Source organism: Microbacterium deminutum, assembly GCF_039530205.1.
GTDB lineage: Bacteria > Actinomycetota > Actinomycetes > Actinomycetales > Microbacteriaceae > Microbacterium > Microbacterium deminutum.
On sequence record NZ_BAAAOG010000001.1, the window covers coordinates 802656 to 859351 of the forward strand.

Genomic DNA, 56696 nt, shown 5'->3' on the forward strand with positions numbered 1-56696 from the left:
TGCGGGGCACGTTCGGGATGAAGAGCGCGACCCTCGTCGCGCCTGAGAACCCGCTCGACGCCACGGTCCAGGCGAGCGTCGACGTCTCCTCGCTCGACACCAACGACGCCGGCCGCGACACCCACCTCCGGTCGGCCGACTTCTTCGACACCGAGAACCACCCGACCATGGAGTTCGTCTCGACCGGCGCGCACATCGTGGACGGCGAGTTCTTCGTCGACGGCGACCTCACCATCCGCGGCGTCACCAAGCCGGTTTCGTTCGAATTCGAGTTCGGCGGATTCGGCACCGACCCGTGGGGCAAATACAAGGCCGGCGCCACGGCCAAGACCGTCGTGAACCGCGAGGACTTCGGGCTGACCTGGAACGCCGCCCTCGAGACCGGCGGAGTGCTCGTCGGCAAGGACGTCACGATCACGCTGGACCTGCAGGGCGCGCTGCAGCAGGACTAGTCGGCCAGTGAAGGGGCGGATGCTCCGCCGCTGCTCTGCACGAGCGGCGCGGCATCCGCTCCTTCGTCGTTCCGGCGCCGTCGCGCGAGGACCAGCCGGTTCTGTGCGAGCAGGATGCCCAGGAACACGACGAGGGCCCCGACCGGTTCGTTCCAGCTGACCGTCTCGCCGAGGACGAGCACTCCGAGGACGACGCCGACGATCGGGGTGATGTACGTCACCGTCGATGCCCGAGTCGGACCCCAGGCCCTCACGGTGTTCTGGTTCCAGATGTAGGCGAGGCCGGTGCCGAGGCATCCGAGCAGGACGACGCTCGCGATGATCCACGGATCGAGGGCGACCGGCGCGAGCGCGACGACGGGGGTCAGACCGAGCATGATCAGGGCGCCGATGCCGATGTTGAGGAACGAGAAGACCAGCGCCGTCATGCCGGTGTCGGACACGAACCGGCGCATGTAGGCGAAGCTGAAGCCGTAGCAGGCGGTGGCGCCGAGGATCGCGAACTGCGCGACCACACCCTGGCTGAAGTCGAGACCCTGCCACGGCGCGATGATGACCACGACACCCAGGATTCCCACCATGATGCCGGCGACCTGCACCGCCTTGAGGCGTTCGACGCGGAACAGGAGTCCCGCCATCACGGCGGTCATGATCGGAGTCGTGGCGTTGTAGATGCTCGCGAGACCGGACGTGACGTGCTGCTGCGCCCACGAGAAGAGCAGGTACGGCGCGACGCAGAAGGTGACGGCGAGCACCGTCATGTGGCCCCAGATCCTCAGTCTGCGCGGCAGGTGCTCGCGTCGCAGCAGGACGATCAGCCCGAGGGTGAGGCCGCCCAGCATGAGCCGCGACCACGCCACCTGGCCCGGTGACAGCCCCTCGAGCGCCACCTTCATGAAGAGGAAGCTCGAGCCCCAGACGATCCCCGCGAGCACGAACTGCACAGCGATCCACGCGGAGCGGCCACGCGGGCTCACCGCAGCGCCCGTCGCCGGGGTGGTCTGGGAGGCATCAGAGGGCACGCCTTCGACGGTAGTCCCGGCATCCGGCCGTAGTGCTCGAACCCGGATGCCTCGTCCGAAATCCGCCGAAGCGCGGCGGTTCGGCTACGGCGGGGGCCGTCCGTTCGGGTCGAGCCCGGGTCGGCCCGAGTCCGGCGATCGGCCCGAGTCCGGCGATCGGCCGGGACTGCCCGGTCGGCGCGATCACCGCGGCGAGTTTCCCCGATCGGCGGGATTGCCTGGCCGGGATGCCGCCAGCTCGGGCAGCTGGCGAGTTTCCCGACGGCGGGATAGGCGGATCGAGCTCGGGGATCGGCCCGAGTCCGGCGATCCGCCCGGGCTGCCCGGTCGGGGCGGTCACCACGGCGAGTTTCCCCGAACGGCGGAGTTGACGAGCCGGGATGCCGCCACTTCAGGCACCTGGCGGGTTTCCCGAGCGGCGGGATCGGCGGCCGCTGGGCGCGGCGACTTCGGGGCGGGTCGATCTCCGCCGCGAGTTTCCCCGATCGGCGGGATTGCCTGGCCGGGATGCCGCCGGTTCGGGCAACTGGCGGGTCGATCACGGCGAGTGTCCCCGAAAGGCGGTGTCGGCGGTATCGGCGGACCGGGATGCCGCCGGCTCGGGCACCCGGCGTGTCGATCACGCTCAGGCCCGGCCGGGGCGCGCCGCTCAGCCCTCTGGCCTATTCATCCCGCTCGCGCCGGTTCTCCCGTCAGTTGCCGCAAACGGTGGGGCTGCGGGGCTGGGATGCCGCCAGTTCGGGCACCGCCGGGCTGAAGGGTGATGGGCGTCGCCGGGCTACGGCACCGGGTGCTCGGCGTCGTAGGCGCGGAAGCGGGGGCTGCGACGGACGAGCAGGGCGACCAGGGCGATGACGACGAACCCACCGAGGAGCGGCGGGAGCCACAGCGTGGTCAGGGTCGCAAGGGCGCCGGCGTAGAGGGCGCCGACGCGCGGGCCGCCCGTGACCACGACGATGAAGATCCCCTGCAGCCGGCCACGGATCGAATCGGGCACGGCGGCCTGCATCATGGTCGACCGGTAGATCGCGCTGACATTGTCGGCCCCGCCCGCCACGACGAGGAAGAGGCCCGCAACGATGATGAGCGTGAGGTTGGCGCTGGTCGCGTCCACGGTGGGAGGCGCACCGACTCCGAGCGCGGCCGCCAGCAGCACGACGCCGAACGCGCCGATGGATGCGCCGTAGACGAGGATGGCGCGTTCGATCCCGAGCCCGTGGTGGCGGACACGTCCGATCGGACCCGAGAACAGACTCGAGAGGAACGCGCCGACGGCGAAGGATGCCGTGAGCACGCCCGTCGTGATCGGTCCTCCGCCGAGCAGCACAGCGCCGATCGCCGGGAACAGGGCGAGGGGCTGGCCGAAGGTCATGGCGATGATGTCGAGGATGTACTGCAGGCGGATGTTCGGAGCGCGGCGCAGGAACTGCCAGCCGTCGCGCAGCGACTCCAGCCCTGGTCGCACCAGTTGGCCCTCGGGGCGGATGCTGGGAAGCGTCCAGAGTCCGAGGAACAGCGACAGCATCAGCACGACGTCGATCGTGTAGGTCCACGCGTAGCCCGTCAGTGCGACGAGCACTCCCGCCAGAGCGGGTCCCGCCATGACCATGACTCCGACCGTGATGCCCTGCAGCGCCGCGGCGGCGGGAAGAAGCTCGCGGGGGAGCAGGCGCGGGGTGATCGCCGACTTCGTGGCCATCACGATCGAATTCGCCGCCGAGATGATGACACTGAGCACGTACAGCCACCACACCGACTCGAGCTCCGCCCACGCGAGCAGCGCGAGCGTCGTCGTCGCGGCGAACGTGATGCTCGCGGCGATGAGCGCCACGATCCGACGGTCGAAGGCATCCGCGAGCATCCCCCCGTACAGGCCGGCGACGATCATCGGCAGCAGGCCCGCGACCGCGATCATCGCGACCGCGAACGTGTCCTGGGTGAGCGCGTAGACGTGGAGCATCACGGCGACAACGGTGAGCTGACCGCCGAGGCCCGAGAGGGTCGAGCCGATCCAGAGGCGCGCGAATGCAGGGCTGGTGGTCAGGGGGCGAAGGTCGATGAAGTGGTCGCGCCGCAGCCGCGCCATCAGCGGGTGATCCGGCGGTGTCGAGGCATCCTTCGAGCCTAGCCGTCGCGCGCGTCTGGTCGATTCGGCGGGGTGGGAACCGGCTGGTAGACTCTCCAGGTTGCCGTTCGATCGGCCGCGGATAAAGAGAGCCCACGCATCAGGCGTCGGGCGCCGCGCAACAAGCAGAGAGGGGATCACCTATGGCACTGGAAGCAGACGTCAAGAAGGCGATCATCGAAGAGTACGCGACGCACCCCGGTGACACCGGATCCCCCGAGGTGCAGGTCGCGATGCTGACGCAGCGCATCAAGGACCTCACCGAGCACCTCAAGGAGCACAAGCACGACCACCACTCGCGTCGTGGGCTGTTCCTGCTCGTCGGTCAGCGCCGTCGTCTGCTCGGCTACCTCCAGGACATCGACATCGCGCGCTACCGCTCGCTGATCGAGCGTCTCGGACTCCGCCGCTAATCGCAGCCAGCGTTCAATCGCGCAAAACTTCTTCCGAAGGCCGTCCCAGGTGTGGGGCGGCCTTCGTCGTTGCGTGCGGGCTTGTCGTCTGGTCGCTTCCCTGCTCGCTCGACGACCGCGGCTCCGGTCGTTGAGCGAGCAAAGCGAGACGAAACGTCGCCCTGCACTCGGGTCGTTGAGCGAGCGAAGTGAGACGAAACGTCGCCCTGCACTCGGGTCGTTGAGCGAGCGAAGGGAGACGAAACGCGGTGAGGTCAGCCGGATGCCGCCGCCCGCGCGGCGAGCAGGTCCGCGTGCCAGATCTCCGCGACGTCGGGATGCGCGCGCAGGCGCGACTTCAACGCGTTCTCGCCGTACAGGGCGTGGATCGGGTTCGCGGGATCCTGCGTCACCCCGCGGGCTTCGGCCGCGAGGTCTGCGGGCAGCTCGATGAGCGGCAGCTTCGAGTCCAGGGCGGGATTGAAGAAGAACGGGATGGAGATCCGGTCGTCGGGATACCGCGGCGAGACGACGCGATGGTTCGTCGCCTTGAGATACCCCTGGGTGGCGTACTCGAGCATCTCGCCGATGTTGACGACGAACGCGCCAGGGACAGGCGGAGCGTCGATCCACTCGCCGTCACGCTGGACCTGCAGGCCACCCTTGCCCGGTTCCACCCACAGCAGAGTGACCACACCGGAATCCTTGTGCGCGCCCACGCCCTGCTGCGGCGACGGGTCGTCCTTGCCCGGGTACCGGACGATCTTGATGAGCGTCGATGGTTCGCCGAAGTGCTCGTCGAAGTACGTCTCAGGTGCGCCGAGTGCCAGCGCCCAGGCCCGCAGCAGCCTGCGCGCGATCCCGGCGAGATGGTCGTGCCACTCGGCCACGATCTCGCGCAGCTCGGGCTGAGCCTCGGGCCAGAGGTTGGGACCGACGAGCCGGGCGTAGTCGGGTGCGCCGGTTGCCGTGATCGCGGCCCGCTCGGGGCCGATGTCGATCTGTTCGCGCCAGTCCACCCTTCCCTGGGTGCGCTCGCCGCCGATGCGGGTGTAGCCGCGGAAGTGCGGGCTCTTGATGTTCTCGATCGCGAGCTTGTCCGCATCGGGCAGCAGGAAGAAGTCCCTCGCCGCTCGGTGGAGCTGCGTCTCGAGCTCAGCGGGCACTCCGGTGCCGGTCAGATAGAAGAACCCGACGCGGTGTGTGGCGTCTCGCAGCTCGCTTCGGAAACGGGCGGCGGCGTCGGCCCCGGCGTCGAGCTGCGAGAGGTCGAGGATCGGCAGGTTGAGATCGGCCATGCAGGCGACGATAGGCGGATGCCGCGGCATCCACTCGATTTGTTGCACCGGGTGACGGCCGCCTGGGGTACGCATCCGATTGGACAGGTTCGCGTGGTCCCAGGTAAGTTACTCAGGTAAGGCTTACCTCACCTACTCGAACAATCCCCAGACTTCTCCGATAGGACCGACGTGCTCGCCACCTTCCTGATCGGCCTGCGCGAAGGCCTCGAAGCTGCACTCGTCGTCGGAATCCTCGTCGCATACGTGACGCGCATGGGCCGTCGCGACGTGCTGCCGCGACTGTGGATCGGCGTCGGCCTCGCGATCGCCCTGGCACTGGGCATCGGGGCCGTTCTGACGTTCGGCACGTACACGCTGACGTTCGAGGCGCAGGAGCTGATCGGCGGTGTCCTGTCGCTGGTCACGGTCGCGATGGTCACGTGGATGATCTTCTGGATGCAGAAGACGGCGCGCACCATGAAGTCGTCGCTGGAGGCAGGCGTCGACCGCGCGCTCGCCGCGAGCGGATTGTGGGCGGTCGTCGTCATCGGCTTCATCTCGGTCGCGCGCGAGGGCATCGAGACCACCCTTCTGCTCTGGTCGATGGTGCAGTCGTTCGGCGACGCGCCGGCCGCGCTGCTCGGGGCCGTGCTCGGGCTTGTCGCGGCGGCGGCGCTCGGATGGCTTCTCGCGCGCGGGATGCTGCGCATCAACCTGCGCGTGTTCTTCACCACGACGGGGGCCTTCCTCGTCGTCGTCGCGGCGGGAGTGCTCGCGTACGCGATCCTCGATCTGCAGGAAGCCGGCGCCCTTCCCGGCCCGTTCACCGAGGCCGCCCCGATCGATCCGGTCACCGGCGCCGTGGCCGTCGGGCTCGCCGGATTCCCGCTCGGCTGGGCGTTCGACCTCAGCGCCGTGGTCCCCCCGGGCGGCGCGGTCGCGACGATCCTGCAGTCCACTGTGGGCTTCATGCCGCGGATGTCGTGGCTCCAGGTCATCTCGTGGGTGCTCTACATCGTGATCGTCGGAACCCTGTTCGTCCGCGGCGCTCGCGGGCCTCGCCGCGCCACCAAGGTCGAAGCGCCATCCGAGCCCGCCCCGCTGCCGTTGCCGTCCGCGGCGGCCGGCCAGGACCGATCGGAGCGGGTCATCGCCTCCGGCATCCACTCCTCCGCCGCCGCGTCCACCCCTCCCCAACGAGGAGCAGCGTGACCTCGCACCGCCCTCTCGTCGCCGTCCTCGCGATCGGCGCAGCCGCCCTGGTCCTGGCGGGCTGCGTCGCCAAGAGCGACGTGGCTTCCGGCGACGCGCTCGCGGTCACCTCGACGGACTCCACGTGCGAGGTGTCGGCCTCGACGGCGAAGAGCGGAACGCTGGCCTTCGACGTGAGCAACGCCGGTCAGCAGGTCTCGGAGTTCTACCTCCTCGCCGAGGACGGCCTGCGGATCGTCGGCGAGGTCGAGAACATCGCGCCGGGGGCATCCCGCACCCTCACCGTGGTCGCTCAGCCCGGCGAGTACTTCACGCTCTGCAAGCCGGGGATGGTCGGCGACGGCGTGGGAAAGAGCGGATTCACTGTCGGGGGTGACCGCGTGGTGGCCACAGGCGACGACGCCGCGCAGAACAAGCAGGCGGTGGACCTGTACGCCGCCTTCGTGAAAGACCAGGTCGAGCAGCTGCTTCCGGCGGTGAAGACCTTCGCCGCCTCGTACAAGGCCGGTGACGACGCCGCCGCGAAGGCGGCCTTCCCCACCGTGCGGGCCTACTACGAGCGCATCGAGCCCGTGGCAGACAAGCTCAGCGACCTCGACCCGCGAATCGACTACCGCGAGGTCGACGCCGTCGCGGAGGGTTTGGACTGGACCGGCTTCCACCGCATCGAGAAGGATCTCTGGGTCCCTGCCAAGGAGGCGCTGAACGCCGATGGCGCTCCGGCGTGGCGGGACTGGGCGCCCTCGACCTCCGCTCAGCGCGTCTCGCACGGCGACCAGCTCATCTCCGACGTCCAGGAGCTCTACGACTACGTGCACTCCGCCGACTTCCAGACCACCCTCGAAGACCAGGGCATCGCGGGCATCTCCAACGGTGCCGTCGGACTGCTCGACGAGGTCGCGACCGGCAAGATCACGGGCGAGGAGGACTGGTGGTCGGGCACCGACCTGTCGGACTTCGCCGCCAACGTCGAAGGCTCGAAGATGGCCTTCTCGCTCGTCCGCGACTTCGCGGTGTCGAGGGGCGCAGCGGGCAAGGCGCTGGCAGCACGGATCGACGCCGGCTACGCCGACCTCGAGGCCGCGCTGGCGACCCACGGGTCGCTCACCCACGGCTTCGTCGGCGACCGCGAGCTCACGGATGCCGACAAGCGCGAGCTCGTCGATCTGATCAACGCACTCGCTGAGCCGCTCTCGCAGCTGACGGCGACCGTCCTGGGCTGACATGGCGGACGACACGCGAACCCCTGCGGGCTCCGCCGGCTTCAGCCGCCGGGGCCTGCTCGGGCTCGCCGTGGGAGCCGGCGCCGCGGGGCTCGCGATCGGCGCGGGCGCGGGCTCCGCGGCCGGCGCGGCCGTCGGCCGGGCGCATGCCGAGGCCGCGGCATCCGTCCACCCCTTCTTCGGCGCGCACCAGGCGGGCATCACGACGCCGGTCCAGGACCGGCTGCACTTCGCGTCGTTCGACATGATGGCGCGGACCGACCGCCACGACCTGATCTCGCTCCTCCAGGACTGGACCTACGCCGCGGCGCGCCTCACGCAGGGGCTCGACGTCAGCGCCTCCGGAGCCGTGGGCGGTTCGCCCGAGGCGCCACCCGACGACACCGGCGAGGCGCAGGGCCTCGGAGCGAGCGGCCTCACCATCACGTTCGGCTTCGGGCCCACGCTGTTCGAGCTCGCCGGTGTCGATCGCTACGGGCTGGCGTCGCAGCGCCCTGCCGTCCTGGAACCGCTGCCCTCGTTCCTCGGCGACGATCTGGATCCGGATGCCTCGGGCGGCGACCTGTGCGTCCAGGCGTGCGCCGACGATCCGCAGGTGGCCGTGCACGCCATCCGCAACCTCAGCCGCATCGCGTTCGGAAGGGCGCGTCTGCGCTGGTCGCAGCTCGGGTTCGGACGCACCTCGCGCACCACATCCGCGCAGCAGACACCGCGCAACCTCTTCGGGTTCAAGGACGGGACGCGCAATATCCTCGCCGACGACACGGCGGCTCTGGACCAGCACGTGTGGGTGTCGGCACCCGATTCGCCCGCCTGGATGGCCGGCGGCTCGTATCTCGTGGCACGGAAGATCGCGATGCTCGTCGAGACCTGGGACCGCGTGCGGCTGCTCGAGCAGAACGACATCATCGGGCGGACCAAGGGCGAGGGCGCTCCGCTGTCGGGCGGTCAGGAGCACACCGAGCCGGACTTCCACAAGGTCGACTCGTCGGGGATGCCGCTCATCCCCGTGAACAGTCACATGCGCCTCGCCCACGCCGACGCCAACCAGGGCACTCGGATCCTGCGGCGGGGCTACAACTTCGTCGACGGCAACAACCACCTCGGCCGACTCGATGCGGGCCTGTTCTTCCTGTCGTATCAGCGCAGCCCCGAGCAGTTCATCCGCATCCAGCGGAGGCTGTCGAAGGACGCCATGAACGAGTACATCCGCCATGTGCAGTCCGGCCTCTGGGCGATTCCGCCGGGCGCAGCCGCCGGCTCGTACGTGGGCGCACGGCTGTTCGGCTAAGCCTCAGCCCGAGCCGGACCGAAGAACGTGCGGATGTCGCCGACGACCAGTTCCGGAACCTCCAGCGCGGCGAAGTGCCCGCCGCGATCGAACCGGCTCCAGTGCACGACGTTGCTGTTATCGCGCTCCGCGAAGACCCTGATGGTCTGGAAGTCGTCGGCGAACACCGCAACCCCGGTGCGGGCGGCGTTCACCCGGGGCTCGGCCGCTGCGAGCGCATTCTCGCGATAGGCGCGCGACATCCCCGCGGACGCGTTCGCGAACCACGTGACGCTGACTTCGGTGAGGATCGAGTCGAGGGGCACGAGACTCGTCCCGTTGCCGAAGGAGTTGAACAGCTCCGAGTAGGCGAGCACGCCCACGGGCGAGTCCGAAAGTCCGGCGGCCACCGTCTGCGGGCGCGAGGCATTCATGGTGTTGTAGCCGCCGACCGACTGGAACCACTGCATGTGCTCGAGACCGGCGTGGTCCTGCGCCTCGAGCCTCGAGAACTCCTCGGGGTCGCCCGTCGGGAACGAGAAGAGCTGCAGCACGTGCAGTCCGAGGAACCCCTCGGGCTCGAGAAGGCCGAGCTCGCGCGCGATCAGGGCGCCGTTGTCGCTGCCGTGGATGCCGTAGGAGTCATATCCCAGCCGGCGCATGAGTGTGTCGTAGGCGGCGGCGACCCGGGCCGTCGTCCATCCCGCATCCACCACCGGCTGGCTGAATCCGAATCCGGGGGCGTCGGGCACGACGACGTCGAAGGCGTCTTCGCCGCGCCCGCCGTGGGCGACGGGGTCGACGAGGGGGCCGATCATGTCGAGGTAGTCGACGAACGAGCCGGGATACGTGTGTGCGAGGAGCAGCGGTGTCGCGTTCTCGTGCGGGGAGCGCACGTGGACGAAGTGGAGCGTCTGGCCGTCGATCTCGGTGGCGAAGTGCGGGAACGCGTTCATCCGCGTCTCCGCTTGGCGCCAGTCGAAGGCCCGCCAGCGGGCGACCGCGTCGCGGAGGTACGAGACGGGCGTTCCCGACTGCCAGTCATCGCCGGGCGCCGGCCGGGGGAATCGCGTCCGGGCGAGGCGCGCGATCAGGTCGTCGACGTCGGCCTGTGGTACGTCGACGCGGAAGGTGCGGATGCCGGTGGGTGTGGTTTCTGCGGTGTTCATGGTTCTCACGCTACGATCGATATAGGAACATTTCGTTCCTATATGCCAGGGGAATCGAGATCGCCGTGCTCGAGACATCCGCGCGCCTGCTGGCGCTCCTCGCGCTGATGCAGAGCCGTCCGGACTGGACCGGCACCGAGCTGGCCACGCGCCTCGGCGTCTCACCCCGCACGATCCGGAACGACATCGATCGGCTGCGCACGCTCGGATACCCCGTCGATGCCACCCGCGGTCGCGCGGGGTCCTACCGGCTCGGAGCCGGCGGGCGTCTGCCGCCGCTCCTCCTCGACGACGAGGAAGCCGTCGCGGTCGCGATCGGACTTCGCGTGGCGACCGGTGTGGCAGGCATCACCGACGCGGGCGAGCGAGCTCTGGCGAAGCTGCTGCAGGTGCTTCCGTCACGCCTCCGGCCGACGGTGGATGCGCTCGCGGCCACCGTCGACCGCGGACCCGAGAACATCGGCACCGACGCCCCCGATCCCGAGGTCGATCCGGCGGTGCTCGCCGCGGCGGCACAGGCGATCCGCGACGGGGAGTGGCTGCGCTTCGACTACACAGATGGCGCGCGGCTCGTCGAGCCCTACCGGCTGCTCAGCTGGCAGCGGCGATGGTATCTCGTCGCGCGCGATCCGGCGTCGGGGGAGTGGGGAACGTTCCGCATGGACTGGGTCCAGCCGCGGATGCCGACCCGGCGGCCGTTCGAGCCGGTCGCTCTCCCGGGCGGAGACTTCACGGCCTTCGTCCTGCGGTCGGTCGCGTCGAGCGGATGGATCGTGCACGCGCGGCTCCGCGTGGATGCTCCGGCCGAGGCGGTGCTGGCGCGCATCAACCCCACGGTCGGCGTCGTGGAATCCATCGACTCCACGACCTCCGTGCTCGTCACGGGCGCCGACAGCCTCGACACGATCGCGGCCTACATCGGCATGCTGCGGATGCCGTTCACCGTCGAATCGCCGATCGAACTGCGGTCCCACCTCGCGCGGCTCGCCGAAGTCTACCGTCGCGCGAGCGGACATGCTCCGGCGCGGTGACGGTGCGAGCCCGGATCAGCCGTTCTGACGTGGGTCGGCGTGGACGCGAGGGCCGTGCGGCGCGTCGGGCGGTCGCCGCGAGCCGGTCGGGTCGCTGCGGTGCCCCTCTCTGCGCGCGAGCGTTGCATCCGCGAACAGCCAGGAGGGTCGAGGTTCGACCAGAGGTCGGAACAGCCGGCGCACCGGCTTCGTCGCGAGTCCGAAGGCGATGAGCACCGAGGCGATGACGACGGTCGGCAGCCAGAGCCACGTCGGCTCCAGGCCCTGCAGCAGACCCGCCTCGCGGAACGGGTACAGCACGAAGGAGTGCAGGAGGTAGACGTACATCGTGTACTGCCCGAAGTGCGTCCACCACTTCGTGTTACGTGGCATGAGCGCGAAGAGCGCGGCGCTGAGCAGCAGCGCCACTGCAATGAGCGCGAGGCGCACGCCGCCCGCCCACCACGCGCTGAGGCCGATCGAGGCGTAGTCCTCGTCGTACGGCAGCCACTCGGTCAGGTGCATCTCCCGCCAGCTGCCGACGAACACCCACGCGACCGCTGCGGCGACGACGAACAGGGCGATCGCCGTCGCCGGCACCCACCACGGTCGGCGTCGCAGGAGACCGAACCGCTCAACGATGTCGTGCTCATGCAGCCACCAGCCGAGGGTGAAGAAGGGGAGCAGTCCAAGGGTGCGCGCGAGCGAGAACGTCGCGCCGAGGTTCGGCAGGTACCCGGCGCCGATGGAGATGACCAACGCCCACAGCAACGGCCAGCGCAGCAGCGCGAGATACGGGAGCACGAGCCGGAAGATGCCCAGCGCCAGCAGGAACCAGAGCGTCCAGGCCGGCGTCGTGATGTTCGGCTCGATCCGGCCCTTGATGAGGAACTTGAAGAGCACCCAGAGGCCCTCGAAGATCACGTACGGCACGACGATGTCGGTCATGAGCCGCGCCATCTGCGTGCGGGTGGGCGAGCTCGACTTGGAGAAGTACCCCGAGATGAGCGCGAACGCCGGCATGTGGAACGCGTAGATGACGAGGTACAGCACGAGCGCGACATCCGAGTCGTACGTGAGCTTGTTGATGGCGTGTCCGACGACGACGAGCACGATGCATACGAAACGCGTGTTGTCCCAGACCGGCATGCGGCGCCGTGGCCGGGGCTGGCCCGCCCGTCCGGCGGCCGGAGCGCCGGGAGGGGTGGATGCCGCGGCCGCCGCCGCGTTCGATGGATCGGTCATGGGAAGCGAGCCCACCTTATCCTGGGTGTCTCGGTGCGACACGTCGCGTCGCATCGAGAACGCGCGACGACGCGGCCGCCACTGCAGCGGAGCGCATCCGAGATGGAGACCGCATGCCCGACTCCCCCGTCCTCTCCGTTTCGACCGGCGCCCTGCGGGGAACGACCGCGGACGGCATCGACCGGTTTCTCGGCATCCCGTATGCGGCCCCCCGTTCGGCGAACGGCGATTCGTGCCTCCGCAGCCTGTCGTCCCATGGTCGGACGAGCGCGACGCAACGGTTTTCGGTCCGACGGCACCGCAGCTGCCCTATCAAGGCGGCATCGAGAGGCTGCTCGCGACCGTCGAGGTGCCGGGCGACGACATCCTCACACTCAATGTCTGGACTCCCGCCGACCGGGAGGGCGGGCAGCGCCATCCGGTGCTCGTCTTCGTGCACGGCGGGGGGCTCACCCGCGGGTCGGCGGCGCTTCCGATCTACGACGGCACGACGTTCGCGCGGCACGGCATCGTCTTCGTCACGCTGCAGTACCGCGTCGGGCAGGAGGGATTCGCGGTGCTGGATGACGCGCCGCAGAACCTCGGCGTGCTCGACCAGCAGGCCGCCCTTCGATGGGTGCGGCGCGAGATCGGCGCGTTCGGCGGCGATGCGGGCCGCGTGACGGTGATGGGACAGTCGGCAGGCGCCAACACCCTGACAGCGCTGCTCGCCCTGCCGCACGCAGCGGAGCTGTTCGACCAGGCGATCCTGCAGAGCGGGCCGTTGCAGGCGCAGCCGGCGAAGCGGGCCGGCCGCATGACGCGCGAGATCGCGAAACGTCTCGGCGTCGCCCCGACCCGCGCCGGCTTCGGCGGGATCGAGCCGGCCAGGCTCGCAGCCGAGCAGACAGCGGTCGGCGCAGGCGGATCGCCACTGGGCAGGGGTCCGGCGGTCGCGCTGGCGATCGGCGGCGAGGCGGTGCCCGAGGATCCGCTCACCATGCTCCTGGCGGGCGCGGGACGCGGCATCCCGGTCCTCATCGGCTCCACGAGCGAGGAGTACCGGCTATGGCTGGCCCCCACGGGCGCCGTCGACCGCATCCGCTGGTCGACCGTGACGCTCGCCCGGATGACGTCCCGTGTCCCGCAGCGCATCGTGCGCGCTCACCGCACCCGCCGCCCCGAGGCGACGGCGGGCGAGGTGCTGGGCGAGATCATCGGCGACATGCTGCTGCGCGGTCCGATCACGCGGTTCGCCGACAGCCGCATCGACGCGCCCGCGCCGACCTTCGTGTACGAGTTCCGCTGGCGCAGTCCCGTCGATCGACTCGGAGCTGCTCACGCGATGGAACTCGGTTTCGTCTTCGACAGACTCGAGACCCCCGATGCCGTCGCCCCCGGCGGCACGCAGGCTCCGGTCGCCCTCGCCGAGGCGATGCACCGCGCCTGGGTGTCGTTCGTCGTCGACGGCGATCCCGGGTGGGACAGATGGTCGGCTCGCCGTCCCGTTCAGGCGTTCGACGCGGACGGCGGTCACATCCACTTCGCACCCCGGCCCGATGAGCTCGCCGGCCTGCCCACACGGTAGTCTCGTCCGCGCTATGACTTCGATCGACGACGCCCTGGAACTGGATCGCGCGATTCCCGATGTGGATTGGCACGTCTTTCCGCCCGGCACCGAGCACGACGTGTTCGACGCGCCGAGCGGTGGGCTCGCCCGTGCGAGGCTCGGCGACCCCGACGCACCACGGGTGGTCCTCGTCTCGGGGGTCGCGGGCTCGAAAGAGGACTTCATCCTGCTGTTTCCGCTCTTCGCGGCGGCGGGCTACCGCGTGGAGTCCTTCGACATCGCGGGCCACTACGGATCAGTCGACGCCGGACCGCAGAACCTCGATCCGCCCCGCGAGCGTTACGACCATCGCCTGTTCGTCGACGACCTGATCGCGATCCTCGAGGACGGACGCACGCCCGCGCACGTGCTCGGGTACAGCTTCGCGGGTCTCGTCGCCGAACTCGCCCTGGTGCAGCGTCCGGAGCTCTTCGCGAGCCTGACGCTGATGGCGGCGCCCCCGGCGACGGGCCAGGTGTTCCGGGGCGTCAAGCACATCGGACCGATCTCGGACATGCCACCGCACCGCGCCGCGGGTCTCATCCTGTGGGGGATCCGATACAACCTCAACCGCACCCCACCGCTGCGGATCGCGTTCGTCCGCGAGCGCATGGGGGTGACCGGTCGCGCCGTGATCGACGATGTCGTCCGACTCATGATGACGATGCCCGACATCGCCGGGGAGGTCGCCGCGAGCGACATCCCGAAGCTCATCGCCGTCGGCGAGGCGGACCTCTGGCCCGAGGCACAGCACCGGGAGTACGCCCAGCGCATCGGCGCTCGCGTCGCCGTGTATCCCACCGGCCACGCGCCGTGCGAGACGGCTCCCCATCAGCTGGTGCGCGACATGCTCGCAATGTTCGGCCGCGCCGCGTAAGGGTCACCAGTCGTCAGGTCGCTGACTTTCGTGGGACGGATGTCGGCCGCCGCCGGCGGGTGTACTGTGACGCTCGAAGCGGCCCATCCGCCCCCTACCCCGCCGAGGCACCCGTGACCGTACTGCTGTCCCCGGGCCCACCGCCGCTCACCGATGACGCGGCGCAGGCCGTGCTCGACCTCGTCGACCTCACCGCCGCCACCGCGCGCGGAGTCGACACCATCGACATCACCGACCCAGTGCGCGCGATCTGGCTGCAGCAGGTGACCTTCGCCTACCCATACCTCGCACCGCCGGTCCGGGTGTGGATGGCCAGCGCTCCAGAGACGCTCCGCACCGTGACGTGGCAGCTTTCGCAGCTCTCGCCGCCGGACCGGGCTGCGCTCGGCGCCAGCTGGACGCCCGACCTGCCGTGGATGCTGCAGCTGATCGCACCCGCGCTTCAGGCGGGCGGTGGCAGTCTCGCGCCCGCGGTGTCAAGCGACGCCGCGGCGGCCGACGAGCTCACCCGACAGACCCTTGCAGAGCTCGACGAGGAGCGCAGGCAGGAGGATCTGCGCGGCACGCCGCTGCCGGTCGCGCCCTCGGAGCCCGCTGCCGCGGTCGATCCCGTCCAGGCGGCGCAGGACCACGTCGCGGCATCACGCCTCATGGAGGCGGGCTCCTACCGCATGATGGTCGACACGATGGGCATGATCAACGCGATCAACGGCATGTCCGGGCACTGACCCTCCCTCGCCATGAACGGGATCGAGGGCGGGCGTGCGGCATTCCCCGTCTGCTCGGAATATCCTGACGCAAGCCGCGTTGCATGAGATACATTCACATGCATAGAAAACGCGAGGAGCGATCGTGAACGACATCACACCTCAGATGCAGTTCGGCATCTTCACGGTGAGCGACATCACCGAGGACCCGACGACGGGCGTCACCCCGAGCGAGGGGGAGCGGATCCGGAACACGATCACGATGGCGAAGCACGCCGAAGAGGTCGGTCTCGACGTGTTCGCACTGGGCGAGCACCACAACCCGCCGTTCTGGTCGTCGTCGCCCACCACGACGCTCGCGTACATCGCGGCGCAGACCGAGCGGCTCATCCTGTCGACGGCCACCACCCTCATCACGACGAACGACCCGGTCAAGATCGCCGAGGACTTCGCCATGCTGCAGCACGTGTCGGACGGCCGCGTCGACCTCATGCTCGGGCGCGGCAACACCGGGCCGGTCTATCCGTGGTTCGGCAAGGACATCCGCCAGGGCCTTCCGCTCGCGATCGAGAACTACAACCTGCTGCACCGGCTGTGGCGCGAGGATGTCGTCGACTGGGAGGGCAAGTTCCGCACGCCCCTCCAGGGCTTCACGTCGACGCCGCGACCGCTCGACGGAGTTCCCCCGTTCGTCTGGCACGGCTCGATCCGCACGCCCGAGATCGCCGAGCAGGCGGCCTACTACGGCGACGGATTCTTCGCGAACAACATCTTCTGGCCCAAGGAGCACTACCAGCGGCTCATCTCCCTCTACCGCCAGCGCTTCGCCCACTACGGTCACGGCACGCCCGAGCAGGCGATCGTCGGACTCGGCGGCCAGGTCTTCATGCGCACGAATTCCCAGGACGCCGTGCGCGAGTTCCGGCCCTACTTCGACAACGCCCCGGTCTATGGCCACGGACCGTCGCTCGAGGACTTCAGCGAGATGACCCCCCTGACCGTCGGGTCACCGCAGCAGGTCATCGACCGCTACGCCGGGATGCGCGAGCACTACGGGGACTATCAGCGACAGCTGTTCCTGATGGATCACGCCGGCCTGCCGCTGAAGACGGTGCTCGAGCAGCTCGACATCCTGGGCGGCGAGGTGGTGCCGGTGCTCCGGAAGGAGCTCGCCGAGGGCCGGCCGGCCGACGTGCCGGATGCCCCGACCCACGCCGGCCGCGTCAGGGCGGTCTACGGCGACGAGGCGCCGCGTCAGTCGGTGCCCAACGCCAACCGCGGAGACAACCTCGCCGGCGACTCGCCCTACCGCGACACCGACTCCCGGCTGCTGAGCGCGCCGAAGCAGGGGTCGTCGTTCGGGACCGCCGCGACGCGGACGGAGGCCTGACATGACCGACGAGTCTTCGCAGACACGCCGGATCGCGGTGATCTCGGCCGGGCTCTCGAACCCGTCGTCGACTCGGATGCTCGCCGACCGCCTCGCATCCGCCGTGACCCGGCAGCTCGCCGAGCGCGGCATCCGGATCGAAGTGGATGTCTTCGAACTGCGCGACTACGCGCATGACATCACCAACCACCTGCTGACCGGCTTCGCGCCGCCGGCGCTCGAGTCCATGATCGACGCGGTGGTGTCGGCCGACGCGGTGATCGCCGTCACGCCGATCTTCTCGACGAGCTATTCAGGCCTGTTCAAGTCGTTCATCGACGTGCTCGATCCCGATGCGCTCACCGGCAAGCCGGTCCTCATCGGTGCCAACGCGGGCACACCGCGGCACTCCCTCGCGATCGACTACGCCATCCGGCCGCTGTTCACCTACCTGCACGCCGAGCCCGTGCCGACGGGCGTGTTCGCGGCGTCGAGCGACTGGGGAGGCTCCGCCGACCAGGTCGCGCCGCTCGGCGAGCGCATCGACCGCGCTGCCCGTGAGCTCGCCGACGCCGTCGCGCGCCGTGAGCCGGCGAAGAGCACCGACCCGTTCGACCCCGCCAACTACCTCGGCGAGGGTCGTTCGTTCGGCCACCTGCTGGGCGGACTCGCGGGGGAGTAGCGCCGGGCCTCAGCTCAGAGCGCGGTCGAGGAATGCGAGCACGCGGTCCCACGCGTCCTCGGCCTCCTCAGGGAAGTATCGCGTGCTCGTGTCGTTGAAGAACGCATGCCCGGCATCCGGGTACACGTGATCGGAGAAGTCGACTCCCGCCGCCGCCATAGCGGTGCGCACATCGGGCAGCGCATCGATCAGGGCGGGGTCGTGGGCTCCGTAGAGGGCGAAGACGGGGCATCCGATCGTCGCCATGCGATCGGGCGCCGGCGCGGTGCCATAGAACGGCACTGCCGCGCGGATGCGATCGTCGGATGCCGCGAGCGCGAACGTGTACGAGCCGCCGAAGCAGAACCCGACGACGGCGATGCGCCCGTCGACACCCGGCTCGTCGGCCAGTGCGTCGACGGCTTTGCGCAGCTGCGGGATGGCGAACTCCGCGAACTCGGGCGCGCGGATCGGGGCGAGCGCCTCGCGGAATCGAGGCTGCGCGGCGGTGCGCCGGCTCTCGTCCGGGTCCGACATCAGCGTCTGGAGCTCCTGGCCGAGCTGGGGCGTCAGACCGAACCCGCTGAAGAGGTCGGGGGCGAGCACCAGGTATCCCTGCGCCGCGAATCTGTCCGCGACGTCTTTGATGTGGTCCACGAGGCCCCAGATCTCGTGGATGAGGATGATTCCGCCACGGGGCGACCCTTTCGGCGCGGCGCGGTAGACGGGCAGTCCGTCGAGGTCGATCGTCTTCATACGCTCAGCCTGGCACTACGCGCAGGCAGTGGGGGCGGCAAGGCGGCGGCGTCGTGCTGGGGGGCACCCGAAGACCGGCACCGCGAGGAAGCCCGCGTCGTAGCCGGTGGGGTCGGATGCCGCATCCCGGGTGCTCACAGTCTCATCCTGCCGCGGCATCCCGACCCCCGCCCCTGCGCACGCGACGGGAGAGGAGCATGTCGAGTGCGAGCCCGAGCGCGAGCGCGACGGCGACCGAGACCAGCATCGCCGCCGCAGTGCCTCCCGGCACCACCCAGGCCACGACCACTCCGACGACGGATTGGTAGGCCGCCCAGCCCGTTGCCGCGACCGCCGCGATCGCGAGGTACCGCGGTGCGTGTACCCGCGAAGCGCCTGCGGTGAGGTTCACCGCGAGCCTCGCGAAGGGGATGAACCGTGCGGTGAAGACGATCGCCGCCGTACTCCGGTCGAGCCGCGCCCGCGACCACGCGAACGCGGACTGCGCGCGGCGGCCGCGCATCCATGCCCACCGGTGCAGCCCGACGGTGCGCCCGACGACATAGCACAGCGCGTCGCCCGCGAACGCCGCCATCGCCGCGACAGCGACCACCCCGGAGATCGGCGGAGTCCCGACCGACACGGCGAGCGCCGCGAACGCCGTGACGGCCGCTTCGCCCGGGATGACCACCAGGAACGCGTCGCCGACGACGAGGAGGAACAGCGCGGCCAGTGCCCAGGGACTCGAGGCCCATCCGGCGAGCAGCATGTCGATCACGAGGCATGGGTACCAGGCGCCGGTGAACGGTCACGAAACGGGGAGCGTCCGGTGACGCCCGGCGGTGCATCCGGTGAACTCTCGGCGACAGCCGCCTCGGGGGCGCGCCGCGCCGCGCCGCGCCCGTCACCCTGGAGATGTGAGAGTCGCACTGCTCGCCGAGTCCTACCTTCCCCACATGAACGGGGTGACGAACTCCGTCCTGCAGGTCCTGCGCCACCTCGAGCGGGAGGGCCACGAGACGCTCGTCATCGCACCGCACGCCGCACAGGCTCCCGACGTGTCCGGCACGCGGGCGGAGCTGCTGCGCTCGGTTCCCGTTCCGTCGTATCCGGAGGTGCGGGTGGTCTTCGCCCGCGCCGCGTACCTCACCCGGCTCGTGGGGGAGTTCCGGCCGGATGTCCTCCACCTCGCGTCACCGTTCATCCTGGGCTGGCAGGGGCTCGCCGCGGCCGATGCGCTGCGGGTTCCGGCCGTCGCGGTCTACCAGACCGACATGGTCGCCTATGCGGAGCGCTACCGGATCGCCGGAGCCTCGCCGCTCGTCGCCGCACACGTCGCCCGGCTGCATCGCCGGGCGACGCTCACCCTCGCGCCGTCATCCGCCTCGGAGCTCCAGCTCGCGGCACTCGGAGTCGATCGCGTCCGCCGGTGGGGTCGCGGCGTCGACGCGGTGCGCTTCGACCCGCAGCGCAGAAGTCCCGAACTGCGCGCGCGGCTCGCCCCCGACGGCCGGCTCCTGGTCGGCTACGTCGGGCGGCTCGCCCCCGAGAAGCAGGTCGAGGACCTTCGCGCGATCGCGGGGATTCCCGGCATCCGGCTCGTGATCGTCGGCGACGGACCGTCGCGCGCACAGCTCGAGCAGGAGCTGCCGGATGCCGCGTTCCTGGGCTTCCTCGCCGGGGACGCGCTCGCCGAGGCCGTGGCGAGCCTCGACGTGTTCGTGCACCCCGGCGAGAGCGAAACGTTCTGCCAAGGCGTCCAGGAGGCCCTGGCGAGCGGCGTTCCGGTCGTCGCCACGGGCCGCGGCGGGCCGCTGGACCTCGTGCGCAGCAGCATCGACGGGTGGCTCTACCGTCCGGGAGATCTCGTGGATCTGCGCAGCCGCGTCGCCGACCTGGTCGGAGACGCGGGCAAGCGCCGCGCCTTCGGCGCCGCCGCACGGGAGTCCGTTCACACCCGCACCTGGGAGGCTCTCGGTCACCAGCTCGTCGGACACTACGAGGATGCGGTGAGGCTGCGGCCGATCGACGACGCGCTGATGGCACGTGCGGCGACGCGTCCTGCCGCGCCTGCGCTGCCCGCCACCGCGTCCGCCGGCGCCGGTCAGCCGCGGTGGGCGCGGTACATCGCCCTCGGCGACTCGATCACCGAAGGTCTGTGCGACCGATCGAGGGTTCCCGACGACGAGTACCGAGGATGGGCGGATCGTCTGGCGATGCTCCTCGCATACGCCCGAACCGGTGGCGAGCGATTCCGGTACGCCAACCTCGCGGTGCGCAGCCGCCGGGTGCGGCACGTGCTCGAGGAGCAGATCCCGAAGGCGATCGAGCTGCGGCCCGACCTCGTGTCGGTGCTCATCGGCGCGAACGACCTCGTGAAGTGGAATGCCGATCCCCGGCGCCTCGCCGATTCGCTGGCGGACGGCATCCGGACGCTGCGTGCCGCCGGCTGCGACGTGCTGCTGGTGACCCCGTTCCTGCCGCGTCGCAGGATCGCGCGACTGCTGGCTCGGCGATTCGCGGCGTACTCCGCGCACCTGCGGGCCATCGCGGCCGAGACGGGAGCGATGCTCCTCGACCTCGAGGCGCACCCGGCGATCGGAGAGCCGGAGCTGTGGGCCGACGATGCCGTGCACCTGCGCACCCAGGGCCATCGGCTGCTGGCCTATCGGGCCGCTGAAGTGCTCGGCGTTCCCGATGCCGAAGCGCTGGGCGGGCTGGATGCCGTGCTCCACGCCGACGAGGAAGACCCGCCTTCCCACCTGGGCCGCCTCGGGTGGGCGCGGTCGCACGGTCTGCCGTGGCTGCGGCGCCGGCTTGCCGGTCGAGCGGCCGGCGACGGACTCGCGGCCAAGCACGAGGGTTACGTGGAACTCCGCCCCAAGCGCAGCGCACGCCGGTCGTCGTCCGCATGAGCGGTCACCGCTCGGGCGTCAGGGCTCGATCTCTCCCGCTTCGATCGCCGACTCACGCTCCTCGAGGGCGAGTTCGTCGACGTCGTCCTCGATCGACTCCATCGGATCGAGCGTCGCCGGAGGAAGCTCGAGTTCGTCCTCGTCATCCACCGAGGCATCCCGATCGTCGTCGGGGATCCGTTCCCGGAAGTCGCTCACCGCAGTCCTCCGAACCGTGTCAGCCGCTCTTGCGACGGAACTCGCGCTTCAGCGAGGCCGGGCCGTGGGATCCGTGCACGACGGAATCGCCGTCCAGGTGCGCCTCGCCTTCACGGTGCTGCGCGTTCTTCTTGTCGAGCGCCTCCTTGAACTTGCGCTTCATGTCGTCTGAAGCGGCGCCGGTCGGCTTCTCATCGGTGCTCATGGATCCACCCTACGCACGACGCGCTCGGCTGTCATCGCGGGACGGATGCCGTGCAGTCCGTTCGTCACCGCCTCACTGGTAGGCTGGATCGGGTTGCCTTGCGGCATCCGCTCAATTCAATACGAGCTCATGGAGCAGGCCGGCAGGAAGCTGGTCCCCTGTGGTGGGTTCCTCTCCCCGTGTCGGGAGGGTGGTCTTCTACTGGTGGCCAGCGTCGGCGGTACTCACGGAGTCATTCCCGCGCGCCAATAACTGCCTGTTCCTGCTCCTTTCGCGAAATGCTCGCGCGCCACACGGGTGCGCGGGTCGAAGCAAGGGCACAGCGCCCGCTGCCCACACGGGGCCGGCGACGCGCTCCCTTGAAATGAAAAGGAGAGACCTCTTGGAAGGTCCTGAAATCACATTCGCCGAAGCTGTCCTCGACAACGGACGTTTCGGCACCCGCACGGTCCGGTTCGAAACCGGACGTCTCGCGCAGCAGGCGCAGGGCGCCGTCGCCGCGTACCTCGACGAGGAGACGATGCTCCTCTCTGCGACCAGCGCGAGCAAGCAGCCCCGCGAGGGCTTCGACTTCTTCCCGCTGACCGTCGACGTCGAAGAGCGCTCGTACGCCGCGGGGAAGATCCCCGGTTCGTTCTTCCGTCGCGAGGGGCGTCCCTCGACCGAGGCGATCCTGGTCTGCCGCCTGATCGACCGGCCGCTGCGTCCCTCGTTCGTCGAGGGTCTGCGCAACGAGATCCAGATCGTCGTCACGGTGCTCTCGATCGCGCCGGGTGAGTTCTACGACGCGCTCGCGATCAACGCGGCCTCGGCGTCGACGCAGATCTCGGGTCTGCCGTTCTCGGGTCCGATCGCCGGCGTCCGCCTCGCGCTCGTCCCGGGCCACGGCGACCACGCCGACCAGTGGGTCGCGTTCCCGAACACCAAGGTGCTCGAAGAGGCCGTGTTCGATCTCATCGTCGCCGGTCGGGTCGTGACGGATGCCGCAGGAAACGAAGACGTCGCGATCATGATGGTCGAGGCCGAGGCCACCGAGCACAGCTGGAACCTGATCAAGGCGGGCGCCACCAAGCCCAGCGAAGAGGTCGTCGCGCAGGGTCTCGAGGCGGCGAAGCCGTTCCTCAAGCAGCTCGCGGACGCGCAGGCCGTGCTCGCGAGCACCGCCGCCAAGGAGATCCAGGAGTACCCGGTCTTCCTGCCCTACAGCCAGCAGACGTACGACTTCGTCGCGGGCCGGTCGTACGGCGACCTCGTGGATGTCTACCAGATCGCCGACAAGCAGGACCGTCAGAACGCGGATGACGCGGTCAAGGACCGGGTCAAGGGCGAGCTGCTAGCCGCCGTCGAGGCCGGGGAGCTCCCCGCCGTCGCGACGCTGGAGTTCTCCGCCGCCTACAAGTCGGTCACGAAGAAGATCGTGCGCGGACGCATCCTGACCGATGGCGTCCGCATCGACGGACGCGGGCTCGCCGACATCCGTCCGCTCGACGCCGAGGTGCAGGTCATCCCGCGCGTCCACGGCTCGGCGATCTTCCAGCGCGGCGAGACCCAGATCCTGGGCGTCACGACGCTGAACATGCTCAAGATGGAGCAGCAGATCGACTCGCTGTCGCCGGTGACGCACAAGCGCTACCTGCACCACTACAACTTCCCGCCTTACTCGACCGGTGAGACCGGCCGGGTCGGCAGCCCGAAGCGTCGCGAGATCGGGCACGGCTTCCTCGCCGAGCGCGCCCTCGTGCCGGTGCTTCCCGCCCGCGACGAGTTCCCCTACGCCATCCGCCAGGTCTCCGAGGCGCTGAGCTCCAACGGCTCGACGTCGATGGGCTCGGTCTGCGCGTCCACGCTCTCGCTGCTGAACGCCGGAGTGCCCCTGCGGGCACCGGTCGCGGGCATCGCGATGGGTCTCGTATCCGACCAGGTCGACGGCCAGACCCGCTACGCGGCGCTGACCGACATCCTGGGCGCCGAGGATGCGCTCGGCGACATGGACTTCAAGGTCGCCGGCACGAGCGAGTTCGTGACCGCGATCCAGCTCGACACGAAGCTCGACGGCATTCCGTCGTCGGTGCTGTCGGCCGCGCTGCAGCAGGCCCACGACGCCCGCATCACGATCCTGAACGTGCTGAACGCCGCGATCGACGGTCCGGACGAGATGGCTCCGACTGCGCCGCGCGTGATCAGCGTGCAGATCCCGGTCGACAAGATCGGCGAGCTCATCGGGCCCAAGGGCAAGACGATCAACGCGATCCAGGACGAGACCGGCGCCGACATCTCCATCGAGGAGGACGGCACCGTCTACATCGGCGCCGTCGACGGCCCGTCGGCCGAGGCCGCCCGCGCCCAGGTCAACGCGATCGCGAACCCGACCAACCCCGAGGTCGGCGAGCAGTTCCTCGGCACCGTCGTGAAGATCGCGACCTTCGGCGCGTTCATCTCGCTCCTGCCCGGCAAGGACGGCCTGCTGCACGTCAGCGAGGTCCGCAAGCTCGCCGGCGGCAAGCGCGTCGAGAACGTCGAGGACGTGCTCGGTGTGGGTCAGAAGCTGCTCGTGCGAATCACCAAGGTGGACGACCGCGGCAAGCTCTCGCTCGAGCCCGTGCTCGAGGAGCCGGCCGACCAGGAGGGTCGCGACGCGGCCAGCCACGGCGCGGAGGTTCCTCCCGCCGAAGGCTGAGCCTTCGGCGTGGGAAGGCCCCGAGGCTGAGCCTTCGGCGGTGTGACGACACATAAGGCCCACCCACCCGTATCAGAACGACGCCCGTCTCCTTTCACGAGGAGGCGGGCGTCGCTGTCGAAGCGCGCTCGCGCCCGCGAACGCAACCTGCACGGTGAGACCACCGATTCGGGCGGCAACGGGCGGGTTTCGCTCTGGCTGTCCACCGAAAGGGGGACAGATTGCGGCATCCGCACCCGACCGTGACGCAAGTGTTATGAAAAGTTTACCGACAGGACCGTTCACTGAACGGTCCGTCGACCGGACTGCCTTACCCTCAAAGTACCGCGCCGGGGGGTGTGGAAAAGGCGATCACGAGGAGCTCCGCAGGAGTCCTCGTGAGGGGGTGGCACATGGCGTTCTTCGGCATCGGCTCGACGCTCTCGTCGGCGAGCCCTGAGGCCACCGACGAGCCGACCTCACTGCACCCGTCCGCCCCGATTCCGGTGCAGGGTCCGCCGGTCGGGCGCAATCTCCGTGTCGCACTCGGCGAGACGGGCGCGACCATCTTCCCGCTCATCCTCGGCGGCGCCGAGTTCGGGTGGAATGTCGACCTGGAATCCAGCCACGAGATCCTCGACGCGTATGTCGAACTCGGCGGGAACGCCGTGCACACCGCGGACAGCTTCTCGGCCGGCCGCAGTGAGCACATCATCGGACAGTGGCTGCGCTCGCGGGGCCTGCGCGACGAGATCGTGCTGACGGTGCGCATCGGCGGGCACCCCGACAATCCCGGACTCGGGCCGGTCAACCTCGTGCGTGCCGTCGAAGCGTCGCTGACGCGACTCGGCACCGATCGCCTCGACGTACTGTACCTCGACGCCACGACCGATTCGGCTACGGCGCTCGAGGACACCCTCGCGACAGCGGAGTGGCTCGTCGAGTCGGGCAAGGTCGCGGCGATCGGTGCGGTCGGCACCACGGCGGCGCAGCTGGTCGAGGCCCGCATCCTCGCTTCGGCGGGCTATCCGCGCATCACCGTGCTGGACGTGCCGTTCAACGTGCTGCGCCGCCACGAGTTCGATGCCGACCTGCGCCTCGTGGCCGGCGCCCAGGGCATGGCGGTGACTCCGTCGCACGGGCTCGAGCACGGGTTCCTCGCCGGCCGCCACCGCACCCGCACTCGCGGAAGCCTGTCGGTGCGCGGCGCGCAGCTCGCTGCGAACGTGAACCGCCGCGGCAGCCGCACGCTGCGCGCGCTCGACGTGGTCGGCACCGAGCTCGGTGTGCCGGATGCCGCAGTGGCGGTGGCGTGGCTGCTCGCGCAGAAGCTCGTCACTGCGCCGATCATCAACGCGTACGCCCCGCAGCACGTCCAGGAGCTCGTCCAGGGAGTCGGCATCCCGCTCAGCCGCGCGCACCTCTCGGACATCGCCCGCGCCGCCGAATAGCCCGTTCGCGGGAGACGTCGCACCGGTGACATAAGGTGGAGGAGTGCCCCTGCGGGGGCCGCGAATCCCGACGGAGTGAGCTGCGTGACGCACTACATCTATCTGGTGCGGCATGGCGAGCACCAGGACGCCGAGCATGGCCTCGTAGACGGACGCCTTTCGCCGCGCGGCCGCAGGCAGGCCGCACTGCTGGCCGACCGGCTGTCGGGAGTCCCGTTCGACGCGGTCTGGCATTCCCCGCTCGAGCGCGCGAGTCAGACGGCGCGCGCCGTCGCCGAGCGGATGCCGTCGCTTTCTCCGCAGCCCTCGGCGCTGCTGTTCGACTGCGTCCCGACCGGGATGACGAGCGAGACCCCTGCGGTGTTCGAGCCCTTCTTCGGCTCGGTTACCCAAGCCGAGGTCGAAGCGGGCAGCGCTCAGATGGCGGATGCCGTCAGCGAATTCCTGGTGCGCAAGCGCGGCGAGGTCCACGAGCTGCTGATCACGCACAACTTCGTGATCGGCTGGTTCATCCGCGAGGTGCTCCAGGCCCCCGACTGGCGATGGATGACGCTCAACCAGGCGCACTGCGGGCTGAGCGTGATCGCGCAGCGGCAGGGTCGGCCGTGGACGCTGCTGTCGCACAACGACATGGCGCACCTGCCGGTGGAGCTGCGGACGGGCCTCCCCGAGATCTACCCGGTATAGCGCCCGGGTCCGTCGGCGCCCTCGGGCGCGCCCGCGCCGACCAGGGTCTTCGCGTACCACCGCGTCGCGTTGGGGTTGTCGTTGTAGGGCTCGATCTCGACGAACCCCGAAGTCGCGTACAGTCCGCCGGCGGCCTCGAGCGAGTGGTGGGTGTCGAGCACGAGTTCCCGCGCTCCGAATGCGATGGCCCGGCGCTCGAGATCGTCCAGGAGCAGCCGGCCCCAGCCTCTGCCTCGTGTCTGCGGGCTCAGGTACAGGTGCTTGACCTCGTAGCGACGTCCGAGGGGACCGTCCGGAATGAGCCGGATGCCGCCGCAGCCCACCGGTCCGGCGTGCTCGTCTTCGACGAGGACGAACACCCCTGCCGGCGGCTGGAACACCGCGGGATCGGGGAAGGTGGCCGTGTAAACGACGTTCTGGTGGGCGAAGCCGATCTCGCGCGACGTGAAGTACGCCACCAGCAGTGCGTGTGCATCGGGGGCGTCGACGGGGGAGGGGCGCAGCGAGACCACCCCACCAGCGTAGGCGGCCCCGATGGGCCGGGCCGCTGCGGACCGCCCGCCTAGGATGGTTCCCATGACGACGCGCGTGGCCATCGTGGGGGGCACCGGCAAGCTCGGGGGGATCATCAGCGGGGTGATCGACGAGTCCGACGAGTTCGAGATCGTCGCCGCGCTGTCTTCGAAGTCCGACCTGGCCGAGCTCGACGGCGCCGATCTGGTCGTCGACGCCTCGACGGCGGCGGTGTCGATCGACGTCGTGCGCGCGGCCATCGAACGGGGCGCGAATCTCCTCGTGGGCACCTCGGGCTGGTCTGCTGAGCGGATCGCGCTGGTCAGACCGCTCGTCGAGGCGGCCGGAACCGGCGCGGTGTTCATCCCGAACTTCTCGCTCGGCTCGGTGCTGGGTTCCGCGATCGCGGCTGCGGCCGCTCCGTTCTTCCCGTCGATCGAGATCGTCGAGGCGCATCGCGAGACCAAGGTCGACTCGCCCAGCGGCACGGCGATACGAACGGCCGAGGTCATCGCCGCGGCCCGCGCGACCGTCGGCCCCGTCGAGTCGCCCCATGTCGACCAGCGAGCGCGCGGCCAGCAGGTGGCCAGCATCCCCATCCACTCGCTGCGCAGGCCCGGCGTGGTGGCGCGTCAGGAGACGATCCTCTCGGGTGCGGGGGAGTCGCTCACCATCGTCCACGACACCATCGAGCCGGCGCTCGCATACGGTCCCGGTATCCGGCTCGCGCTCCTCGCCGCCCGCGACGCGCGGGGCGTCACCGTCGGACTCGACAGCTTCGTAGACATCGGCATCCGCCGTCCCGAGCGCAGCCCGGAGCGACCCGTCGACGAAGGCGGAGTGCCAGGGCAGGTCGCTCGCACGACCGGCGCATGAGCGTGCGCGTCGGCGTCGCCGTCATGGCGGCGCTCCTCGCCCTGTACATCGGCTTCGTCGCGCAGCGCGCCTGGCTGCTGCTCACGGCGCACGAGCCGATCGCGATCGCCCTCGGAGCGGCCCTCGTCGTCCTTCCGCTCGTCGCCGCCTGGGCGCTCGGGCGCGAGCTGTGGTTCGGCGTCCGCGCCGAGCGGCTCGGGCGACGACTGGAGTCCGAGGGTGGTCTGCCCGACGACGAGGTCGCGGTGCGTCCGAGCGGCCGGGTCATCCGCGCGGATGCGGATGCCGTGTTCCCGGCGTATCGGATGGATGTCGAGGCGCATCCGGACGACTGGCGCGCGTGGTACCGGCTGGGGCTCGCGTACGACGCGGCGGGCGACCGTCGACGGGCGCGCGAGGCGGTGCGCTCGGCGATCCGGCTCGAGGGTGCGCAGCGCCGAGGTCAGGCCGGCTGACCCGCCGCCGGCACGGCCGCGGCGATGGCCTCTTCGACCGTCCGATGCAGGAACGTGAACCCCGTCCGGTCGAGCACGTCCGGAACGATGTCCAGATCAGCCGTGAGCAGCGCCTCGGTGGCGTCGGCGCCGAGCACCAGCGAGATCGCCCACGCCGGGGCGCGCAGCACGTACGGGCGGTTCATCCGCACCGCGAGTGCGAAGCCGAGATCGTTCGCGGTCGCCCGGGTGGGACCCGCCAGGTTCACCGGACCGGTGATGCCGGCGGCCATCACGTGGCGGATCGCACGCACCTCGTCCTCGAGCGTGATCCACGGCCACACCTGGGTGCCGCGGCCGATGGGACCGCTGACGCCCAGGCGGGTGAGCAGCATCAGCGGCGCGAGCACGCCCTGTCGGTGGACGATCGGCGCCGTGCGGAGAAGCGCCACCCGCGCCTTGTCGCCGGCAGCGAGGGCGGCCGACTCCCACTCGCCGCACAGATCCGCCAGGAACGTCTCGCCGCGGGGTGCGGCCTCGGGCAACCGCCTGCCGACCGACGAACCGTAGTACCCGACCGCCGAGGCCGACACGAAGGCCGGCGCATCAGCTCCGAGCTCTCGCACCGCCCGCGCGATCGCGCGCGTGGGGGTGACGCGAGACCAGACGAGCGTGCTCTGATACTTCGCGGTCCACGGGAAGCGCCCGATGCTCGCACCGTTCAGCCCCACCACGGCGTCCGCGCCCTCGAGAACCCCCGGGTCGAACGGATCCGGACCGGTGAGCCATTCGACCTCGCCCGGTCGCTCGGGGGGTCGGCGGACGAGGGTGACGACCTCGACGTCGTCGGCGCGCAGCTGATCCACGAGCGCGGAGCCGATGAGTCCGGACGCTCCGGCGACGACCACACGATGGATGCCGGTCGCGCCGCTGCCCGCTTCAGGCAAGCGTCGCCTCGAGGGTGATGTCGATGCCGGCCAGCGCGCGCGAGACCGGGCATCCTGACCGCGCGTTCTCGGCAAGGCGCTCGAAGTCCTCAGGGCTGATCCCGGGTACGACGGCGTTCACGTTGAGATGGCTTCCGGTGATCCCGACGCCCTTCTGGAAGGTCACGGATGCCGTCGTCTCGATCGACTCCGGTGGGGTGCCGTTCTTCGCGAGCTGCGACGAGAACTCCATGCTGAAGCACGACGAGTGCGCCGCGGCGAGGAGTTCTTCGGGAGTGGTGATGCCGGTCGAGCCCTCGCTTCGGGCCTTCCAGTCGACGTCGAAGGTGGCGAGCCCCGACGAGACCAGGCTGACGGTGCCGGAACCCTCGATGAGGGAGCCCTTCCAAGCGGTGGTGGCTTCGCTCGTGACGGTCATCGGGAACCTCCTGTGTCCACGCGCGCCCGCGGCCGGGGCGCATCGCGGTCAGCCTAACCGCGCGGCTCGCGGTGCGCGATGGGTTGACATCGCGCGGTGGCGGACATGGTGGGCGGCCTCTGCGTCAGGCGCCAGCGGGGCGCTCACGCCCCACGAGGCCGGCGCGCTGCAGCAGCAGGTAGAGCTGGCAGCCGAGGCACAGCCCGAACACGGCGTTGAGGAAGGCGGCGACGAAGGCCGAGGCCCCAGCGACCGGCAGGGCCCACGGCACGCCGAGCAGGTGCAGCACGAGGCCCACCCCGACGACGAAGAGTCCGACCCCTTGCGCGAAGCGGGGCGGGCGCGGGTCTTCGAGTTCGCTCGGCGGACCGAGTCGCGGTTGAACGAGTTTCCGGTAGACCACACCCCACGGCGCCGTGCGGGGCGACATGACGCCCCACAGGAACAGGAGCGCGGTGACGAGCAGCAGGAGGAAGCCGGGGTCGAGGGCCCGCTCCGCGACAGTGGCGTCGGCGAGATCGGCCGACGTCGAAAGCCCGGTGAGACCCAGGAAGACGGCGATGAGCAGCAGGAGCGAGGTGATGCCGGCCGCGAAGCGCGGGCCGCGCGAGTCGATCCCGCGCGCGGAGGAGCCTCCCGCGTGGGCGGCCGTGTGCGAACCTGCTGTCGCAGCGGCATCGAGTCGATCAGACATTGGCATCCTCTCCGGTGAGGCGGTTCAACTCGAGTTCGAGCACTTCCCGGCTCGGCACGCCCCCGAACCGGGTCTGCACGACTCCGTTGCGGTCGAGCACGAGGGTCGTCGGGGTCTGCAGCACGTGGAAGTGCTTCGCGATGTCCGGGCGATGCGTCAGGTCGACATCGAGGTGCCGGACCCCGTCGCGACCATCGGCGATCGTCCGGAGCGTCCGGTGGACCCCCGGACAGCGGGCGCACAGCTCGGTGCTGAACTGCAGCAGCGTGGCGACTTCGCCGAGCGCGTCGGCACCGAGGCGGACCGGCTCGACGACCTCGTGGACGACGTGCCGACTGGGGCGGCCCTGGCGCCATTGCAGGAAGACGCCGACGGCGACCGTCGCCGTCAGCAGGAGGGCGAGGCCTATGAGAGCGCTCACGAAGGTCACAGCTGATCAGGCTATCTCGTTGCGCCTGAATGGATCCCGGATGTCGCGAGTATGACGCGCGGGCCGTAACAAACCTGCTCATGCCTGAGGCTGTCGACGGGCCCCGCCCCGGTAGTCTGGCCGCGTGACTGACGACACGGCTCCCGCCCCGCCCGAGATCGAGTTCCGCAGCGACGTGACAGTGGAGATCGTCCGCTCCAGCGCATCCGATTCAGACGTCCTCTTCGCTGCCCGGGTCTCGACGCAAGGGGAGCAGACGCTGGACGCCGCTGCCGCCGGCACCGAGGCGACCGCGCGCGACCGCGGGCTCATCAATTACCTGATGCGCGACCGCCACGGGTCGCCCTTCGAGCACAACTCCATGACGTTCTACGTCCAGGCGCCGATCTTCGTCTTCCGCGAGTTCATGCGCCATCGCATCGCGTCCTACAACGAGGAATCGGGTCGCTATCGCGAGCTCCGCCCGGTGTTCTACGTCCCGGGGCCGGAGCGCAACCTCCTGCAGATCGGCAAGCCGGGCGCCTACGAGTTCCTCCCGGGCAGCGAGGAGCAGTATGCGCTCGTCGATACGGCCACGCGCGACGCCGCGAGCTTCGCCTTCGACGCATACCAGCGGATGCTCGACGCCGGGGTCGCCCGCGAAGTGGCGCGCATCGTGCTGCCCCTCAACATCTACTCGTCGATGTACGTGACGATGAACGCGCGCTCGCTCATGAACTTCCTGTCGCTTCGCACCAAGGTCGAAGGGACGCACTTCCCCTCATTCCCGCAGCGCGAGATCGAGATGTGCGCCGAGAAGATGGAGGCGATCTGGGGCGAGCTCATGCCGCTGACCCGTGCGGCCTTCAACGCGAACGGGCGCGTGGCCCCGTAGCGGGGCATCCGCACTCGCCGTGATGCCTCCTCGCGTCGGCGACCTAGGCTCGTAGCCATGGCCAGGACCGCTCTCATCACCGGCGCGAGCTCCGGGCTCGGCGCCGAGTTCGCCCGGCAGCTCGCTGAGCGCGGCGCCGATCTGATCCTCGTCGCCCGCGACGAGGACGCCCTCGAATCGGTGGCGACATCGCTGCGCGGGAGGTATGGGATCGGCGTCCAAGTGCTCGCGGCGGACCTGACCGAACCGGAGCAGCGCGAGAAGGTCGTCGAGCGCCTGGAGGACGACGAGCGCCCGATCGAGATCCTCGTCAACAACGCGGGCTACGGGCTTCCGCTCGCGTTCGAGCGCAACGACATCGAGGAGGAGGCGCGGCACCTCGCCCTGCACGTCGAGGCGCCGATGCGACTCGCCCACGCCGCCCTCGGCCCGATGCTGACCCGGGGGGGCGGACGCATCATCAACGTCGCCTCGGTCGCCGGGTTCATCCCACGCGGCACGTATGGCGCCGTGAAGGGCTGGGTCATCAGCTTCAGCCGCTGGGCGAACGTGCGATACGGTCCACGAGGAGTGACGGTGACCGCGGTGTGCCCGGGGTTCGTCCACACCGGCTTCCACGAGCGGCTCGGACTGCCGCCCGGAGACGAGGGCGTCCCGCGACTGATGTGGCTCAACGCCCCCGACGTCGTGCGAGCGGCCCTGCGCGACGCAGCGCGCGGCAGGGCGGTCTCGATCCCGTCGCTGCGCTACAAGCTGCTCATCGCGCTCACGCGGGTGGTCCCGGCATCCATCGTGGTCAAGGCCGGCGAGACCGGCCGCTGAGCTGGGTCGACCTCGCCGCCCCGCTGCTCGGGCGGCGTCCAGATCAGGTGAGTTGCCGAGATCAGGACAGTCCACGCGGAATCGGACGGATTCCGCGTGATCGCCTGAACTCGCCGCCTCTCACTCGACTTCGCGCCCGGTGATCCGCAGCTCCTCCAGGTCCAGCTGGGCGCCGACCGCCCGCACGACGGTGTCGTCGATGCGCCGTTCGTCGCGCAGGCGCAGCACGGTCTCCCGCTTGACCTGCATCAGGGCGAGCCGGAGGCGCACATACTGCTCCTTGGCCCGCGCGGTCTCGGCGCCATCCTGCGTCTCACCGTCCACCTCCAGCGCGGCGAGATGCCGCTCGGCCTCCCGGGCCACCTTGTCGCGCACGTCGTCATCGACGCCGAGCGATGCCGCGAGGCCCGGCAGGGCTGCGAGTCCGGCACGCGTGGACTCGGTCTGTGCGAGGAGGCGCTCGTCCTCCACACTGTCGGCGGGCAGCCGCGCCCAGCGCACGAGCGCCGGGAACAGCGGTCCCTGCACGGCGAGGGTCAGGACGATCACCACCGCTGTCACGAAGACGATGAGGTTGCGCATTGGGAAAGGGCCGCCGCCCACGACCGAGAGCGGGATCGCGAGTGCGGCCGCGAGCGACACGGCACCGCGGTACCCGGCGAAGGCGTTCATGACGAGCGCGCGCGTCGGGGCGCGCAGCGTCCGCTGGTAGGGACGGCGATCGAGGGTCCGGATGACGCCCGTCGCGGCGAACGTGAAGGCCATCCGGACCACGATCAGCGCGAGCCACACGATCAGGCCGAGGAGCACGCCGAACCACAGGTCGCCCGAAGGCAGAGCCCGCACCACGACCTGCAGTTCGAGGCCGATCAGGACGAACAGGGCCCCGTTGAGGATGTACGTCGTCAGCGTCCAGAACGAGCGGGCCTGATCCCGGGCCTCCGCGCGGGCGATCCGCGCGCCGCGCTGGCTCATGAGCAGTCCGCAGACGACCACCGCCAGCACGCCCGAGGCGTGGATGAGCTCGGCGACCAGGAACGCGACGAAGGGGGTCACGATCATCGCCACGTTGCTGGCGAGGGTGTTGCTCATTCGCCGCAGGTAAGAGCCGATGAAGCCGACAGCGAGCCCTATCGCGATCCCGCCGAGGTACGAGACGGCCAGCGCCCAGGTCACCGACCAGGGGGTGAACTGCGCGACTCCGGCCGCCACGCTGACTGCGAGACCGAAGATCACGAGCGCCGTGCCGTCGTTGATGAGGCTCTCGGCGCGAAGCAGCGTGCGCTGTCGCAGCGGGAGTCCCGCCGCGAGGTTTCCCACGGCGGTCGCATCGGTGGGTGCGAGCGCGGCTCCCATCACGAGGGCGACGGCCCACGGCATCCCGAACCACACCCCCACTCCCGCAACGGCGAACGCCGTCAGCACCACGAGCACGGTGCCGTTGAGGAGGATGACGCGCACGTAGCGGCGGCTCTCGCGCAGGGAGGTGGTGACGCTCTCCCAGAACAGGATCGCCGGCAGGAACAGCAGCAGGACGGCCTCGGACGGCAGCTGCACGTCCCGCAGCGCGGGGATGAATCCGAGCAGGACGCCCGCCGCGACCTGGACGAGTGCCAGCGGTATCCGCAGCCGGGGCGCCGCCACCGCGGCGACGACGAGTATGACGCCGATCGCGACGATCGCTTCGAGTGCGAGCACGATGACCTCCCTCGAATCGCGGGTGTGGCGCCAGCGTAGCGAGCACCCGTGACGCGGGGGAGGCCCCGCGCCCTCGAGCCGATACCCTGAAGCCATGACGCACACGGGCAATCCCTTCGGGCAGGTGCTCGTCGCGCTCGTCACCCCGATGACGGCCGACGGCGAGGTCGACTGGCCCGCCGTCCAGAAGCACATCGACGATGTCATCACGGCCGGCGCGGACGGCATCGTCGTGACGGGCACGACCGGTGAGACGAGCACGCTGACGGATGCCGAGAAGATCCGGCTCGTCGAAGTCGGCAAGGATGTCGCATCCGGCCGCGCCAGGATCATCACCGGCGGCGGCTCCAACGAGACGGCGCACGCGATCGAGCTCTACCGGGCCAGCGAGAAGGCCGGCGCGGACGGGATCATGATCGTCACGCCGTACTACAACAAGCCCACGCAGGCCGGCGTCCTGACCCACTTCCGCCTGGTCGCAGACGCCACGGATCTTCCCGTCATCCTGTACGACATCCCCGGGCGCACCGGTGTGCCGATCCAGTACGAGACGATCCTGCGCATCGCGAAGCACCCGAACGTGCTCGCGATCAAGGACGCCAAGGGCGACTTCAGCGAGGTCAGCCGCGTGCTCAACCAGACCGACCTGATGTACTTCTCGGGCGACGACGCCAACGTGCTGCCGCACCTCTCGATCGGGGCGACCGGACTCATCGGCGTCACGGCGAACATCGCCGCGCAGCCCTATCGAGTGATCGTGGATGCCGTGAACCGCGGCGATCTCGCGGCGGCGACCGCCGAGCACCGGCAGCTCGAGCCGCTCGTCCGGGCGGTCATGACCCACGTGCCGGGAACCGTCTCGGCGAAGTACATCCTCCACGGGCTCGGCCGGATCGGAAGCCCGCGCGTGCGGCTCCCGCTGGTCGGCCCCGAGGAATGGGAGGCCGCGAAGATCGAGGACGAGCTGGCGCTCGTCCGCGACGTGCCCGGCGCGGACTTCTCGAACTTCCGTCCCGACCGCAACGCCGCGGCGGGTGGGGCGCTGCCGAAGGTCTCCGGCACGACGCGATGACCGAGATGCGCGCCCGATGCAGCGCAGATGCGGATGCCGCGGCATCCCAGGAGGGTGACTGATGTCCAGCACCGTGTACGACCCGCCCGCTCTCGAAGCCGGAACCCTGCGGGTCACTCCGCTCGGTGGGCTCGGCGAGGTCGGTCGCAACATGACCGTCTTCGAATACGCCGGCAAGCTCCTCATCGTTGACTGCGGAGTGCTGTTCCCCGAGGAGCACCAGCCCGGCGTCGACCTGATCCTGCCGGACTTCGAGCCGATCAAGAACCGGCTCGGCGACGTCGTCGGACTCGTCCTCACGCACGGTCACGAGGACCACATCGGGGCGGTGCCGTACCTTCTGAGGCTGAAGCAGGACATCCCGATCATCGGCTCGGGCCTCACCCTCGCCCTGACCGAGGCGAAGCTGAAAGAGCATCGGATCCGGCCGTACAGCCTGACGGTCACCGAAGGCCAGCACGAGAGCCTCGGGCCGTTCGACCTGGAGTTCATCGCGGTCAACCACTCGATCCCCGATGCGCTCGCGGTGGCGATCCGCACCCCCGCCGGAACCGTGCTCGCAACCGGCGACTTCAAGATGGACCAGCTGCCGCTCGACGGCCGGCTGACCGACCTCCGCGCCTTCGCGCGGCTGGGCGAGGAGGGGGTGGACCTCTTCCTCGTCGACTCCACGAACGCCGACGTGCCCGGCTTCACGCCGCTCGAGCGGTCGATCGGGCCGGTGCTCGACCAGGTGATCGGCAAGGCGCCCCGCCGCGTGATCGTCGCCAGCTTCTCGAGTCACGTGCACCGGGTGCAGCAGGTGCTGGATGCCGCCGCCGCCCACGGCCGCCGGGTGGCGCTCCTCGGACGAAGCATGGTGCGCAACATGACGATCGCGTCGGACCTCGGCTACCTGCACGTGCCCGAAGGGGTGCTGATCGAGTACAAGAAGGCCCGGGATCTGCCGGACGACAAGATCGTCTACATGTCGACCGGCTCGCAGGGCGAGCCGATGGCCGTGCTCAGCCGCATGGCCAACCTCGATCACGAGATCGAGCCGGGGCATGGCGACACCGTGATCCTCGCGTCGAGCCTCATCCCGGGCAACGAGAACGCCGTCTACCGCGTGATCGACGGACTCACGAAGCTCGGCGCGAACGTGGTGCACAAAGGCAACGCCAAAGTGCACGTCTCGGGCCACGCCGCCGCGGGTGAGCTGCTCTACTGCTACAACATCCTCAAGCCGAAGAACGTCCTGCCCGTCCACGGCGAGTACCGTCACCTGATCGCGAACGCCAAGCTCGCGCAGGACACCGGGATCGCCGCCGAGCGCACGATCGTCGGCGAGAACGGAACGATCGTCGATCTCAAGGGCGGCGTGGCGCGGGTCGTCGGCCAGCTCGACCTCGGGTTCGTCTACGTCGACGGCTCGACGGTGGGCGAGATCACGGATGCCGACCTCAAGGATCGCCGGATCCTCGGCGAAGAGGGCTTCATCTCGGTGATCGTCGTCGTCGACGCCGCGACGGGCAAGATCATCACCGGCCCCGAGATCCACGCCCGCGGCTTCGCCGAGGACGACACCGTGTTCGAGGACGTCAAGCCGAAGATCGCCGCGGCGCTCGCCGAAGCAGCGCGCTCGGGGGTGCGCGACCGGCACGCCCTGTCGCAGATCGTGCGGCGCACGATCGGGCGCTGGGTCAATCAGTCGCTGCGTCGCCGCCCGATGATCGTCCCGCTCGTCATCGAGGCGTAACCGGCCGCCACTACACTCCCCTGCATGGCTTCGTCGTTCAGCATCCGCCCGGCCACCCAAGCCGACGGCGCGTTCCTGGGCGACATGGTGGTCGAGGCGGCGAACTGGCGACGGGGCGGAGCGCGGCCGAAGCACGAGGTCATCACGAGCTCGGATCACAGCCGTTATGTCGCGGGCTGGATGCGACCGGGGGATGCCGGCCTGGTCGCCCTCAGTCCGCACGGTGAGCCGATCGGGGCCGCCTGGTATCGGATGCTGCCCCGCAGCGATCCGGGTTTCGCCTACGTCGGAACCGGGGTGCCCGAGCTCATCATCGGCGTGCGCCCCATCTGGCGCGCGCACGGCGTCGGGCGCGCACTGCTGCAAGGACTGTGCGACCTCGCTCGTGCGAACGGATATGCGAGGATCAGCCTGAGTGTCGAGCGCGACAACTTCGCCACCACGCTGTACCGCAGCGAGGGCTTCGCGGTGACGCAGAGCGGCATCGGCCGCGACACGATGGTGAAGCGGCTGCGCTGAGCCTCCGCGGACCGCAAGCGTCGGGGCGGTGACGAACAGGTCAGGTCACGAGACCGCGTCGTTCCCGCGGAAAGTCGGATCCGCGCCGTAGCGTTGACGGCATGGCGAGTTCGACCAGAGGCACAGGCGCGCCCTCCAAAGGCACGCCCTCGAAGAGCACGCCGACGCGTGGCTCGTCATCCTCTCGCGCAAGCAAGCCGGCCCCGGCGCCCAAGCGCTATGTCGGCGACGCCGACAAGCCGCCGCTGCTGGTGCGCGCCTGGATGGGTCTCGCGCACGCGACCGGCGGTCTGTTCCGCGCGTTCGGCCCCGAGACCCTCCAGAAGGATCAGCGGCGCGACGGCTTCCCGTTCCTGCTGGTGCTGCTGGCGATCGCCGGCGCGGTGAACGAGTGGTTCTTCATCGGCTCGGATGTCGCCACGACCATCAGTTCGTACACCGCCGGGGCCCTGCTCGGGCGCGAGGCGTTCATCCTTCCGGTCCTCCTCCTGATCCTCGCGGGCTGGATGTTCCGGCATCCGGCCAGCGTCCATGACAACGGACGCATCGGGATCGGGTTCGGGCTGTTGATCCTGACGATCGCCGGCTTCCTGCATGTGGCCGGAGGGCGCCCGCAGCCCAATCAGGGACTCCCGGCGCTCAGCCAGGCGGGCGGCCTCTTCGGCTGGATGATCGGCGAGCCCCTCGCGCTGCTGCTCAGGGATGTCGGCGCATACATCGTGCTCGGCGTGCTGTCGGCGCTCAGCATCCTGATCATCACGAAGACCCCCCCGAACCGCATCGGACGGCGCCTCGGGCAGCTGTACAACTGGATGTTCGGCGCCGAGGCGGGTCAGCCGGCAGGAGGCGCGGATGCCGCACCCGCTCGCGCCGATGAGGCGCAGTCGCAGGCGCTGCCGTGGTGGCGGCGCAACAGATCCGGTCGCGAGAAGGATCCGGACACGGGCATCGGACCGCAGGACCTCACCGAACTCCTGCAGCCGGGCGCGCCGCAGGGCGGGTTCGACCAGGCCGTCACTCCGATCGTGCCGGCGGTTCCCACCGACGCCCTCACCGAGGTGATCGACCCGGCGACGCTCGCGGGCGCCAAGGCCGCGAAGAAGGGCGGCACGTCGCTGCGCGACGACTCCGACCAGGACCCGCTGGACGACGGCGTGCTGCCGGGCCTCTCGGGCATCGGATCCGATGGCCCGCGTTCGACGCCGCCCGTGCCGTACCGCCTGCCGTCGGTCAACGCGCTCGCGGCGGGCAGCCCGCACAAGGCCCGGTCGCAGGCCAATGACGACACCGTGCGCGCCATCACCAGCGTCCTCGACCAGTTCCAGGTGGACGCGCGGGTCACCGGATTCTCCCGCGGGCCGACCGTGACGCAGTACGAGATCGAGGTCGGACCGGGCGTCAAGGTCGAGCGCATCACCGCGCTCACGAACAACATCGCGTACGCCGTGGCATCCAACGAGGTGCGCATCCTCGCCCCGATCCCCGGCAAGAGCGCGATCGGCGTCGAGATCCCGAACGCCGACCGCGAGATCGTTACCCTGGGCGACGTCCTCCGCTCGGCGAATGCGCAGAACTCCACGCACCCCATGACCATCGGCGTCGGCAAGGACGTCGGCGGCGGGTACGTCGTCGCCAACCTCGCCAAGATGCCGCATCTGCTCGTGGCGGGTTCCACCGGATCGGGCAAGTCGAGCTTCGTCAACTCGATGATCACCAGCCTTCTCATGAAGGCGAAGCCCGCAGACGTGCGCATGGTGCTCATCGACCCGAAGCGGGTCGAACTGACGTCGTATGCCGGAGTCCCGCACCTGATCACGCCCATCATCACGAGCCCCAAGAAGGCCGCCGAGGCGCTGCAGTGGGTCGTGAAAGAGATGGACATGCGGTACGACGACCTCGCGTCCTTCGGCTTCCGCCACATCGACGACTTCAATCGCGCCATCCGCTCCGGCGAGGTCAAGCTGCCGCCGGGCAGCGAACGCGTCCTCAAGCCCTACCCGTATCTGCTCGTGGTCGTGGACGAGCTCGCCGACCTCATGATGGTCGCGCCTCGGGATGTCGAGGACTCGATCGTGCGGATCACCCAGCTGGCGCGGGCCAGCGGCATCCATCTCGTCCTCGCCACCCAGCGGCCGTCGGTGGACGTCGTCACCGGCCTCATCAAGGCGAATGTGCCCTCACGCCTCGCGTTCGCGGTGACCAGCGTCACCGATTCGCGGGTCATCCTCGATCAGCCGGGCGCCGATCGGCTCATCGGCCAGGGCGACGCGCTGTTCCTGCCGATGGGGGCGTCCAAGGCCGTCCGCGTGCAGGGCGCCTGGGTCAGCGAGCTCGAGATCGAGAAGGTCGTGGCGCACGTCACCGCCCAGGCACGGCCGGAGTACAGGTCGGATGTCGCGGTCGTCGCGGAGAAGAAGGAGGTCGACGCCGACATCGGAGACGACCTCGAGCTGCTCCTCGCCGCCGCCGAGCTCGTCGTCTCGACGCAGTTCGGCTCGACGTCGATGCTGCAGCGCAAGCTCCGCGTCGGGTTCGCCAAGGCCGGGCGCCTCATGGACCTGCTGGAGTCCCGCGAGATCGTCGGCCCGTCCGAGGGCTCCAAGGCCCGCGATGTGCTCGTGACGAACGAGCAGCTGCCCGGCGTCCTGGCGCGCCTCCGCGGCGAGGACGAGCCCGAGGACGGAGCCGCCGATCCGGTGGACGCCCAGTTCCACGGCTACCCGGTCGTCGAGAGCGAGGATGACGAAGACGCCTGGGGCCTGACCGGACGGGACTGATCCGCCGCCCGGCAAGTAGGCTCGGCCGTATGGCGATCCCACGGCAGCTGCCGAACGCGATCACGATCGTGCGGATCCTGTGCGCGCCGGTTTTCCTGTGGATGCTGCTCGCCGACGGGGGAGCGGACGGCGCGCTGCGGTGGTGGGCGGCCGCCCTGTTCATCGTCGCGATCGCCACGGACGGCCTCGACGGATACCTGGCCCGCCGCAACGACATCGTCACCGACCTCGGCAAGCTTCTCGACCCGCTCGCCGACAAGATCCTGACCGGCTTCGCCTTCATCGGGCTGTCGATCCTCGGCGAGCTGCCCTGGTGGGTGACGATCATCGTCCTCATCCGCGAGATCGGCATCACCATCCATCGCTTCGTGGTGGCGAGCGACCATGTCGTGGCAGCCGCGTGGATGGGCAAGCTCAAGACGCTCGCGCAGGCGGTCGCCCTCTCGCTGGCGCTCCTTCCGCTGTGGACGCTCGTGGGCGACTGGATCTTCTGGGTCAACGGCGTCGCGATGACGATCGCGGTCGTGCTCACGATCGTGAGCGGCATCGACTACGTCCTCACCGAGGTGCGCGAGGCGCGCAAGAGCCGTGGCGCCGCATGACCCATGCCGCCGCCGAAAAGGTGCTCGCCCGGCTGTCGGGCCACGGATGGACGATCGCCACAGCGGAGTCTCTCACCGGCGGGCTGCTCGCCGCCGCGATCGTCTCCGTTCCCGGCGCATCGGCGAGCATGCGGGGCGGCGTGGTCGCGTACGCCACCGATGTGAAGCAGTCGCTGCTGAAGGTGGATGCCGACCTCCTCGCGTCCGCGGGAGCCGTCGATCCCGCCGTCGCCTGGCAGATGGCCGAGCGCGTCCGCGCCCTGCTCGGCGCGGATGTCGGTGTTTCGACGACGGGCGTCGCCGGCCCCGATCCCCAGGACGGCAAGGCCGTGGGAACCGTCCACATCGCGGTCGTCACGCCCGACGGCACCGGGATCACCTCCCTCGAGATCCCCGGTTCCCGGGAGCAGATCCGCACGGAGACCGTCGACCGCGCGCTCGCGCTGTGCCTCGAGGAACTCTGAGGTGGCGGCGGGAACACAACGTGTTTCGGCTCGGTTACATTCAGCGATTCCCACCCATTCCTCAGTGGACGGGATTAGATTGGCACCATCCGGTGCTGTACTGTTGTCCACCCGGACAACGGCGGAATGAGAAGTGAGAGGGGGCCCACAATGATCCTGGTTCGTCAAGAGATCGGCGAAGTGCTTCGTGACTTCCGCCAGCAGAAGGGCCGCACCCTCCGTCAGGTCGCGAGCCGCGCAAGTGTCGCACTCGGCTATCTGAGCGAGGTCGAGCGAGGCCAGAAAGAGGCATCGAGCGAGATCCTCGCGTCGGTCGCTGAAGCGCTCGACGTCCCGATCTCGATCATCATGCGCGAGGTCGGCGACCGCATCTCGGTCCTCGAGGGCCTCCAGGGCTTCCCCGACGTCGTTCCCGATGATCTGGTCGCATCCGTCGACGCGGAACTGTCGCTGCGCTGACTCCTCGACGCCTCTCTTCCCCGCATGCGACGCAGTGAGTTCGATCGCGCTGTTCGCGACGAGTTCGGCGCTCAGGCGTCGACGCTGATCGCTGATCTGGTGCTGTCGGATGTCGGCGGCCGCACTGCCGCAGAGGCGCTGGATGCCGGCATCCCGCCACGCGACGTGTGGCTCGCTCTGTGCGTCGAGACCGACGTGCCGCCCGAGCGCCGGTACGGCGTCGGACGCCTCGAGCCGCGCCGCGGCTGACCCGTCGACAGGGCCGGACCGACGGGGCGAATCCGGTGCGCGGAGGCGCGGCGTGTCGTCGAACGTTCGTTCGAGCCCCGCGTAGGCTCCTGCACAGCAGGTGTCGAGGACGTTTCTGTCCACAGCGACCGGAGGAGCGAAGACGGATGTCGGAGCCCACCCCTAGCGTGAACCACGTCGAACGACACCACACGCCTTGTCGCAGCATCCTCATCGGCCCTCGAGACGGAGCGCGACAGTCTACAGGCGACGGAACGCGAGCATAAGGAGCACGCCATGCCATCACCCGCTGACCGCGAGAAGGCCCTCGAATCGGCCCTCGCCCAGATCGACCGGCAGTTCGGGAAGGGCTCGGTCATGCGACTGGGCAGCGACGACCGCGCGCCCGTCGAGGTGATCCCCACCGGTTCGATCGCCCTCGATGTCGCACTCGGCGTCGGCGGGCTCCCGCGCGGCCGTATCGTCGAGATCTACGGTCCGGAGTCGTCCGGAAAGACGACGCTCACGCTCCACGCGATCGCCAATGTGCAGAAGCAGGGCGGCATCGCCGCGTTCATCGACGCCGAGCACGCGCTCGACCCCGAGTACGCCCGCAAGCTGGGCGTCGACATCGACGAGCTGCTCGTGTCGCAGCCCGACACGGGCGAGCAGGCGCTCGAGATCGCCGACATGCTGATCAGGTCCGGGTCGATCGACCTCGTCGTGATCGACTCGGTCGCCGCTCTCGTGCCCAAGGCCGAGATCGAGGGCGAGATGGGCGACTCCCACGTGGGTCTGCAGGCTCGTCTGATGTCGCAGGCGCTGCGCAAGCTGACGGGTGGCCTCAACACCACCAACACGACGATGATCTTCATCAACCAGCTGCGCGAGAAGATCGGCGTGTTCTTCGGCTCTCCCGAGACCACGGCCGGCGGCAAGGCGCTCAAGTTCTATGCGTCCGTGCGGCTCGACATCCGCCGAATCGAGACGCTCAAGGACGGCACCGACGCAGTCGGCAACCGCACGCGCGTCAAGGTCGTCAAGAACAAGATGGCGCCCCCGTTCAAGCAGGCCGAGTTCGACATCCTGTACGGCACGGGCATCTCGCGCGAGGGCAGCCTCATCGACTTCGGCGTCGACCACGCCATCGTCAAGAAGTCCGGCGCCTGGTACACGTACGACGGCGAGCAGCTGGGTCAGGGCAAGGAGAACGCGCGCAACTTCCTCCTGAAGAACGAGGATGTCGCCGCCGACATCGAAGCCAAGATCAAGGCGAAGCTCGGCATCGGCCAGCCGAAGGCCGTCGAAGCGCCGAGTCAGGACGAACTGGCAGCTCGCCGCCCCGCCTGATGGTTCACTTCACCGAGGACGGGAGCGAGCCGGAGAGGCTCGCTCCCGTGACACCTCTCTTCGGCAGACACGCCGGCGCACCCCGAACGGGCCAGCCGGCGGCACGCACGGCGCGGACGGCACATGCAGACCGACCCGGACCGTCACCTTGGCGCTCGACGGGGGTCGAGGATGACGACGGCGACGCCCGCCGCGCCTACGACGACGATCAGTGCGGCGCGACCGATCGCGCTCGGGCATCCGAGCTGCAGGCCGCCTTCGGGCGGCTGATGAAGAAGCTGGGGCGCAGAGGCCTCTCGGTCGCCGAGGCGACCGCCGCGCTCGTCGCCGACGGCGTCGACCGCGACGCCGCAGAAGTCCACGTGGCCGAGTTGGAGAGCAAGCGCTGGATCGGGGATGCCGACCTCGCCGAACAGCTGGTGTACGCGGCTGTGACGCGCAAGGGCCAAGGACGCACCGCGATCGCGCAGACGCTCGCGAAGCGCCGTATTCCGCGCGAGGTGGCGGAGGCCGCGCTGGCCCAGCTCCCCGATGACGAACGGGAGCGCGCGCTCGACTTCGCCCGCACGAGAGCCCGCTCCCTCAGGGAGGTTGAGCGAGGCGCTGCGCTGCGACGGCTCGCCGGGCAGCTCGCACGGCGCGGCTACAGCTCCGCAGCGTCGCTCACCGCGGCGCGACAGGCGCTCGACGAGGCGTCGGCCGGCTGAACCAGGGGCGAGCGTCGAGCACTCACACGACAGTCGCACGACAGCGGTACGAAAGCGGTGCGGCAAGAGTGAACCGCATGAGCGAGGAGCATTTCGCGCGGTCCGCTGACGGCTCGCGGATCGGCTATTCGAGAGTCGGCGACGGACCGACCCTGGTGGTGGCGCCCGGCAACAAACGGATGGCCCACCCTTCTGCTTGCCGGAGGAAGCAGTCCCGCGCATCTGCGGGCGTGGCTGGAACCCCTGCAGCGCTTCATCCCCGACGTCTCCGTGGAACTGATCCCCGACCTCGATCACACGCGCCCGATCTCAACGCGACCGCACCCGAAGAGATCCCACAGCCTCCCGGCTCGTAGAATGGCACGCATCATGACCATTCCGTCCTCGGCGCCGACGCTCATCGCGCCATCCCCCGCCGCGCTCACCCCGGGCGGCCGCGCCCGCACATACGAGGTGCGCACATTCGGCTGCCAGATGAACGTCCACGACTCCGAGCGGCTGTCCGGCTCCCTGGAGAGCGCAGGGTACGTGCCCGCCGCACTCGGCGAAGACGCCGACGTCGTGGTCATCAACACGTGCGCCGTCCGCGACAACGCCGCAGGCAAGCTGTACGGCACACTCGGGCATCTGAAGTCGCGCAAGGACAAGCACCAAGGAATGCAGATCGCCGTGGGCGGGTGTCTTGCCCAGATGGACAAGCAGACCGTCCTCGACAAGGCGCCGTGGGTGGATGTGGTCTTCGGCACGCACAACATGGGATCGCTTCCGAGCATGCTCGAACGGGCGCGCCACAACGGCGAAGCCGAGCTCGAGATCCTCGAGTCGCTCGAGATCTTCCCGTCGACGCTGCCCACCAAGCGCGACTCCGTCTACAGCGGCTGGGTGTCGATCTCGGTCGGGTGCAACAACACCTGCACATTCTGCATCGTGCCGAGCCTCCGCGGCAAAGAGAAGGACCGGCGGCCCGGCGACATCCTGAACGAGATCAGGCTGCTCGTCGACGACGGAGCCATCGAGGTCACGCTTCTGGGCCAGAACGTCAACTCGTACGGCGTCGAGTTCGGCGACCGACAGGCGTTCGGCAAGCTGCTGCGGGCGGCGGGCGAGATCGATGGGCTCGAGCGCATCCGCTTCACGAGCCCGCATCCGGCCGCGTTCACCGACGACGTCATCGACGCGATGGCCGAGACTCCGTCCGTGATGCCGCAGCTGCACATGCCGCTGCAGTCGGGCAGCGACCGGATCCTCAAGGCGATGCGACGGTCCTACCGCAGTGAGCGGTTCCTCGGCATCCTGGATCGTGTTCGCGAGCGGATGCCGCATGCGGCGATCACGACCGACATCATCGTGGGGTTCCCCGGCGAGACGGACGAGGACTTCGAAGACACGATGCGCGTCGTAGAGCAGGCGCGCTTCTCGAGCGCCTTCACGTTCCAGTACTCCATCCGCGAAGGCACCCCGGCCGCGACGATGCCCGACCAGGTGCCGAAGGCGGTCGTGCAGGAGCGATACGAGCGGCTCATCGCACTGCAGGAGCGCATCTCGCACGAGGAGAACCTCAAGCAGGTCGGTCGCGAACTCCAGGTGCTCGTCTCGATGGGAGAGGGCAAGAAGGACGCCGCCACCCACCGGCTGACCGGACGCGCGGAAGACAATCGGCTCGTGCATTTCGAGGTGCCCGAGGGCTCGGAGCTGCCGCGCCCCGGCGACGTCGTGTCCGTCGTGGTGACGCATGCCGCACCGTTCCACCTGCTGGCGGATGCCTCGGACGCCGCGCCGCTGCGCATCCGCCGCACCCGTGCGGGCGATGCATGGGACCGCACGCAGGCGGAGTCCTGTGCGCTCCCCGCCCCCACGGGCGGGTCGCCGACAGCGGTGTCGCTGGGGCTTCCCACGCTCCGCGTCGGGGTGTGAACGCGCCGGCCACGGGCTCGCCGCGCGTCTGGGCCATCGTCGGCGCGACCGGCACCGGCAAGACCGCGCTGTCACTCGACCTCGCCGAGGCCCTCGCCGCGCAGGCCAGACCCGCCGAGATCGTCAACGGTGACGCGATGCAGCTTTATCGCGGCATGGACATCGGCACGGCGAAGCTGCCGGTCAGCGCGCGGCGCGGCATCCCGCATCACCTCCTCGACGTGCTGGAGGTGACGGACGAAGCGGCGGTCGCCTGGTATCAGGATGCCGCCCGCGCCGCGATCGACGGCATCCACGATCGCGGCCGGGACGCGATCCTGGTCGGCGGATCGGGGCTGTACGTCTCGAGCGTGCTGTTCGACTTCCGCTTCCCGCCGCATGACGATGCGCTGCGCGCAGAACTCGAGGCGGAGCTGGCCCAGCACGGACCGGGGGTGCTGTTCGCCCGGCTCAGAACGCTCGACCCGGCGACGGCGGCACGGGTGGATCCGAAGAACGGCAGACGGATCGTTCGGGCTCTCGAGGTCATCGCGCAAGGCGCAGCGACCCACGGCGCCGCACTGCCCGACGCGCCTGCACTCTGGCGCCGGGATACGCGGGTCATCGGCGTCGCGGTCCCTCGTGAGGCGCTGGTGAGTCGGCTGGATGCGCGCGTCGAGCACATGTGGACGGCCGGACTTCTCGGTGAGGTCGAGACTCTGCGGCGGCAGGGTCTGGAACGGGGCGTGACCGCGCGGCGCGCCATCGGATACGCGCAGGCACTGGCCCAGCTCACCGGGGGGCTCTCGCAGTCCGAAGCCATCGCCGAGACGCAGGCGCTCACCCGCCGTTATGCGCGCCGTCAGGTCTCGTGGTTCAAGCGGTACGCATCGATCACGTGGGTGGATTCCGGAGTGGACGCCGCGACCCTGGCAGACTCGCTCGGGTGACTGTCGACATCCGCCCTTTCGATCGTGCCGACACGCACCCGGTCCGGTCTGCCGCACACAGCCCCGCGAGGTGACTAATCGGACGGAAGCGGAATCGGGGCTTCGCGCGCGCCGACCCGTTGACCGAGGCCGAGTTCCTCGAGCAGTGCGTCGAGCGTCTCGCGCGCTGCCCGCACCTGCTGCGCGCCGACCACGCCGATCACTCGCGCCTCGAGCAGCCGGCGCGCCTCGCGTGCGGCGCGCACCGCCCCGTGCCCGCGGTCGCTGAGGACGACGACACGACGGCGCGCGTCGGCCGGATCCGCGGATGCCTCGACGTAGCCGAGTGACGTGAGTTCGGCGATGGTCTTCGACATCGCCTGCTGCGTCACGCCGAGGTCGCGGGCGAGTTCGCTGATGCTCGACGGCGCGACGAGCAGCCGCTGGAAGACGTACCCGTGCCGCACGCGGAGACCGATGAATCCCGCCCCCTCGAGGATCCGGACGACGAACGCGTCGGAGGCCCCACCTGCGAGCGAGACCACGTCGATGAACGAAGCGGAGGAAAGCACACAACCATGGTTGTGTATTATCGTCTCCATGACAAGCACCGAAGACGTCGTGCGCCGCTATTTCTCGGTCGTCGCCGACCTCGGCTCGACCGCGGACGATCTGCGCGAGGTCGTCGCGTCGGACGCCGTGTTCACGGAACTGCCGAATCCGATCTCTCCGAACGGGCACGTGAGGACTCTCGACGAGACGATCGCAGGGTTCGAGGCCGGCAAGGCGCGGCTGTCGGCGCAGTCGATCGACATCCACGAGATCCTCGTCGCCGGCGACCGCGCGGCGGTTCGCTCGACCTGGCGCGGCAGCGTCGGAGACACCGAGATCGTTGCGCACATGGGCGGGTTCCTCACCGTGCGCGACGGCCGGGTCAGCGCACACGAGACGTACGACTGCTACGAGCCGTTCGCGCTGTGAGCGGGCACCGAGACCGGGCTCGCCGAAGCAGGCCGGGCAGCGCCTCGACGTAGACTGGGGGAATGCCGCAGACGCTCGCCTTCACGAAAGGCCACGGCACCGGCAACGACTTCGTGATCCTGCCCGATCCCGACGGCCGGCTCGATCTCACAGATGATCAGGTCGCCGCACTGTGCGACCGCCGCTTCGGAATCGGAGGCGATGGGATCCTTCGCGTCGTGCGGGCGATCGCGATCGACGAGGGCGCTGGGGCCGCGGCATCCGCAGCCGAGTGGTTCATGGACTACCGAAACGCCGATGGCTCGAAGGCCGAGATGTGCGGCAACGGCATCCGCGTGTTCGCGCGCTATCTCGCCGACGTCGGCTGGGCGACGCTTGACGGTGCGCCGCTGGCGATCGGCACCCGCGCCGGTGTCAAGACCCTGACCCGAAGCGAACTCGGCTTCGAAGTGGACCTCGGACCATGGCGGGTCGACGAGGCCGATGTGCTCGTCCGCGCCCGGGGGATCGGCGCCCCGCGCCCGGGGCTCGGGATCGACGTCGGCAATCCGCACGTGGTCGTCGCGCTGCCCGACACCGACGAACTAGACGGGCTCGATCTCACCGCCGTCCCGCAGCTGAGTCCCGAACCGCCGCATGGCGCGAACATCGAGTTCGTGGTGCCGAGTGAGCCGCTCGTGCAGGACGGCGTCGGCTCGATCCGGATGCGGGTCTTCGAGCGGGGCGTCGGCGAGACGCTGAGCTGCGGAACCGGAGTCGCCGCGGCGGCGCTTGCCGTGCGTCACTGGGCCGGGCCTGCAGCCCCCGACAGATGGACCGTCAGCGTCGCGGGCGGCGCGCTGGGGGTACGGATGCCGGAGGTCGGCGACGAGCGGCACGTGCTGCTGTCGGGGCCGGCGACGCTCGTCTATTCGGGCGAGATCACCCTCGCCTGAGGAGATCCGCCCTCGTCAGGGGAGCGTGATGGGCTCGCTGGGCGGAGAGCCGTGCCGACGCACCTTGATGACCCGGAAGCCGCGGCCGGTCGCGGCGCGCTGGATGCTGTAGCCACGGTCGAATGTCGCGGCCAGCCATCGCTGGAGCGAGTCGGACCCCAGGTTGCGCTGCACGACCAACCAGGCGTCGGAGCGGTCTTCGAGGCGCGGGATCCATTGCTCCAGCAGCCCATGCAGCTCGTTCTTGCCCACCCTGATGGGAGGGTTCGAGCGGATGGTGCGGAACGCGACGTCGTCGGGAACATCCTCGGGCGGCACGGCATTGATGTTGTCGAGTCCGAGTGCGTCGGCATTGCGGCGGACGAGATCGAGCGCCCGCTCGTTCACGTCCACCGCCCAGACCGTCGCATGGGGCGATTGGATGGCGAGCGTCAATGCGATCGGACCCCAGCCGCTCCCCAGATCCAGCAGGTTTCCGCCTGGTGGTGGCGGGGGGGTGTTGGCGAGCAGCACCGCGGTGCCGGAGTCGACATGGTCGGGACTGAAGACCCCCCGTGCTGTGGTCACCTCGAGGGTGCGATCGGCGAGTGAGACGCGGATCTGGCGGAGGTGCTCGGCGCTGGCGGGGGACGTGCTGAAGTAGTGATCGCTCCCCATGGCAGATGAGCGTAGCGGAGGACCTCCCCACCGCGGGAGGCTAGAATTCACCAGCGCCGGCCCATCCGGCCACCTCGCCCGGCGAGGCATCCTGAAAGGAACACATGACGGATACGACGACCCCCCAGACCACCGAGGATACCCCGGTCGACCCGGTGGATCGGGTGCTGGCGCGCGCGGACGCGCGCGGGGGGGTGCACGTGTTCGGCACGGCACAGGCGCTCCAGGACGACGCCACGATCGCACGGCCCGACACCGACGGCGAACAGTGGGACCGCGAGGAGCGCGCTGCACTCCGAAGGGTTCCGGGACTGTCGACCGAGCTCCAGGACGTCACCGAGGTCGAGTACCGCCAGCTGCGGCTCGAGAACGTCGTTCTGGTCGGCGTCCATCCTCAGGGCGCGCAGGAGGATGCCGAGAACTCGCTCCGCGAGCTCGCGGCTCTCGCCGAGACCGCGGGCGCGGTCGTGCTCGACGCGGTCCTGCAACGGCGTCCTCACCCCGACGCAGCGACCTACATCGGCCGCGGAAAGGCCCATGAGCTGCGCGACATCGTCGCAGCGCTCGGCGCCGACACCGTGATCGCCGACACCGAGCTCGCGCCGAGCCAACGTCGTGCGCTGGAGGATGTCGTGAAGGTGAAGGTCATCGACCGTACGACCGTGATCCTCGACATCTTCAGCCAGCACGCCAAGAGCCGTGAGGGCAAGGCCCAGGTCGAGCTCGCCCAGCTCGAGTACCTCCTGCCGCGCCTGCGCGGCTGGGGCGACTCGATGAGCCGCCAGGCCGGTGGCCAGGTCGGAGCGGGCGGCGCGGGTATGGGATCCCGCGGTCCCGGTGAGACGAAGATCGAGCTCGACCGGCGTCGCATCCGCACCCGCATGGCTCAGCTGCGGCGACAGATCCGCGACTTCGCTCCCGCTCGCGACGCCAAGCGAGCCGAGCGCAAGCGCAACACGATCCCCTCCGTCGCCATCGCCGGCTACACCAACGCGGGCAAGTCGAGCCTGCTGAATCGCCTCACCAGCGCGGGCGTGCTCGTCGAGAACGCGCTGTTCGCGACGCTGGATGCCACGGTCCGTCGCTCCGCGGCGCACGATGGCCGCGTCTACACGCTCACCGACACGGTCGGTTTCGTGCGCAACCTCCCGCATCAGCTGGTCGAGGCATTCCGGTCGACCTTGGAAGAGGTCGGCGGCTCCGACGTGATCATCCACGTCGTGGATGCCGCGCACCCCGACCCCGCTGCCCAGCTGGCGACGGTGCGCGATGTGATCGGCGACGTCGGCGCCCGCGACATCCCCGAGATCGTCGTCTTCAACAAGGCTGACCTCGTCGACGACAGCACGCGGCTCGTGCTGCGGGGTCTCGAGCCCAAGGCGATCTTCACCTCCTCGCGCTCTGGTGAGGGCATCGACGACCTGCGCGCCGCGATCGAGGGCGCGCTGCCGCTGCCGGCGGTCGAGGTGCGGGCCCTCGTGCCGTACGACCGTGGCGAGCTGGTGTCCGCCGTGCACGAGCAGGGGATCCTGCTCGCCCAGGAGCACGAGGCCGGGGGGACCGCGATCCACGCTCGCGTCGGCGAGCACCTCGCAGCACGACTCGCGCCGTTCGCCGTATAGGCCCGGCCGGCGCCGAGTCCCTGTCGGCCGCTAGTCCAGGTCGAGCGCCGGAACCCCCGGGGGCTCGAATCCGAAGATCTGCCCGAGGAACGCGAGTTCCGCCTCGAGAGACCTCGCGACGGTCGCGGCCAGCCGGAATCCATGGCCCTCCCCCGCGAACGCGAGGTAGGCGTGCGGCACGCCGTTCGCGGCCAGGGCGTCGCGCACCGCCTCGGACTGCGATGGCGGCACGACGTGGTCGTCGAGCCCCTGCTCGATCAGCATCGGCGTGGTGAGGCGTTCCAGGTGCGACAGCGGAGAGCGCTCGATGTAGCGTTCCTCCGCGTCCGGGAGCGGCCCGACCATGCTGTCCAGGTAGTGCGATTCGAAGTCGTGCGTGTCTTCGGCGAGCCGCCTGAGATCGGCCACCCCGTAGCGGCTGATGCCCGCCGAGAAGGTGTCCGACGCGGTGACGGCGCACAGCACGGTCCAGCCGCCGGCGGAGCCGCCGGCGATGGCCAGCCGCCTCGGGTCGGCCCGTCCCGATTCGGCGAGCCCGCGTGCCGCGGCGATGACGTCGTCGACGTCGACCACGCCCCACTGCCCGAGCAGGCGCTCGCGGTACTCCCGGCCGTAGCCGGTCGATCCGCCGTAGTTGACGTCGAGCACGCCGACCCCGCGGCTGGTGAGATAGGCGATCTTTCCGGATGCCGCCGCCCCGACATGGCTGGTCGGGCCGCCGTGCACGAACACGACGTACGGCGGCAGCTCACCGTCGGGGGCATCGACCTCGGGGTTCGTGGGCGCGTAGTCGAAGGCGTGAACGGGCCCGTGCGGACCGTCGAACGTGACGGCCCGGGGGACCGGCATCCACTCCGCACCCCACGGTGAGGATCCGCCGGCGATGAGCGCGGCGGAGGCCGGCTCGTTCGCATCGACGAGCCACAGCTCCGCCGAGCCGCGCGCACCGGATGCCGTCAGCAGCACCTGCGAGCCGCGGACGTCCTCGATGTTGATGTTCGCGGCCGCGCCGATCTCGAGCGTGGTCGCCGCACCGTCCGGGGCCGCGACCACGAGCTGATCGTCGCCGTTCGTCCGCACCGCCACGATGCGCCCGTCTTCGAGCACCGCGAACCACTTCAGGGCGAGGCCCCACAATGCACCGCCGGTGTCGGCGTCTGCCGGTGCTATGGGTCCGTGATGCAGGTCGGCCGTCAGACGGAGTCGCCACAGGTTCCAACGCCCGCTCGGGTCGTCGCTGTAGACGAGGTCGTCCTCACCCGTCCACACCGGCTGGAGCGGGGCCGTGCCATCGCCACCGGCGATCGTCGCCCACTCCGCGACCAGTCCGTCCTCGAGGCGGCCGACGCGCAGCTCGGTGGTGTCCCACGGCATGTGCGGGTGGTCCCACGCGATCCAGGCCAGGTGCGTGCCGTCCGACGAGAGCGCCGGCTGCGCGAGGAAGTCGCTGTCCTCGGTCAACGAGAGGATGGCGCGCTCGTCCCATGCCGCCGTGCGATCCAGGGGCACCTCGACGATGTCGCGGTGCGGCGGACTGCCCGGGCGGTGCGTCTCGCGAATGGCGAGCAGCCGTCCCCGCTGCCAGGTGAGACCTCCGAACCGCATCCCGCGATCGGCGGGTGTGACCGGCCACGGGCCGTCGCCATCCGACATCAGCCACACCCGCTGGTCGTCGTTGTGGACGAACGCGAGTGCGCCATCGGCGGTGACGGTCCACGCGCCGCCGCCGTACTCGTGGACGCGCGAGCGAGCGTTCCACGGCGCGGGCAGCACGACCTCGATCGGTCCCGGAGCCTCTCCGAGGGCCGATCGACGACACACCGTCGTGCGCCCGCCCTCGTCTGGTACGGACTCTCCCCACCAGATGTCATCGCCCACGAAGCGTGCGCCCTCGATGCGCGGCGAGGCGGCGGCCACGGCCGCGGCGGTGAGTGGAGATGGCCAGGACCCGTAGGGGATCGTCGTCTTCACGGCTCCACCGTACGCCGAAACGGTTCCGCGGATCCCGTCGAAACAGAAGGTCACACGCCGTGTTCCGCGCCATCGGTTCGCTAACCGTGAAGCAACCGTCCGGGTCGTCGAGTTCATCGAGGAGTCCGGACGGGGAGCGACAGCCGAGCCCGGCATCCGCCCGTGATGACAACGCACCGCCTGCTTGCGCAGGGTGCGCGATCCGCGGCCGACCGGCCACCCATCGTTCCCACCCGAGAAGCACGAGATTCCCATCGACTCGAGCGCACCGCCTGTGCCGTTCTCGTTCGAGGTGTACCCGCCGAGATCCCAGGCCTCGACGACGGCTCCACGAGACGATGCGCCGGCTTGCCGCGACGGGTCCGCGGTTCATCTCGGTGACCTACGGCGCGGGCGGATCGACGGGCGGCCGCTCCCTCGGCCTCCTGCGGTTCATCCGCCGCGAGACGCCGATCCCGCCTCTCGCGCATCTCACCTGCGTCGGAACACCTACGCGGGTGCGAACGCGCTGATCCGCGAGTTCCTGGATGCCGGGGTGACGAGCTTCCTCGCGCTGCGCGGCGACGCGCCCGCCGGAGCCGACACCGGCGAGCCGTTCCTCGGCGACCTCGAGACCTCGGCGCAGCTGGTCCAGCTCATCGACCGCGTGCAGGCCGAGCACGCGCCCTACACCGAGGCCACCATCCCGGGCGTTCCCGGAGCGGCCCGGGTGGAGCGCGGCTGCCGTTCCTGCCGACCACGACGATCGGATCGTTCGCGCAGACCGACGAGATCCGGCGTACACGTGCCCGCCACGATCGGGGCGAGCTCTCGACGGCCGAGTACGAGGACCTGCTGCGTTTCGAGATCACCGCGGTCATCGGACTGCAGGAGGAGCTCGGCCTCGATGTCCTCGTGCACGGCGAGCCCGAGCGCAAGGACATGGTGCAGTACTTCGCCGAGAACCTCGACGGGTTCGCGGTGACCCGCAACGGGTGGGTGCAGTCCTACGGTTCGCGTGCCACGCGGCCCTCCATACTGTGGGGAGACGTCTCGCGTCCCGCCCCGATCACCGTGGAGTGGTCCCGATTCGCCCAGTCGCCGACCGACAAGCCTGTCAAGGGCATGCTCACCGGTCCGGTGACGATCCTGGCGTGGTCCTTCGTCCGGGACGACCAGCCACTGGGGATCACCGCCGGCCAAGTCGCGGTGGCGATGCGCGACGAGGTGGTCGGCCTCGAGTCTGCCGGCATCCGGATCATCCAGGTCTCGGAGTTCGGCGAAGTGATCGACGCCATCAGCGGTCTCGACGCCGACGTCACCTCGATCGAGGCCGCCCGCAGCCGCATGGAGATCATCGCCGACGTCGCGGCGTCCGGGTTCGACAGGGGCATCGGGCCGGGGGTCTACGACATCCACTCGCCGCGCGTGCCGTCGGCCGTCGAGATCACGTCTCTCATCGAGAGTGCGATCGCCGAGATCCCCGAGCGTCGTGTCTGGGTCAACCCGGACTGCGGTCTGAAGACGCGCCTACCCCGAGACCGTCACCTCGCTGGGAAGCCTCGTCGAGGCGACGCCCCTGGTGCGCGAGCGCACCACCGTCAGCGTCAAGGGGACTTCCCCTTCGGGGGTGGGGATGCCGCGGCCGGGCCCCCGCGCTCAGCGGCTCCGGGCAGCGCGCCGGCGCTGTCCGGAGCGGGCGTGGGGACCATCGTCTCGGCCGTGAGGTCGAGGGTGGGCGACGCGTCCTCGGGGACGATCCCGGCGGTCGGCAGGTCGTCGTCCGTGACCACGACGGCGGATGCACCCGGATCGACCGCCGAACCCGCGGCCGCGTCGACGAGCACCGGCTCATCCAGCGGCGCCGCGACGATGGCGAGCTCCTCGGGACGTCGCTGCAGCAGCTCGAGGATCCACGCCACGCCGAAAGACACGATGACGACGAGCAGGATGTCGCCGACCGACAGCGGGCGCAGGGCGAAGAGCCACACCACGGCAAGCACCGCGATGATCGAGCGCACCAGGATGCGCTGGCGACCGAGCCACATCCCGAATGCGCCGGTGTCGAATCCGCGCGACGCGAGCTGCCGACGGCCGGTGGCGTTCATGCCGTCGATGGACCGTCGCAGTCCGCGTGCCGCGCGGGACCGGCCCATGACCCAGCCGAGCACCGCGATGAACACACCGAGGAACACGATGACGAGCGAGGTCTGGGTCATGTTGCCGATCAGCTGCTCGTAGATGACCTCCAGAGCGGCGGCGGACAGGCCGAGCGAGCCCGCGCTGATGCCGACCACGGTCGCGCCGATCGACAGGCCTATCGCAAGCGCCGCGCCGCCGACGGCGAACCCGATGCCGGTGCCGAGGACCGCTGTGCTGCGGCGGCGGGCGATCAGGATCCCCAACCCGAACAGCGCGAGGGTGATGAACGGCAGCCAATAGCCCAGCGTCGTCGCGAGAGCGTAACCGGTGCGGATCGCCGTCAGGTTCTCGCCCGAGCCGATGATGACGACCTTGTCGATGGTCGGTATCAGCTGCGCGACGCCGACACCGGCATCGATCAGATTCTGCTTGACGCGCTCGACCACCGCGCCCAGCTGGATGCCGACTCCCTGATCGGTCTGGACGACCAGACCGCCGCCATCCGACGTCGACACCCCCACCAGCGCGCGGTGGGCGGCTCGCGTAGCGGTGGCCCATACCTCCGCGAACGCGTCGGAGCGGACGACCCGCGTGACGGTCGTGGTGACGAGGCTCTCGAGGCCGTTGGCCGCGGGCTGCTCGAGCCGCTTGAGCGCGTCGGCGGCACGCGGCGGCAACCCGAGTCCCGCGATGCCGTCGAACACGTCGGAGGTGATCTGCTGGAAGTCGACCTGCGCCCTGATCGCCTGCATGGACTCGTCGATGATCATGTCCTGCACTGCCGGGTCGCCGACGAGAGGTGCCAGGGTGGCGACGAACGTGTCCTCATCGACGAGCTGCACTCGCGCCCAGGCGCCGACGATCGACACCGGGACCAGGATGGCGGCCACGACGATGCAGACCGCGGAGAGCAGCGCGCGCCACCAGCCGGCGCGGGCGGCTGCCGCCGGCGCGACCTCGTCCGGCGGGACCGCCTGGCCGGTCCGGAGGGCTTCGTTCTCGACCCGCAGGGCGGTGAGTTCCGCTTCCAGGTCGACGGTGTCTGGCTCGCTCATGAGGCCCCCTTATAGCCGGATGTCACTCATTGTGGCGCACCAGCCGGAAACAGCATCACCCCCAGCGGGCGACAAGCGCGCCGGATGGAGCTGCGAGGAGGAGCGAGTCGCGGGGCCTCACACCGCGCGCAGCACCGCCACGACTTTGCCCAGCACCACGGCCTCGTCGCCGAGGATCGGCTCGAATGCGGAGTTGCGGGGGAGCAGCCACGTGTGTCCGTCGCGCTGGCGGAACGTCTTCACCGTCGCCTCGCCGTCGAGCATCGCCGCGACGATGTCGCCGTTGTCGGCCGTCGCCTGCGAGCGGATCACGACCCAGTCGCCGTCGCAGATGGCGGCATCGATCATGGACTCGCCGGAGACCTTCAGCATGAAGAGGTCGCCCTTGCCCACGAGCTGACGGGGGAGCGGGAAGATCTCCTCCACCTGCTGCTCGGCCGTGATCGGGACGCCTGCCGCGA

56 protein-coding genes and 1 pseudogene (2 of these 57 cut by a window edge) are annotated in these 56696 nt (G+C 69.8%); 36 read left to right on the forward strand and 21 right to left on the reverse strand.

Going from position 1 to position 56696, the window contains the following annotated elements:
• A protein-coding gene (locus tag ABD212_RS03490; RefSeq protein ID WP_344091230.1) for a YceI family protein crosses the window boundary here: on the forward strand, nt 1-452 show its 3' portion. Its footprint begins 112 nt before the window's first position; the window shows 452 of its 564 coding nt (coding positions 113-564); its start codon lies off the left edge, out of view; its stop codon occupies nt 450-452.
• Here the strand turns inward: ABD212_RS03490 and ABD212_RS03495 are convergent.
• Nucleotides 449-1474 (reverse strand): DMT family transporter, encoded by a 1026-nt coding sequence (locus ABD212_RS03495; RefSeq protein WP_425561226.1) that lies wholly within the window; start codon nt 1472-1474, stop codon nt 449-451. The two genes, ABD212_RS03490 and ABD212_RS03495, sit on opposite strands and share 4 nt — an antisense overlap.
• A gap of 778 nt (nt 1475-2252) precedes the next feature.
• A complete protein-coding gene (locus ABD212_RS03500) occupies nt 2253-3560 on the reverse strand; it encodes an MFS transporter (RefSeq protein WP_344091232.1) in 1308 nt (435 codons plus the stop codon).
• Between the two features lie 182 nt (nt 3561-3742).
• On the opposite strand from ABD212_RS03500, the gene rpsO reads away from it, so the two are divergent.
• A complete protein-coding gene (gene rpsO, locus ABD212_RS03505) occupies nt 3743-4012 on the forward strand; it encodes a 30S ribosomal protein S15 (RefSeq protein WP_017830938.1) in 270 nt (89 codons plus the stop codon).
• A 254-nt stretch (nt 4013-4266) separates the two neighbouring features.
• On the opposite strand, the gene ABD212_RS03510 is transcribed toward rpsO, so the two are convergent.
• Nucleotides 4267-5289: an isopenicillin N synthase family dioxygenase gene (locus tag ABD212_RS03510; protein ID WP_344091234.1), complete on the reverse strand. Its 1023-nt coding sequence runs from the start codon at nt 5287-5289 to the stop codon at nt 4267-4269.
• Between the two features lie 171 nt (nt 5290-5460).
• Between ABD212_RS03510 and efeU the strand changes: the two genes are divergently transcribed.
• From efeU to efeB, 3 genes are read left to right on the forward strand one after another with little or no spacing between them, the layout of a single operon-like run.
• Nucleotides 5461-6483, forward strand: coding sequence for an iron uptake transporter permease EfeU (gene efeU / locus ABD212_RS03515; protein ID WP_344091236.1), 1023 nt, complete (start codon nt 5461-5463; stop codon nt 6481-6483).
• Entirely contained in the window at nt 6480-7706 is a 1227-nt protein-coding gene (gene efeO, locus ABD212_RS03520) for an iron uptake system protein EfeO (protein ID WP_344091239.1), read from the forward strand. The genes efeU and efeO overlap by 4 nt, the downstream gene beginning before the upstream one ends.
• 1 nt (nt 7707) lies before the next feature.
• The gene (efeB, locus tag ABD212_RS03525; RefSeq protein WP_344091242.1) at nt 7708-8997 is read left to right on the forward strand and encodes an iron uptake transporter deferrochelatase/peroxidase subunit; all 1290 of its coding nucleotides are present in this window, start codon (nt 7708-7710) and stop codon (nt 8995-8997) included.
• Here the strand turns inward: efeB and ABD212_RS03530 are convergent.
• A complete protein-coding gene (locus ABD212_RS03530; protein WP_344091244.1) occupies nt 8994-10145 on the reverse strand; it encodes an epoxide hydrolase family protein in 1152 nt (383 codons plus the stop codon). The two genes, efeB and ABD212_RS03530, sit on opposite strands and share 4 nt — an antisense overlap.
• A 65-nt stretch (nt 10146-10210) precedes the next feature.
• Between ABD212_RS03530 and ABD212_RS03535 the strand changes: the two genes are divergently transcribed.
• Nucleotides 10211-11176, forward strand: a complete 966-nt coding sequence (locus ABD212_RS03535; protein ID WP_344091246.1) for a helix-turn-helix transcriptional regulator — start codon at nt 10211-10213, stop codon at nt 11174-11176.
• Between the two features lie 15 nt (nt 11177-11191).
• On the opposite strand, the gene ABD212_RS03540 is transcribed toward ABD212_RS03535, so the two are convergent.
• Nucleotides 11192-12400, reverse strand: coding sequence for an acyltransferase family protein (locus tag ABD212_RS03540; RefSeq protein WP_425561227.1), 1209 nt, complete (start codon nt 12398-12400; stop codon nt 11192-11194).
• Nucleotides 12401-12632: 232 nt separating this feature from the next.
• On the opposite strand from ABD212_RS03540, the gene ABD212_RS03545 reads away from it, so the two are divergent.
• The 5 genes from ABD212_RS03545 to ABD212_RS03565 all read left to right on the forward strand — a co-directional run bounded on the left by ABD212_RS03545 (nt 12633) and on the right by ABD212_RS03565 (nt 17623).
• Nucleotides 12633-13967 carry a carboxylesterase/lipase family protein gene (locus tag ABD212_RS03545; protein ID WP_344091248.1) on the forward strand — a complete coding sequence of 445 codons (1335 nt, stop codon included), beginning with the start codon at nt 12633-12635 and terminating at the stop codon, nt 13965-13967.
• Nucleotides 13968-13980: 13 nt separating this feature from the next.
• The gene (locus ABD212_RS03550) at nt 13981-14865 is read left to right on the forward strand and encodes an alpha/beta fold hydrolase (RefSeq protein WP_344091249.1); all 885 of its coding nucleotides are present in this window, start codon (nt 13981-13983) and stop codon (nt 14863-14865) included.
• 113 nt (nt 14866-14978) lie between these two features.
• Nucleotides 14979-15593 (forward strand): hypothetical protein, encoded by a 615-nt coding sequence (locus ABD212_RS03555; protein WP_344091251.1) that lies wholly within the window; start codon nt 14979-14981, stop codon nt 15591-15593.
• A 145-nt stretch (nt 15594-15738) separates the two neighbouring features.
• Complete coding sequence (locus ABD212_RS03560; protein ID WP_344092413.1) at nt 15739-16962, forward strand: LLM class flavin-dependent oxidoreductase; 1224 nt, start codon at nt 15739-15741, stop codon at nt 16960-16962.
• A 1-nt stretch (nt 16963) separates the two neighbouring features.
• A complete protein-coding gene (locus tag ABD212_RS03565; protein WP_344091253.1) occupies nt 16964-17623 on the forward strand; it encodes an FMN reductase in 660 nt (219 codons plus the stop codon).
• Between the two features lie 9 nt (nt 17624-17632).
• On the opposite strand, the gene ABD212_RS03570 is transcribed toward ABD212_RS03565, so the two are convergent.
• From ABD212_RS03570 to ABD212_RS03580, 3 genes are read right to left on the reverse strand one after another with little or no spacing between them, the layout of a single operon-like run.
• Nucleotides 17633-18358: a dienelactone hydrolase family protein gene (locus tag ABD212_RS03570; RefSeq protein ID WP_344091256.1), complete on the reverse strand. Its 726-nt coding sequence runs from the start codon at nt 18356-18358 to the stop codon at nt 17633-17635.
• Between the two features lie 15 nt (nt 18359-18373).
• A complete protein-coding gene (locus ABD212_RS03575; protein ID WP_344091258.1) occupies nt 18374-18496 on the reverse strand; it encodes a hypothetical protein in 123 nt (40 codons plus the stop codon).
• 4 nt (nt 18497-18500) lie between these two features.
• A complete protein-coding gene (locus ABD212_RS03580) occupies nt 18501-19106 on the reverse strand; it encodes a DedA family protein (RefSeq protein WP_344092415.1) in 606 nt (201 codons plus the stop codon).
• 148 nt (nt 19107-19254) lie between these two features.
• Here ABD212_RS03580 and ABD212_RS03585 point away from each other — a divergent pair, with 148 nt between their 5' ends.
• Nucleotides 19255-21252 (forward strand): GDSL-type esterase/lipase family protein, encoded by a 1998-nt coding sequence (locus tag ABD212_RS03585; RefSeq protein WP_344091260.1) that lies wholly within the window; start codon nt 19255-19257, stop codon nt 21250-21252.
• An 18-nt stretch (nt 21253-21270) separates the two neighbouring features.
• Here the strand turns inward: ABD212_RS03585 and ABD212_RS03590 are convergent, their stop codons facing one another.
• Entirely contained in the window at nt 21271-21450 is a 180-nt protein-coding gene (locus ABD212_RS03590; RefSeq protein WP_344091262.1) for a hypothetical protein, read from the reverse strand.
• A gap of 19 nt (nt 21451-21469) precedes the next feature.
• Nucleotides 21470-21655, reverse strand: coding sequence for a DUF5302 domain-containing protein (locus ABD212_RS03595; protein ID WP_344091264.1), 186 nt, complete (start codon nt 21653-21655; stop codon nt 21470-21472).
• A gap of 382 nt (nt 21656-22037) precedes the next feature.
• On the opposite strand from ABD212_RS03595, the gene ABD212_RS03600 reads away from it, so the two are divergent.
• From ABD212_RS03600 to ABD212_RS03610, 3 genes are all read left to right on the forward strand, one after another.
• Nucleotides 22038-24332 carry a polyribonucleotide nucleotidyltransferase gene (locus ABD212_RS03600; RefSeq protein WP_344091266.1) on the forward strand — a complete coding sequence of 765 codons (2295 nt, stop codon included), beginning with the start codon at nt 22038-22040 and terminating at the stop codon, nt 24330-24332.
• Between the two features lie 392 nt (nt 24333-24724).
• A complete protein-coding gene (locus tag ABD212_RS03605) occupies nt 24725-25762 on the forward strand; it encodes an aldo/keto reductase (protein ID WP_344091268.1) in 1038 nt (345 codons plus the stop codon).
• Nucleotides 25763-25846: 84 nt separating this feature from the next.
• Nucleotides 25847-26449, forward strand: coding sequence for a histidine phosphatase family protein (locus ABD212_RS03610; RefSeq protein ID WP_344091270.1), 603 nt, complete (start codon nt 25847-25849; stop codon nt 26447-26449).
• Here ABD212_RS03610 and ABD212_RS03615 read toward each other — a convergent pair.
• Nucleotides 26437-26961 (reverse strand): GNAT family N-acetyltransferase, encoded by a 525-nt coding sequence (locus ABD212_RS03615; protein ID WP_344091272.1) that lies wholly within the window; start codon nt 26959-26961, stop codon nt 26437-26439. The genes ABD212_RS03610 and ABD212_RS03615 overlap by 13 nt on opposite strands.
• Before the next feature lie 64 nt (nt 26962-27025).
• Here ABD212_RS03615 and ABD212_RS03620 point away from each other — a divergent pair, with 64 nt between their 5' ends.
• Nucleotides 27026-27838: a 4-hydroxy-tetrahydrodipicolinate reductase gene (locus ABD212_RS03620; RefSeq protein ID WP_344091274.1), complete on the forward strand. Its 813-nt coding sequence runs from the start codon at nt 27026-27028 to the stop codon at nt 27836-27838.
• On the forward strand, nt 27835-28293 hold the full coding sequence (locus ABD212_RS03625) for a tetratricopeptide repeat protein (RefSeq protein ID WP_344091276.1): 459 nt from the start codon (nt 27835-27837) through the stop codon (nt 28291-28293). The genes ABD212_RS03620 and ABD212_RS03625 overlap by 4 nt, the downstream gene beginning before the upstream one ends.
• Here the strand turns inward: ABD212_RS03625 and ABD212_RS03630 are convergent.
• The 4 genes from ABD212_RS03630 to ABD212_RS03645 form a co-directional block, all read right to left on the reverse strand.
• Nucleotides 28281-29219 (reverse strand): TIGR01777 family oxidoreductase, encoded by a 939-nt coding sequence (locus ABD212_RS03630; RefSeq protein WP_344091277.1) that lies wholly within the window; start codon nt 29217-29219, stop codon nt 28281-28283. The genes ABD212_RS03625 and ABD212_RS03630 overlap by 13 nt on opposite strands.
• Nucleotides 29212-29637 (reverse strand): OsmC family peroxiredoxin, encoded by a 426-nt coding sequence (locus tag ABD212_RS03635; RefSeq protein ID WP_344091278.1) that lies wholly within the window; start codon nt 29635-29637, stop codon nt 29212-29214. The genes ABD212_RS03630 and ABD212_RS03635 overlap by 8 nt, the downstream gene beginning before the upstream one ends.
• A gap of 124 nt (nt 29638-29761) precedes the next feature.
• Entirely contained in the window at nt 29762-30331 is a 570-nt protein-coding gene (locus ABD212_RS03640; protein ID WP_344091280.1) for a DUF4395 domain-containing protein, read from the reverse strand.
• Entirely contained in the window at nt 30324-30761 is a 438-nt protein-coding gene (locus ABD212_RS03645; RefSeq protein ID WP_344091282.1) for a TlpA family protein disulfide reductase, read from the reverse strand. Before ABD212_RS03645 ends, ABD212_RS03640 begins: the two co-directional genes overlap by 8 nt.
• Before the next feature lie 124 nt (nt 30762-30885).
• Between ABD212_RS03645 and thyX the strand changes: the two genes are divergently transcribed.
• Both thyX and ABD212_RS03655 read left to right on the forward strand, forming a co-directional pair.
• The gene (thyX, locus tag ABD212_RS03650) at nt 30886-31635 is read left to right on the forward strand and encodes an FAD-dependent thymidylate synthase (RefSeq protein WP_344091284.1); all 750 of its coding nucleotides are present in this window, start codon (nt 30886-30888) and stop codon (nt 31633-31635) included.
• Nucleotides 31636-31692: 57 nt separating this feature from the next.
• Nucleotides 31693-32457 carry an SDR family NAD(P)-dependent oxidoreductase gene (locus tag ABD212_RS03655; protein ID WP_344091286.1) on the forward strand — a complete coding sequence of 255 codons (765 nt, stop codon included), beginning with the start codon at nt 31693-31695 and terminating at the stop codon, nt 32455-32457.
• A gap of 120 nt (nt 32458-32577) precedes the next feature.
• On the opposite strand, the gene ABD212_RS03660 is transcribed toward ABD212_RS03655, so the two are convergent.
• Entirely contained in the window at nt 32578-34155 is a 1578-nt protein-coding gene (locus tag ABD212_RS03660) for a Na+/H+ antiporter (protein WP_344091288.1), read from the reverse strand.
• Nucleotides 34156-34249: 94 nt separating this feature from the next.
• Here ABD212_RS03660 and dapA point away from each other — a divergent pair, with 94 nt between their 5' ends.
• The 12 genes from dapA (at nt 34250) to miaA (ending at nt 46914) form a co-directional block, all read left to right on the forward strand.
• Nucleotides 34250-35227, forward strand: a complete 978-nt coding sequence (gene dapA / locus ABD212_RS03665; RefSeq protein WP_344091290.1) for a 4-hydroxy-tetrahydrodipicolinate synthase — start codon at nt 34250-34252, stop codon at nt 35225-35227.
• Nucleotides 35228-35288: 61 nt separating this feature from the next.
• A complete protein-coding gene (locus tag ABD212_RS03670; protein WP_344091293.1) occupies nt 35289-36965 on the forward strand; it encodes a ribonuclease J in 1677 nt (558 codons plus the stop codon).
• Between the two features lie 24 nt (nt 36966-36989).
• Nucleotides 36990-37484 carry a GNAT family N-acetyltransferase gene (locus ABD212_RS03675; RefSeq protein ID WP_344091295.1) on the forward strand — a complete coding sequence of 165 codons (495 nt, stop codon included), beginning with the start codon at nt 36990-36992 and terminating at the stop codon, nt 37482-37484.
• A gap of 101 nt (nt 37485-37585) precedes the next feature.
• Complete coding sequence (locus tag ABD212_RS03680) at nt 37586-40261, forward strand: FtsK/SpoIIIE family DNA translocase (RefSeq protein ID WP_425561228.1); 2676 nt, start codon at nt 37586-37588, stop codon at nt 40259-40261.
• Nucleotides 40262-40290: 29 nt separating this feature from the next.
• Nucleotides 40291-40863, forward strand: coding sequence for a CDP-diacylglycerol--glycerol-3-phosphate 3-phosphatidyltransferase (pgsA, locus tag ABD212_RS03685; RefSeq protein WP_344091297.1), 573 nt, complete (start codon nt 40291-40293; stop codon nt 40861-40863).
• Nucleotides 40860-41327: a CinA family protein gene (locus ABD212_RS03690; protein WP_344091299.1), complete on the forward strand. Its 468-nt coding sequence runs from the start codon at nt 40860-40862 to the stop codon at nt 41325-41327. Before pgsA ends, ABD212_RS03690 begins: the two co-directional genes overlap by 4 nt.
• Before the next feature lie 150 nt (nt 41328-41477).
• On the forward strand, nt 41478-41786 hold the full coding sequence (locus ABD212_RS03695; RefSeq protein WP_179437768.1) for a helix-turn-helix domain-containing protein: 309 nt from the start codon (nt 41478-41480) through the stop codon (nt 41784-41786).
• A gap of 24 nt (nt 41787-41810) precedes the next feature.
• A complete protein-coding gene (locus ABD212_RS03700) occupies nt 41811-42035 on the forward strand; it encodes a DUF3046 domain-containing protein (RefSeq protein WP_344091301.1) in 225 nt (74 codons plus the stop codon).
• A 276-nt stretch (nt 42036-42311) separates the two neighbouring features.
• Nucleotides 42312-43364: a recombinase RecA gene (recA, locus tag ABD212_RS03705; protein ID WP_344091303.1), complete on the forward strand. Its 1053-nt coding sequence runs from the start codon at nt 42312-42314 to the stop codon at nt 43362-43364.
• Nucleotides 43365-43411: 47 nt separating this feature from the next.
• Nucleotides 43412-44071, forward strand: coding sequence for a regulatory protein RecX (locus tag ABD212_RS03710; protein ID WP_344091306.1), 660 nt, complete (start codon nt 43412-43414; stop codon nt 44069-44071).
• Nucleotides 44072-44440: 369 nt separating this feature from the next.
• Entirely contained in the window at nt 44441-45985 is a 1545-nt protein-coding gene (gene miaB / locus ABD212_RS03715; protein ID WP_344091308.1) for a tRNA (N6-isopentenyl adenosine(37)-C2)-methylthiotransferase MiaB, read from the forward strand.
• Nucleotides 45982-46914 (forward strand): tRNA (adenosine(37)-N6)-dimethylallyltransferase MiaA, encoded by a 933-nt coding sequence (gene miaA, locus ABD212_RS03720; RefSeq protein ID WP_344091310.1) that lies wholly within the window; start codon nt 45982-45984, stop codon nt 46912-46914. Before miaB ends, miaA begins: the two co-directional genes overlap by 4 nt.
• A gap of 74 nt (nt 46915-46988) precedes the next feature.
• Here miaA and ABD212_RS03725 read toward each other — a convergent pair whose 3' ends face one another.
• The gene (locus ABD212_RS03725; RefSeq protein ID WP_344091312.1) at nt 46989-47465 is read right to left on the reverse strand and encodes a MarR family winged helix-turn-helix transcriptional regulator; all 477 of its coding nucleotides are present in this window, start codon (nt 47463-47465) and stop codon (nt 46989-46991) included.
• A gap of 28 nt (nt 47466-47493) precedes the next feature.
• Here ABD212_RS03725 and ABD212_RS03730 point away from each other — a divergent pair, with 28 nt between their 5' ends.
• Together ABD212_RS03730 and dapF are read left to right on the forward strand one after the other, a co-directional pair.
• Entirely contained in the window at nt 47494-47874 is a 381-nt protein-coding gene (locus ABD212_RS03730; RefSeq protein ID WP_344091314.1) for a nuclear transport factor 2 family protein, read from the forward strand.
• A gap of 62 nt (nt 47875-47936) precedes the next feature.
• Nucleotides 47937-48809: a diaminopimelate epimerase gene (gene dapF / locus ABD212_RS03735; protein ID WP_344091316.1), complete on the forward strand. Its 873-nt coding sequence runs from the start codon at nt 47937-47939 to the stop codon at nt 48807-48809.
• 15 nt (nt 48810-48824) lie between these two features.
• On the opposite strand, the gene ABD212_RS03740 is transcribed toward dapF, so the two are convergent.
• Nucleotides 48825-49466 (reverse strand): class I SAM-dependent methyltransferase, encoded by a 642-nt coding sequence (locus ABD212_RS03740; protein WP_344091318.1) that lies wholly within the window; start codon nt 49464-49466, stop codon nt 48825-48827.
• A 104-nt stretch (nt 49467-49570) separates the two neighbouring features.
• Between ABD212_RS03740 and hflX the strand changes: the two genes are divergently transcribed.
• On the forward strand, nt 49571-51088 hold the full coding sequence (gene hflX, locus ABD212_RS03745) for a GTPase HflX (protein WP_344091319.1): 1518 nt from the start codon (nt 49571-49573) through the stop codon (nt 51086-51088).
• Between the two features lie 30 nt (nt 51089-51118).
• On the opposite strand, the gene ABD212_RS03750 is transcribed toward hflX, so the two are convergent.
• Nucleotides 51119-53059, reverse strand: coding sequence for a S9 family peptidase (locus tag ABD212_RS03750; protein ID WP_344091321.1), 1941 nt, complete (start codon nt 53057-53059; stop codon nt 51119-51121).
• 338 nt (nt 53060-53397) lie between these two features.
• On the opposite strand from ABD212_RS03750, the gene ABD212_RS03755 reads away from it, so the two are divergent.
• Together ABD212_RS03755 and ABD212_RS03760 are read left to right on the forward strand one after the other, a co-directional pair.
• A complete protein-coding gene (locus ABD212_RS03755; protein ID WP_344091322.1) occupies nt 53398-53571 on the forward strand; it encodes a methylenetetrahydrofolate reductase in 174 nt (57 codons plus the stop codon).
• 79 nt (nt 53572-53650) lie between these two features.
• A pseudogene (locus tag ABD212_RS03760) lies at nt 53651-54764 on the forward strand (5-methyltetrahydropteroyltriglutamate--homocysteine S-methyltransferase); the annotation flags it as partial.
• Here ABD212_RS03760 and ABD212_RS03765 read toward each other — a convergent pair.
• Entirely contained in the window at nt 54646-56235 is a 1590-nt protein-coding gene (locus tag ABD212_RS03765; RefSeq protein WP_344091325.1) for a hypothetical protein, read from the reverse strand. The pseudogene ABD212_RS03760 and the gene ABD212_RS03765 overlap by 119 nt on opposite strands.
• A gap of 117 nt (nt 56236-56352) precedes the next feature.
• A protein-coding gene (gene lexA, locus ABD212_RS03770) for a transcriptional repressor LexA (protein WP_344091327.1) crosses the window boundary here: on the reverse strand, nt 56353-56696 show its 3' portion. The gene runs 337 nt beyond the window's last position; the window shows 344 of its 681 coding nt (coding positions 338-681); its start codon lies off the right edge, out of view; its stop codon occupies nt 56353-56355.

Bases quoted from the DNA above. Each gene is read 5' to 3' on its own strand.
- ABD212_RS03500 (WP_344091232.1), bottom strand. From the start codon at position 3,560: ATGGCGCGGCTGCGGCGCGACCACTTCATCGACCTTCGCCCCCTGACC.
- rpsO (WP_017830938.1), top strand. From the start codon at position 3,743: ATGGCACTGGAAGCAGACGTCAAGAAGGCGATCATCGAAGAGTACGCG.
- ABD212_RS03510 (WP_344091234.1), bottom strand. From the start codon at position 5,289: ATGGCCGATCTCAACCTGCCGATCCTCGACCTCTCGCAGCTCGACGCC.
- efeB (WP_344091242.1), top strand. From the start codon at position 7,708: ATGGCGGACGACACGCGAACCCCTGCGGGCTCCGCCGGCTTCAGCCGC.
- ABD212_RS03530 (WP_344091244.1), bottom strand. From the start codon at position 10,145: ATGAACACCGCAGAAACCACACCCACCGGCATCCGCACCTTCCGCGTC.
- ABD212_RS03540 (WP_425561227.1), bottom strand. From the start codon at position 12,400: ATGACCGATCCATCGAACGCGGCGGCGGCCGCGGCATCCACCCCTCCC.
- ABD212_RS03550 (WP_344091249.1), top strand. From the start codon at position 13,981: ATGACTTCGATCGACGACGCCCTGGAACTGGATCGCGCGATTCCCGAT.
- ABD212_RS03560 (WP_344092413.1), top strand. From the start codon at position 15,739: ATGCAGTTCGGCATCTTCACGGTGAGCGACATCACCGAGGACCCGACG.
- ABD212_RS03565 (WP_344091253.1), top strand. From the start codon at position 16,964: ATGACCGACGAGTCTTCGCAGACACGCCGGATCGCGGTGATCTCGGCC.
- ABD212_RS03570 (WP_344091256.1), bottom strand. From the start codon at position 18,358: ATGAAGACGATCGACCTCGACGGACTGCCCGTCTACCGCGCCGCGCCG.
- ABD212_RS03580 (WP_344092415.1), bottom strand. From the start codon at position 19,106: ATGCTGCTCGCCGGATGGGCCTCGAGTCCCTGGGCACTGGCCGCGCTG.
- ABD212_RS03595 (WP_344091264.1), bottom strand. From the start codon at position 21,655: ATGAGCACCGATGAGAAGCCGACCGGCGCCGCTTCAGACGACATGAAG.
- ABD212_RS03605 (WP_344091268.1), top strand. From the start codon at position 24,725: ATGGCGTTCTTCGGCATCGGCTCGACGCTCTCGTCGGCGAGCCCTGAG.
- ABD212_RS03620 (WP_344091274.1), top strand. From the start codon at position 27,026: ATGACGACGCGCGTGGCCATCGTGGGGGGCACCGGCAAGCTCGGGGGG.
- ABD212_RS03625 (WP_344091276.1), top strand. From the start codon at position 27,835: ATGAGCGTGCGCGTCGGCGTCGCCGTCATGGCGGCGCTCCTCGCCCTG.
- ABD212_RS03635 (WP_344091278.1), bottom strand. From the start codon at position 29,637: ATGACCGTCACGAGCGAAGCCACCACCGCTTGGAAGGGCTCCCTCATC.
- ABD212_RS03640 (WP_344091280.1), bottom strand. From the start codon at position 30,331: ATGTCTGATCGACTCGATGCCGCTGCGACAGCAGGTTCGCACACGGCC.
- ABD212_RS03655 (WP_344091286.1), top strand. From the start codon at position 31,693: ATGGCCAGGACCGCTCTCATCACCGGCGCGAGCTCCGGGCTCGGCGCC.
- dapA (WP_344091290.1), top strand. From the start codon at position 34,250: ATGACGCACACGGGCAATCCCTTCGGGCAGGTGCTCGTCGCGCTCGTC.
- ABD212_RS03670 (WP_344091293.1), top strand. From the start codon at position 35,289: ATGTCCAGCACCGTGTACGACCCGCCCGCTCTCGAAGCCGGAACCCTG.
- ABD212_RS03675 (WP_344091295.1), top strand. From the start codon at position 36,990: ATGGCTTCGTCGTTCAGCATCCGCCCGGCCACCCAAGCCGACGGCGCG.
- ABD212_RS03680 (WP_425561228.1), top strand. From the start codon at position 37,586: ATGGCGAGTTCGACCAGAGGCACAGGCGCGCCCTCCAAAGGCACGCCC.
- pgsA (WP_344091297.1), top strand. From the start codon at position 40,291: ATGGCGATCCCACGGCAGCTGCCGAACGCGATCACGATCGTGCGGATC.
- ABD212_RS03690 (WP_344091299.1), top strand. From the start codon at position 40,860: ATGACCCATGCCGCCGCCGAAAAGGTGCTCGCCCGGCTGTCGGGCCAC.
- ABD212_RS03695 (WP_179437768.1), top strand. From the start codon at position 41,478: ATGATCCTGGTTCGTCAAGAGATCGGCGAAGTGCTTCGTGACTTCCGC.
- ABD212_RS03700 (WP_344091301.1), top strand. From the start codon at position 41,811: ATGCGACGCAGTGAGTTCGATCGCGCTGTTCGCGACGAGTTCGGCGCT.
- recA (WP_344091303.1), top strand. From the start codon at position 42,312: ATGCCATCACCCGCTGACCGCGAGAAGGCCCTCGAATCGGCCCTCGCC.
- miaB (WP_344091308.1), top strand. From the start codon at position 44,441: ATGACCATTCCGTCCTCGGCGCCGACGCTCATCGCGCCATCCCCCGCC.
- ABD212_RS03730 (WP_344091314.1), top strand. From the start codon at position 47,494: ATGACAAGCACCGAAGACGTCGTGCGCCGCTATTTCTCGGTCGTCGCC.
- dapF (WP_344091316.1), top strand. From the start codon at position 47,937: ATGCCGCAGACGCTCGCCTTCACGAAAGGCCACGGCACCGGCAACGAC.
- ABD212_RS03740 (WP_344091318.1), bottom strand. From the start codon at position 49,466: ATGGGGAGCGATCACTACTTCAGCACGTCCCCCGCCAGCGCCGAGCAC.
- hflX (WP_344091319.1), top strand. From the start codon at position 49,571: ATGACGGATACGACGACCCCCCAGACCACCGAGGATACCCCGGTCGAC.
- ABD212_RS03755 (WP_344091322.1), top strand. From the start codon at position 53,398: ATGCGCCGGCTTGCCGCGACGGGTCCGCGGTTCATCTCGGTGACCTAC.
- ABD212_RS03765 (WP_344091325.1), bottom strand. From the start codon at position 56,235: ATGAGCGAGCCAGACACCGTCGACCTGGAAGCGGAACTCACCGCCCTG.